Annotated in this window: 49 protein-coding genes and 1 tRNA gene (1 of these 50 only partly in view); 34 read left to right on the top strand and 16 right to left on the bottom strand. The window is 65.1% G+C overall.

All coding sequences use genetic code 11. The features are described from left to right. Positions 1-860: 860 nt before the first annotated feature. Complete coding sequence (locus KTQ37_RS12795) at positions 861-3,125, bottom strand: adenosylcobalamin-dependent ribonucleoside-diphosphate reductase (protein WP_218631036.1); 2,265 nt, start codon at positions 3,123-3,125, stop codon at positions 861-863. Between the two features lie 123 nt (positions 3,126-3,248). On the opposite strand from KTQ37_RS12795, the gene KTQ37_RS12800 reads away from it, so the two are divergent. After that, the gene (locus KTQ37_RS12800) at positions 3,249-3,671 is read left to right on the top strand and encodes a DUF1489 family protein (protein WP_218630911.1); all 423 of its coding nucleotides are present in this window, start codon (positions 3,249-3,251) and stop codon (positions 3,669-3,671) included. A 171-nt stretch (positions 3,672-3,842) separates the two neighbouring features. Here the strand turns inward: KTQ37_RS12800 and KTQ37_RS12805 are convergent, their stop codons facing one another. From KTQ37_RS12805 to KTQ37_RS12825, 5 genes are all read right to left on the bottom strand, one after another. Then, entirely contained in the window at positions 3,843-7,148 is a 3,306-nt protein-coding gene (locus tag KTQ37_RS12805; RefSeq protein WP_218630912.1) for an error-prone DNA polymerase, read from the bottom strand. Beyond that, complete coding sequence (locus KTQ37_RS12810; RefSeq protein WP_218630913.1) at positions 7,145-8,626, bottom strand: Y-family DNA polymerase; 1,482 nt, start codon at positions 8,624-8,626, stop codon at positions 7,145-7,147. The genes KTQ37_RS12805 and KTQ37_RS12810 overlap by 4 nt, the downstream gene beginning before the upstream one ends. Continuing rightward, the gene (locus tag KTQ37_RS12815; protein WP_218630914.1) at positions 8,541-9,128 is read right to left on the bottom strand and encodes an ImuA family protein; all 588 of its coding nucleotides are present in this window, start codon (positions 9,126-9,128) and stop codon (positions 8,541-8,543) included. The genes KTQ37_RS12810 and KTQ37_RS12815 overlap by 86 nt, the downstream gene beginning before the upstream one ends. 195 nt (positions 9,129-9,323) lie before the next feature. Next, positions 9,324-10,121: an SseB family protein gene (locus KTQ37_RS12820; protein WP_218630915.1), complete on the bottom strand. Its 798-nt coding sequence runs from the start codon at positions 10,119-10,121 to the stop codon at positions 9,324-9,326. After that, positions 10,118-10,693 (bottom strand): uracil-DNA glycosylase family protein, encoded by a 576-nt coding sequence (locus KTQ37_RS12825; protein WP_218631037.1) that lies wholly within the window; start codon positions 10,691-10,693, stop codon positions 10,118-10,120. Before KTQ37_RS12825 ends, KTQ37_RS12820 begins: the two co-directional genes overlap by 4 nt. 158 nt (positions 10,694-10,851) lie before the next feature. Here KTQ37_RS12825 and KTQ37_RS12830 point away from each other — a divergent pair, with 158 nt between their 5' ends. Both KTQ37_RS12830 and KTQ37_RS12835 read left to right on the top strand, forming a co-directional pair. Beyond that, positions 10,852-11,505: an ABC transporter ATP-binding protein gene (locus tag KTQ37_RS12830; protein ID WP_218630916.1), complete on the top strand. Its 654-nt coding sequence runs from the start codon at positions 10,852-10,854 to the stop codon at positions 11,503-11,505. Beyond that, positions 11,489-13,159, top strand: coding sequence for a capsule biosynthesis protein (locus KTQ37_RS12835; RefSeq protein WP_218630917.1), 1,671 nt, complete (start codon positions 11,489-11,491; stop codon positions 13,157-13,159). The genes KTQ37_RS12830 and KTQ37_RS12835 overlap by 17 nt, the downstream gene beginning before the upstream one ends. A 12-nt stretch (positions 13,160-13,171) precedes the next feature. On the opposite strand, the gene KTQ37_RS12840 is transcribed toward KTQ37_RS12835, so the two are convergent. After that, positions 13,172-14,362 carry a BaiN/RdsA family NAD(P)/FAD-dependent oxidoreductase gene (locus tag KTQ37_RS12840; protein WP_218630918.1) on the bottom strand — a complete coding sequence of 397 codons (1,191 nt, stop codon included), beginning with the start codon at positions 14,360-14,362 and terminating at the stop codon, positions 13,172-13,174. A gap of 98 nt (positions 14,363-14,460) precedes the next feature. Between KTQ37_RS12840 and KTQ37_RS12845 the strand changes: the two genes are divergently transcribed. Continuing rightward, positions 14,461-14,535: transfer RNA gene (locus tag KTQ37_RS12845), tRNA-Gln, on the top strand. Positions 14,536-14,957: 422 nt separating this feature from the next. On the opposite strand, the gene KTQ37_RS12850 is transcribed toward KTQ37_RS12845, so the two are convergent. Beyond that, positions 14,958-16,994: an alkyl/aryl-sulfatase gene (locus tag KTQ37_RS12850; RefSeq protein ID WP_218630919.1), complete on the bottom strand. Its 2,037-nt coding sequence runs from the start codon at positions 16,992-16,994 to the stop codon at positions 14,958-14,960. Positions 16,995-17,671: 677 nt separating this feature from the next. Here KTQ37_RS12850 and KTQ37_RS12855 point away from each other — a divergent pair. From KTQ37_RS12855 to KTQ37_RS12900, 10 genes are all read left to right on the top strand, one after another. Further along, the gene (locus tag KTQ37_RS12855; RefSeq protein ID WP_218630920.1) at positions 17,672-18,502 is read left to right on the top strand and encodes a PaaX family transcriptional regulator C-terminal domain-containing protein; all 831 of its coding nucleotides are present in this window, start codon (positions 17,672-17,674) and stop codon (positions 18,500-18,502) included. A gap of 167 nt (positions 18,503-18,669) precedes the next feature. Continuing rightward, positions 18,670-19,875, top strand: a complete 1,206-nt coding sequence (gene pcaF, locus KTQ37_RS12860) for a 3-oxoadipyl-CoA thiolase (protein ID WP_218630921.1) — start codon at positions 18,670-18,672, stop codon at positions 19,873-19,875. A 17-nt stretch (positions 19,876-19,892) separates the two neighbouring features. Continuing rightward, positions 19,893-20,894 (top strand): 1,2-phenylacetyl-CoA epoxidase subunit PaaA, encoded by a 1,002-nt coding sequence (gene paaA / locus KTQ37_RS12865; protein ID WP_218630922.1) that lies wholly within the window; start codon positions 19,893-19,895, stop codon positions 20,892-20,894. A gap of 54 nt (positions 20,895-20,948) precedes the next feature. After that, positions 20,949-21,233 (top strand): 1,2-phenylacetyl-CoA epoxidase subunit PaaB, encoded by a 285-nt coding sequence (gene paaB, locus KTQ37_RS12870; RefSeq protein WP_218630923.1) that lies wholly within the window; start codon positions 20,949-20,951, stop codon positions 21,231-21,233. Beyond that, complete coding sequence (paaC, locus tag KTQ37_RS12875) at positions 21,233-22,024, top strand: 1,2-phenylacetyl-CoA epoxidase subunit PaaC (protein ID WP_218630924.1); 792 nt, start codon at positions 21,233-21,235, stop codon at positions 22,022-22,024. Before paaB ends, paaC begins: the two co-directional genes overlap by 1 nt. Before the next feature lie 4 nt (positions 22,025-22,028). Continuing rightward, positions 22,029-22,553, top strand: a complete 525-nt coding sequence (gene paaD, locus KTQ37_RS12880; protein ID WP_218630925.1) for a 1,2-phenylacetyl-CoA epoxidase subunit PaaD — start codon at positions 22,029-22,031, stop codon at positions 22,551-22,553. A 19-nt stretch (positions 22,554-22,572) separates the two neighbouring features. After that, positions 22,573-23,649 carry a 1,2-phenylacetyl-CoA epoxidase subunit PaaE gene (gene paaE, locus KTQ37_RS12885; RefSeq protein ID WP_218630926.1) on the top strand — a complete coding sequence of 359 codons (1,077 nt, stop codon included), beginning with the start codon at positions 22,573-22,575 and terminating at the stop codon, positions 23,647-23,649. Between the two features lie 18 nt (positions 23,650-23,667). After that, positions 23,668-24,420, top strand: coding sequence for a Phenylacetic acid catabolic protein (locus KTQ37_RS12890; protein ID WP_218630927.1), 753 nt, complete (start codon positions 23,668-23,670; stop codon positions 24,418-24,420). A 59-nt stretch (positions 24,421-24,479) separates the two neighbouring features. After that, positions 24,480-26,543: a phenylacetic acid degradation bifunctional protein PaaZ gene (paaZ, locus tag KTQ37_RS12895; RefSeq protein ID WP_218630928.1), complete on the top strand. Its 2,064-nt coding sequence runs from the start codon at positions 24,480-24,482 to the stop codon at positions 26,541-26,543. 5 nt (positions 26,544-26,548) lie between these two features. Further along, positions 26,549-27,169, top strand: coding sequence for an acyltransferase (locus KTQ37_RS12900; RefSeq protein WP_218630929.1), 621 nt, complete (start codon positions 26,549-26,551; stop codon positions 27,167-27,169). Here the strand turns inward: KTQ37_RS12900 and KTQ37_RS12905 are convergent. The 4 genes from KTQ37_RS12905 to paaG all read right to left on the bottom strand — a co-directional run bounded on the left by KTQ37_RS12905 (position 27,153) and on the right by paaG (position 30,456). Continuing rightward, positions 27,153-27,752, bottom strand: a complete 600-nt coding sequence (locus KTQ37_RS12905) for a TetR/AcrR family transcriptional regulator (RefSeq protein ID WP_218630930.1) — start codon at positions 27,750-27,752, stop codon at positions 27,153-27,155. The genes KTQ37_RS12900 and KTQ37_RS12905 overlap by 17 nt on opposite strands. Positions 27,753-27,869: 117 nt before the next feature. Next, complete coding sequence (gene paaK, locus KTQ37_RS12910) at positions 27,870-29,180, bottom strand: phenylacetate--CoA ligase PaaK (protein ID WP_218630931.1); 1,311 nt, start codon at positions 29,178-29,180, stop codon at positions 27,870-27,872. A gap of 29 nt (positions 29,181-29,209) precedes the next feature. Continuing rightward, positions 29,210-29,635, bottom strand: coding sequence for a hydroxyphenylacetyl-CoA thioesterase PaaI (gene paaI, locus KTQ37_RS12915; protein ID WP_218631038.1), 426 nt, complete (start codon positions 29,633-29,635; stop codon positions 29,210-29,212). A 26-nt stretch (positions 29,636-29,661) separates the two neighbouring features. Further along, positions 29,662-30,456, bottom strand: coding sequence for a 2-(1,2-epoxy-1,2-dihydrophenyl)acetyl-CoA isomerase PaaG (gene paaG, locus KTQ37_RS12920; protein ID WP_218630932.1), 795 nt, complete (start codon positions 30,454-30,456; stop codon positions 29,662-29,664). Positions 30,457-30,574: 118 nt separating this feature from the next. Between paaG and paaN the strand changes: the two genes are divergently transcribed. From paaN to KTQ37_RS12980, 12 genes are all read left to right on the top strand, one after another. Further along, positions 30,575-32,224, top strand: coding sequence for a phenylacetic acid degradation protein PaaN (paaN, locus tag KTQ37_RS12925; RefSeq protein WP_218630933.1), 1,650 nt, complete (start codon positions 30,575-30,577; stop codon positions 32,222-32,224). A 35-nt stretch (positions 32,225-32,259) separates the two neighbouring features. Then, positions 32,260-33,405 (top strand): ABC transporter substrate-binding protein, encoded by a 1,146-nt coding sequence (locus tag KTQ37_RS12930; RefSeq protein ID WP_218630934.1) that lies wholly within the window; start codon positions 32,260-32,262, stop codon positions 33,403-33,405. Between the two features lie 89 nt (positions 33,406-33,494). After that, positions 33,495-34,367 carry a branched-chain amino acid ABC transporter permease gene (locus KTQ37_RS12935; protein WP_218630935.1) on the top strand — a complete coding sequence of 291 codons (873 nt, stop codon included), beginning with the start codon at positions 33,495-33,497 and terminating at the stop codon, positions 34,365-34,367. A 4-nt stretch (positions 34,368-34,371) separates the two neighbouring features. Beyond that, positions 34,372-35,328, top strand: coding sequence for a branched-chain amino acid ABC transporter permease (locus KTQ37_RS12940; RefSeq protein WP_218630936.1), 957 nt, complete (start codon positions 34,372-34,374; stop codon positions 35,326-35,328). Next, the gene (locus KTQ37_RS12945; protein ID WP_218630937.1) at positions 35,325-36,098 is read left to right on the top strand and encodes an ABC transporter ATP-binding protein; all 774 of its coding nucleotides are present in this window, start codon (positions 35,325-35,327) and stop codon (positions 36,096-36,098) included. Before KTQ37_RS12940 ends, KTQ37_RS12945 begins: the two co-directional genes overlap by 4 nt. Beyond that, positions 36,085-36,786, top strand: a complete 702-nt coding sequence (locus tag KTQ37_RS12950) for an ABC transporter ATP-binding protein (protein ID WP_218630938.1) — start codon at positions 36,085-36,087, stop codon at positions 36,784-36,786. The genes KTQ37_RS12945 and KTQ37_RS12950 overlap by 14 nt, the downstream gene beginning before the upstream one ends. Positions 36,787-36,788: 2 nt before the next feature. Next, positions 36,789-38,732, top strand: coding sequence for a 3-hydroxyacyl-CoA dehydrogenase NAD-binding domain-containing protein (locus KTQ37_RS12955; protein ID WP_218630939.1), 1,944 nt, complete (start codon positions 36,789-36,791; stop codon positions 38,730-38,732). A gap of 179 nt (positions 38,733-38,911) precedes the next feature. Beyond that, positions 38,912-39,400, top strand: a complete 489-nt coding sequence (locus KTQ37_RS12960; protein ID WP_236021218.1) for a hypothetical protein — start codon at positions 38,912-38,914, stop codon at positions 39,398-39,400. A gap of 192 nt (positions 39,401-39,592) precedes the next feature. Then, positions 39,593-40,213 carry a 30S ribosomal protein S4 gene (gene rpsD / locus KTQ37_RS12965; RefSeq protein ID WP_218630940.1) on the top strand — a complete coding sequence of 207 codons (621 nt, stop codon included), beginning with the start codon at positions 39,593-39,595 and terminating at the stop codon, positions 40,211-40,213. Positions 40,214-40,345: 132 nt separating this feature from the next. Beyond that, a complete protein-coding gene (gene hisC / locus KTQ37_RS12970; RefSeq protein WP_218630941.1) occupies positions 40,346-41,437 on the top strand; it encodes a histidinol-phosphate transaminase in 1,092 nt (363 codons plus the stop codon). Then, positions 41,434-42,360, top strand: a complete 927-nt coding sequence (locus tag KTQ37_RS12975; RefSeq protein ID WP_218630942.1) for a prephenate/arogenate dehydrogenase family protein — start codon at positions 41,434-41,436, stop codon at positions 42,358-42,360. The genes hisC and KTQ37_RS12975 overlap by 4 nt, the downstream gene beginning before the upstream one ends. Next, positions 42,360-43,118, top strand: a complete 759-nt coding sequence (locus KTQ37_RS12980; protein ID WP_218630943.1) for an extensin-like domain-containing protein — start codon at positions 42,360-42,362, stop codon at positions 43,116-43,118. Before KTQ37_RS12975 ends, KTQ37_RS12980 begins: the two co-directional genes overlap by 1 nt. On the opposite strand, the gene KTQ37_RS12985 is transcribed toward KTQ37_RS12980, so the two are convergent. After that, positions 43,106-44,092, bottom strand: coding sequence for a DUF2125 domain-containing protein (locus KTQ37_RS12985; protein WP_218630944.1), 987 nt, complete (start codon positions 44,090-44,092; stop codon positions 43,106-43,108). The genes KTQ37_RS12980 and KTQ37_RS12985 overlap by 13 nt on opposite strands. Before the next feature lie 62 nt (positions 44,093-44,154). Between KTQ37_RS12985 and KTQ37_RS12990 the strand changes: the two genes are divergently transcribed. The 3 genes from KTQ37_RS12990 to KTQ37_RS13000 all read left to right on the top strand — a co-directional run bounded on the left by KTQ37_RS12990 (position 44,155) and on the right by KTQ37_RS13000 (position 47,335). Further along, the gene (locus KTQ37_RS12990) at positions 44,155-44,688 is read left to right on the top strand and encodes a gamma-glutamylcyclotransferase (protein WP_218630945.1); all 534 of its coding nucleotides are present in this window, start codon (positions 44,155-44,157) and stop codon (positions 44,686-44,688) included. A gap of 61 nt (positions 44,689-44,749) precedes the next feature. Then, positions 44,750-45,940, top strand: a complete 1,191-nt coding sequence (locus tag KTQ37_RS12995) for a biopolymer transporter ExbB (protein ID WP_218630946.1) — start codon at positions 44,750-44,752, stop codon at positions 45,938-45,940. 3 nt (positions 45,941-45,943) lie between these two features. Beyond that, on the top strand, positions 45,944-47,335 hold the full coding sequence (locus tag KTQ37_RS13000; protein ID WP_218630947.1) for a peptidoglycan -binding protein: 1,392 nt from the start codon (positions 45,944-45,946) through the stop codon (positions 47,333-47,335). Between the two features lie 140 nt (positions 47,336-47,475). Here KTQ37_RS13000 and clpA read toward each other — a convergent pair whose 3' ends face one another. The 3 genes from clpA to gloB all read right to left on the bottom strand — a co-directional run bounded on the left by clpA (position 47,476) and on the right by gloB (position 51,917). Further along, positions 47,476-49,794, bottom strand: coding sequence for an ATP-dependent Clp protease ATP-binding subunit ClpA (gene clpA, locus KTQ37_RS13005; RefSeq protein ID WP_218630948.1), 2,319 nt, complete (start codon positions 49,792-49,794; stop codon positions 47,476-47,478). A 172-nt stretch (positions 49,795-49,966) separates the two neighbouring features. Then, positions 49,967-51,142, bottom strand: coding sequence for an HPP family protein (locus KTQ37_RS13010; protein WP_218630949.1), 1,176 nt, complete (start codon positions 51,140-51,142; stop codon positions 49,967-49,969). A 4-nt stretch (positions 51,143-51,146) separates the two neighbouring features. After that, positions 51,147-51,917 carry a hydroxyacylglutathione hydrolase gene (gene gloB / locus KTQ37_RS13015; protein WP_218630950.1) on the bottom strand — a complete coding sequence of 257 codons (771 nt, stop codon included), beginning with the start codon at positions 51,915-51,917 and terminating at the stop codon, positions 51,147-51,149. A 60-nt stretch (positions 51,918-51,977) separates the two neighbouring features. Here gloB and KTQ37_RS13020 point away from each other — a divergent pair, with 60 nt between their 5' ends. From KTQ37_RS13020 to atpD, 5 genes are all read left to right on the top strand, one after another. After that, on the top strand, positions 51,978-52,733 hold the full coding sequence (locus KTQ37_RS13020; protein ID WP_218630951.1) for a class I SAM-dependent methyltransferase: 756 nt from the start codon (positions 51,978-51,980) through the stop codon (positions 52,731-52,733). 331 nt (positions 52,734-53,064) lie between these two features. Then, entirely contained in the window at positions 53,065-53,625 is a 561-nt protein-coding gene (locus KTQ37_RS13025) for a F0F1 ATP synthase subunit delta (RefSeq protein ID WP_218630952.1), read from the top strand. Beyond that, positions 53,625-55,154, top strand: coding sequence for a F0F1 ATP synthase subunit alpha (atpA, locus tag KTQ37_RS13030; RefSeq protein ID WP_218630953.1), 1,530 nt, complete (start codon positions 53,625-53,627; stop codon positions 55,152-55,154). Before KTQ37_RS13025 ends, atpA begins: the two co-directional genes overlap by 1 nt. Positions 55,155-55,175: 21 nt before the next feature. After that, positions 55,176-56,051, top strand: coding sequence for a F0F1 ATP synthase subunit gamma (locus KTQ37_RS13035; protein ID WP_218630954.1), 876 nt, complete (start codon positions 55,176-55,178; stop codon positions 56,049-56,051). A 21-nt stretch (positions 56,052-56,072) separates the two neighbouring features. After that, positions 56,073-56,832: the 5' portion of a F0F1 ATP synthase subunit beta gene (gene atpD, locus KTQ37_RS13040; protein ID WP_218630955.1), read on the top strand. The gene runs 659 nt beyond the window's last position; the window shows 760 of its 1,419 coding nt (coding positions 1-760); its start codon is at positions 56,073-56,075; its stop codon lies off the right edge, out of view.

Below are 56,832 nucleotides of genomic sequence, written 5' to 3' on the forward strand. Positions count from 1 at the left end.
GCCGCTTTCGCGACCCAACTCACCGCAATGGGCGATCGGCTACACGAAACGGAAACGTTCCACCGCTCGCCCATTGCCCCCGCGGCGCAACCGCGCCAAACTCAACCGCGGACTCCGGCATCAGCTGGATGAATGTCGGGGGTCACAGCAATATCTACTATATATTTATTGGAAGTAGTGGTAGTTGGCGAAGCTTAGGGTACATCCATCAAGACATACCTTTAGGCCCCCTCTTAATGTTAAGATGTAGAAAACTTCCCTCGTCCCCAATCCGGCTTGGACAGGTGACACATAGGGGTTGGAAGGGGAGGCTCTGCCGAATGTGGCTTCCAGACTCCTCTGACCCGATCTCCGTCAAAGCCGATATACACACACCTATGGCACCCCGTCTGGCCCCTGCCTGCCCCCCTAGCTGCGTTTACAGATCTTGCGAAAAATGACGTAGGGCAGTCGCTATGGATGACCTCGAGAGGGGGCAAGCCAGTAGGGCTACTATCAGGACCCGAGCCAAGTTGACCAAATCGTAGACCAGAATACGCCTGCTTGATCCGAGCTAGTCCTTGTCGTATCCAATAAAACAAGGGCGATGGCTGCTTGTCGGTGCCTGTAACGGGAGATGAACGGTAAATCCGGACAGCCTCCGGGCACCATTATTCTTCCCGAGTATAGGTTCCATTCTTGTGCATTCTGGTGGGCGTTTCTTTTCCGCCGAACCTCATGAGTGACACGCAATGGTTCAGTCATGGTGTCTTGCCGCCGTGATCAGCCTGCGTCTTTGGTCCACGATCTGCGCAATGAAAAAACCACCGAGGGGAGCCCCGGTGGTTTCATGCTGTGTCATGCGTCAGTAACGCCGCCGATCAGCCGCACTTACTGTGGCCGCAGTCGGCGCAGGTCATGCAGCCTTCCACCTTGCGCATCGCGTAGGAGCCGCAGCTGGGGCAGGCGGCGCCGCGCGGGGCCTCGCCCACCACCATCGCCTCGGCCTTGGGGTCGGCCTTGAGGCCCATGCCCTCGCCCTCGATGAAGCCGATCGAGATCAGGTGGCGCTCGATCACCCCGCCGATGGCCGCGAGGATCGAGGGGATGTACTGCCCCTGAATCCAGGCGCCGCCGCGCGGGTCGAACACGGCTTTCAGCTCCTCAACGACGAAGCTCACATCGCCGCCACGGCGGAACACGGCCGAAACCATGCGGGTGAGCGCCACGGTCCAGGCATAATGCTCCATGTTCTTGGAGTTGATGAACACTTCGAACGGGCGGCGGTGGCCGGCCTGGATGATGTCATTCACGGTGATGTAGATCGCGTGCTCGGACCCCGGCCACTTGAGCTTGTAGGTCGCGCCTTCAAGCGCCGCGGGACGGTCGAGCGGTTCGGTCAGGTAGACGACCTCGGCGCCCTTGTCGGCCTCGGGCGCCTTCTCCGAGCTTTCCGACACGCTCAGCACCGAGCCGGTCACATCGTTCGGGCGGTAGGTGGTGCAGCCCTTGCAGCCCTGATCCCAGGCCGCCATGTAGACGTCCTTGAAGGCGTCGAACGAGATATCCTCGGGGCAGTTGATCGTCTTCGAGATCGACGAGTCGATCCATTTCTGTGCGGCCGCCTGCATTTTCACATGGGCCAGCGGCGCCAGCGTCTGCGCGTTCACGAAATACTCGGGCAGCGGCTTGTCGCCAAACTTGTCGCGCCACATCTGCACGGCGTAATCGACCACCTCTTCCTCGGTCCGCGAGCCGTCCTTTTGCAGAACCTTGCGCTTGTAGGCATAGGCGAAGACCGGCTCGATCCCCGAGGACACGTTGCCCGCGTACAGCGAGATCGTCCCCGTCGGCGCGATCGAGGTGAGCAGCGCGTTGCGGATCCCGTGCTTGCGGATCGCCGCGCGCACATCGTCATCCATCTGCATCATATTGCCCGAGGCCAGGTATTTCTCGGCGTCGAACAGCGGGAAGGGGCCTTTTTCTTTGGCCAGATCGACCGAGGCCAGATACGACGCCCGCGCGATCAGCTTCATCCAGGCTTCGGTCTGCGCGGCGGCCTCGTCCGAACCATAGCGCAGCCCGAGCATCAGCAGCGCATCGGCCAAGCCGGTGACGCCAAGGCCGATGCGGCGCTTGTTTGCCGCCTCTTCGGCCTGCTGCGGCAGCGGGAAGCGCGAGGCGTCGACCACGTTATCCATCATCCGCACGGCAAGGCGCACGAGATTGTCGAGCTTGGCCGGATCCATCTCGGCATTCGCCTCGAAGGGGTTGGTGACCAGCGTGGCAAGGTTGATCGAGCCAAGCAGGCAGGCGCCATAGGGCGGCAGCGGCTGCTCGCCACAGGGGTTGGTGGCCGCGATCGCCTCGACGTAGTTCAGGTTGTTCATCTGGTTGATGCGGTCGATGAAGATCACGCCCGGTTCGGCGAAATCATAGGTCGCACGCATGATCTTGTTCCACAGATCGCGCGCGGGCACCGTGTGATAGATGCGCCCGCCGAAGGTCAGATCCCACGAGCCATCGGCCTTCACAGCCTCCATGAAGGCATCGGTGACAAGGACGGAGAGGTTGAACATCCGCAGCCGGGCCGAATCCTGCTTGGCGGTGATAAACTGCTCGATGTCGGGGTGGTCGCAGCGCATCGTGGCCATCATGGCGCCACGGCGCGAGCCGGCCGACATGATGGTGCGGCACATCGCGTCCCACACATCCATGAACGAGAGCGGCCCCGAGGCATCAGCCGCCACGCCCTTGACCGCCGCGCCGCGCGGGCGGATCGTCGAGAAGTCATAGCCGATCCCGCCGCCCTGCTGCATGGTCAGCGCAGCTTCCTTGAGCATGTCAAAGATGCCCGCCATCGAATCCGGAATCGTGCCCATGACGAAGCAGTTGAACAGCGTCACCGCGCGGCCCGTTCCGGCGCCTGCGGTGATCCGCCCGGCGGGCAGGTATTTGAAATCCTCAAGCGCGCCGTAGAACCGCTCTTCCCAAATCGCGGGGTCTTTCTCGACCTCTGCCAGGGCGCGGGCGATGCGCCGCCAGGTATCCTCCACCGTCTGATCCACGGGCGCACCGTCTGCGTCTTTCAGGCGGTATTTCATGTCCCAGATCTGTTCGGCGATAGGGGCGGCAAAACGGCTCATCCGGTGGTCCTCTGGGTCGGTCATGGCAGGAAAAGGGCGTTCACCATACGGTGAGCATTTCTGCGGGTCAACGCTTTGACGTCACCTTGATGCCCTCTATATTGGGATGGGTTAGGGGGGCGCATGGCCGATCTTGTACATCTGATCAAACTTTGCGTCGGCGCCGAGAAGGTCGAAGACCTGATCGAGTGGCAGCAGAGCCGCTATGGCGACGGCCCCGCTTGTCATGTCACGCGCATGTGGCCCAAGCGCGCCGACGAGATCCTGCGCGGCGGCTCGCTCTATTGGGTTTTCAAAGGGGTAGTGCTCGCGCGGCAACGGATCATCGGTCTCGAAGAGCGGCTCGGCGAAGACGGTATCGCGCGCTGCGCAATCATGCTCGAGCGTGACATCGTGCGCACCGAGGCCTTGCCACGCCGCCCCTTCCAGGGCTGGCGCTACCTGAAGGCCGAGGATGCGCCGCGCGATCTGGCCAAGGGCCGCGCGCGCGAAGATGCCCTGCCGCGTGAACTACAAGCTGCGCTGGCTGAAATCGGCCTGCGATAAGGCCGCCCGGCCCTTTCAATGTGGCACAAATATCCCGGGGGAGCCGAGGTATCGCCTCGGCGGGGGCAGCGCCCCCTTCACCCGCGAGGTAAAGGGTACGAGGCCGGTTTTCGGGGGTATCGCGACCATACGGCTGCTCGGGTGCGACGCGCCGATCGGCCGCCCCAAACGTCAGTGAAAATCGCGGCTGGGGAACAGCCGCTTGGCCTGCTCGCGTGGGTGTCTTGCGCGGGCGGGGTAGCGCGGTGGGCGCGGGGCGTCGTCGGCCTGGGGCTGGGTGATGCCGATCACCTCATCCATCGGGTGGCCCAGTTCCGCCAGCCGATGCGACAGATCCTCGATCTGATCGGCGATCAGATGCACGACGATCCCCTCGCGCTCCAGCCGCCCGGTCACGCGCAAGAGCCGACCGCCCATGACGACGCGGCGATAGCGTTCATAGACCTTGGGCCAGACGACGATATTGGACACGCCGGTCTCATCCTCGAGCGTCAGGAAGATCACGCCCGAGGCCGTCCCCGGCCGCTGCCGGGTGATGACAAGCCCACAGACGGTGGTGCGCTTGAGCGGCGCCGTGGGCAGGCGGTCATGCGGCGTCAGGCCGGGGATGGCGGGGCGCAACAGCTCCATCGGATGGGCGCGCAGTGTCAGGCGCATGGCAAGGTAATCCTCGACCACCTCCTCGCCCAGATGCATGGCGGGCAGGCTGACCGCGGGTTCGCGCAGCCCCTCGCCGTCGAGCGGGTCCGAGAACAGCGGCAGCGGCCGGGGCGCGCGGATCGCCCGCACCTGCCAAAGCGCATCGCGCCGCCCAAGCCCCATGCCGGCGAAGGCATCCGCCTCGGCCAGGCGCTCCAGTGTGGGGGGCTGGATGCCCGCCCGCAGCCAGAGGCTTTCGGGATCGAGATAGCCGTTGCCCCGCGCCGCCACGATCCAGCCCGCATCCTCTTCGCGAAAGCCCTTGATCTGGCGAAACCCCAGCCGCAGTGCCAGCGCCCCGTCGGCGCGGCGCTCCAGCCGGTTGTCCCAGGTGCTACGGTTCACGCAGACCGGGCGCAGCTCGACCCCGTGCTCGCGCGCATCGCGCACGATCTGGGCGGGGGCGTAGAAGCCCATCGGCTGCGAGTTCAGCAGCGCGCAGGCGAAGATCGCCGGGTGATGGCATTTGAGCCAGGACGACACATAGGTCAGCATGGCGAAGGCCGCCGCGTGGCTTTCGGGAAAGCCGTAATCGGCGAAACCCTCGATCTGGGAAAAGCACTGCGCGGCGATCTCCTGGCTGTAGCCGTTGCGTAGCATCCCGTGGATGAACCGCTCGCGGTGCTGGCCGATGGTGCCCATGCGCCGGAACGAGGCCAGCGAGCGGCGCAGCTGGTCGGCCTCTTCGGCGGAATAGCCCGCGCCGACCACGGCGATCTGCATCGCCTGTTCCTGAAACAGCGGCACCCCCAATGTCTTGGCGGTCACCTGCTCCAGCGCGGGGCCGAAAGGCTCGGGGCGCTCCAGCCCCTGGCGGCGGCGGATATAGGGTTTGACCATGCCGCCCTGGATCGGGCCGGGGCGGACGATGGCCACCTCGATCACTAGGTCGTAGAAGGTCGCGGGTTTCATCCGCGGCAGGAAATTCATCTGCGCCCGGCTTTCGACCTGAAACACCCCCACGGCATCGGCCCTTTGCAGCATCCGGTAGGTGGCCGCATCCTCTTGCGGGATCGTGTCGAGTCTATGGTCCACGCCCTCATGCGCGCGCAGCAGGTCAAGCGACTTGCGAATGCAGCTGAGCATCCCGAGCGAGAGGATATCGACCTTGAGAATGCCAAGCGCATCGATGTCGTCCTTGTCCCATTCGATGACGGTGCGACCCTCCATCGCGGCATTCTCGATCGGGCACAGTTCATCAAGCCTGCCACGGGTGATGATGAAGCCCCCGACATGCTGGCTGAGATGGCGGGGAAAGCCGATGACCTCGCTGATCAGGCGGATGGTCTGGGCAAGGCGCCGGTCGCGCGGGTCCAGCCCCAGCTCGCGGATCCGCTCGGGGTCGGCGCCGCCGTTCGACATGCCCCAGATCTGGCCCGACAGCGCGGCGGTCACATCGAGGCTGAGCCCCATGACCTTGCCCACCTCGCGAATCGCCGCGCGCGAGCGGAAATGGATCACGGTGGCGCAAAGCCCCGCCCGGTGGCGCCCGTATTTCTCATAGATCCACTGGATCACCTCTTCGCGGCGCTCATGCTCGAAATCGACGTCGATATCGGGCGGCTCGCCGCGATGGCGCGAGATGAAGCGCTCGAACACCATGCCGATCATGTCGGGCGAGACATCGGTGATGCCGAGCAGGTAGCACAGGATCGAATTGGCGGCCGAGCCGCGCCCCTGGCACAGGATGCCGCGCGCACGGGCCTCGGAGACGATGTCATGCACGGTCAGGAAATAGGCGGCGTAGCCCAGCTCTCCCACCAGACCCAGTTCCTTGGCCATCAGGGTCTGGACGCGCTCGGAGGGGCCGTCGGGATAGCGGCGACGCAGCCCCTCTTGCGCCAGCCGGATCAGCCGCGCCTGCGGGGTTTCGCCATCCGCGATCTCATCGGGGTATTCGTAGCTGAGTTCGGACAGATCGAAGCTGCACCGTGCGGCGATTTCCAGCGTGCGCCGGACGGCGGCGGGGTGGTTGCGATAAAGCCGCGCCATGTCGGACAGCCCCTTCAGGCGGCGCTCGGCATTGGGCAGGGCGCGGGTGCCGATAGCGTCGATGGTGATACCCTCGCGCAGGCAGGTCAGCACATCGGCCAGCTGGCGCCGCGCGGCGCGATGCATCAGCACGTCGCCCACAGCCACCATCGGTGCCGAGGCTCGCAGCGCCAGCGCCGCGCAGGCATCGAACCAGGCCTGATCCGAGCCGTCATAGCGCGGCGCGGCCCCCAGGAAGACATGGCCGGGATAGCGTCGGCCCAAAAGCCGGAGTGGGGCGCGGGCCGCGTTCAGATCAGGTGGCGGCAGAGCGATCAGGATCATCCCCAGACATCCCTCGGCCAGATCGGCCAGATCGAGGTGGCATTCGGCCTTTTCGGCGCGGCGCTTGCCCAGTGTCAGCAGCCGGGACAGCCGGTGATAGGCGTCGCGGTCGGTGGGCAGCGCGATCCACTCGACCGGGCAGTCGCGCAGCACAAGCCGCGCGCCGACGATCAGCCGGGGCAGGCGCACGTCCTCGGGGCAGGGCAGATCCTGCGGCTGCCCCACCTCCTGGCGCGAGCAGGGGTCGATCCGGTGGGTCGAGCGGATACGCAGCGCCGCCCGTTCTTTCTCCAGCGCCCGCAACGCGCTATAGGCCCGCACCACCCCCGCCAGCGAGTTGCGGTCGGTGATGGCGATCGCCTCAAGCCCCAGTTCGGCGGCGCGCAGCACCAGTTCCTCGGGGTGCGAGGCCCCGGTCAGGAAGGTGAAATTCGAGGTGACGCAAAGCTCGGCGTAGCTCATGCGAATTCCCCCTGCACGAACCAGCCGGGGTCTTGCGGCGTGTAGAACAGCCACAGGCGGCGGCCCTGCCGGGTCTCGACCCGCCAGTAATCGCGCATGCCCGAGCGCCAGTTGTCGTCCTCAAGCCACCATTCCGGGGCGATGCGTTCCGGCCCGGTGGCGCGTGCGGTGGCGAATGACATGCGGCGCCAGCGGAACCGCTCGGGCGGCTGCGGGCCCGAGCCTGCGATGGCCTCGGGCGGGAACAGGCGCAGCGGGCGGGGGCGGGGGCTGCACCAGCCGCCCTCGGGGGTGCTGTAGGCCGCCGGGGCGATCAGGAAGCTGCGCTCGGGGATGTGGCTGTCGGCGGGCAGGTATCGTTGCACGTTCTCAAGCCCGATGCGGGTGCCGATGCGGGTGATCAGGTCGGCCAGCCGGTCGGGGGCACCCCGCGCCTGTATCGCGCCGATCTGTTCGACGGGCAGCGGCTCGACAAGCGTTGCCTCCAGCCGGATCTGGTCGATGCCGAAACCCGCGTCCACCTCGGCCACGCCGCGTTCGAACAGCGGCAGGATGCGCACGGCATCGCGCATTGCCGCGGCCAGGCGCAGTTCGACCTGCTGGCTGCCCTGATCGACGCGGCGCAGGGTCAGCTCCAGCCGGCGTGCGCCCACCCCCTGCGCCTTGAGCCGGGCGCAGAGCGGCTCAAGCAGCCGGGCGGTCGCGGCCATCACGTCCGACACAAGGCCGATTGGGTCGGGGAAGGTCAGGCGCAGGCCGAAATGCGGCGGGTCGGCCTCGGGCGAGATCGCCTCGGCCACATCGCCCAGGGCCTGATCGAGCCGCGCCAGAAGCGCCGGGCCGAAGCGGCGCGCAAGGGGCGCGCGCGGGGTGGTGCACAGATCCGCGACGGTGCGCAGGCCAAGCCGTTGCAGGCCGGTGCAGATCGCCTCGTCCAGCCGCAGCGCCGCGACCGGCAGCGGGGCGAGCGCGCGCCGCGTCTGGCCCACCGGGGCGATGCCCGTGCCGAAATGCGCCAGCGCCCAGGCCGCGCCGCGCGTATCGGCCAGCCCCAGCCGCAGCTCCAGCCCGGCCCGCGCGAGGCGCGCCCGCATGTCCTCCAGCATGGCCTCTTCGCCACCCCACAGATGGGTCGATCCGGTCACGTCCAGCACCAGCCCGTCCGCCCCCTCGCGCCCGACCCAGGGGCAATAGCGCTGCGCCCAACGCCCCAGTGCCAGCAGGAAGCGCGCATCGCGCCCGGGCTCGGCGGGGCGGCTGACCAGATCGGGGCAGAAGGCGCGGGCGTCGGCCAGACTCATGGCGCGGTGCAGGCCCAGGGCCTCGGCGCGGGCGTTGAGGCAGTGGATACGCTCGGTATTGCTTTGCCGAAGCGTCAGCGCAAAGGGCGCCTCAATCGGGCGTGTCCGCAGAACCCGGTCGGAGGCCAACCGGGGAAACCACATGCAAACGACGCGTTTCCCGATTCCATCGAACATGCCAGGCCCCAAGTGTTCCCGCTTTGTTCTTAATAATTTCCCACCGCATCAGAGTCGAGTCTTCGTCTTGCGGATCGAAGACCGGCGCGGCGTGCCAGCGCGTTTCCGCCGCGTTCGAGCCCATGCCTTCGGGGATCAGGCAAAGCCCGGTCGCGCCCCCCGCCTGCGCCGCCAGTTGCAGCCGCCGTCCCTCGCGCAGGTTCAGCGGGCGGGTGACCTCGATCACGACAAAGGGCAGCGCGCCATCCTTGAGCGCCTCTTCGGCCACGGCAAGGCTGTCGGTCTGGCTTCCCGTGCGGGTCAGCAAAAGATCCGACGGGTTCATGAAGGACAGAAAGCCCGCCGGGTGCAGGTTGTCCGCCTGCCAGGCCTCGTGCACCCAAAGCACGGGCGTGCCTGTCATGACCGCAGCAATCGCGGCAAAGCCCGTGGCGGCGGGGCCACAGGCCTCATGCACGCGGCCGGCGCGCAGGGGAAAGGAGGGAAGCGGGTGAAACGACATTCCTGAAATCTACCGTAATGCCGTGTCATTTCAAATGACCCTCACCGCGGACCCGAACGGATGTGCTTTCGCCGCCGAAGCGACCACTTGCTTTCGGACGTTCGCCGGGTGCGCCGAGGGGGGCGCTCTATTCCGCAGGCTGGGGGTTTCACACCCCCAGACCCCCGTGGGATATTTGCGCCACGTTGAACGGGGTCAGCGCAGGATGGGCGGTTTGCTCGGGTCCATCCCCGGGGCGACGGGCTTGAGCTCCTGAACTTCCTCTTGCACCGGTTCAGGCAGGTGGAGGACCAGCGCCTTTTCGAGGAGAACCTGGGCTGCGGGGTCAGCCTCGTCCAGGAAGGTCACATCCAGCTCGCCTGCATCGAGGCCCGAAAAGGCGAGCGCCTCGGCCATCGCTTTCGCGATTCCCGCCCGCGCAGGTTCAGGGGCCCCGAGGAAGGCCAGCACATGGCCACGGCGGCCGTCATCGTATTGCACGCCGCCCAGAAGCGCATGTGAGGCAATGCCCGCGAGCTGCGCGAACTTGGCCTCGAAGGCGGGGAGCAGCAGGCCGAGGATTGCGGGGGGCAGGGCCGGGGCCTCGAACGAAGCCGGGCGCGCATCGGTCTGGACGGGGGTATGGGTCAGCGTATCGGTCAGCCATTCGAGCGCCTCGGGGGGCAGCAGCATGGCCGATTCAGCGACGCCAAGGTTGATCCCGAGGCCGATCCCCTCGCCGACCAGATGCTGCGCGATCACGCGGCCCGGAAGCGCGGCATAGGGCACGGGTTCGCCGGTGAATTCGGCCAGACGCTCCTCAAGGTCGAAGGCCAGCACGAAATCGCCATCCTCGGTCTCGAAGACCTGGGGGGTGATGTCTTCGTCCTCGGGTTCGGATTCGAGCAGCAGGAACAGCTCGGCATCGGCCAGACGGTCATAGACGGCCAGACGCAGGGCCTCGTTCTCGGGGTCGGCTTCCATGGCGGCATGGGCGCGATCATAGGGTGTCATAGGGCCTCCTTCACCCGGTCGCGCAGGGCCGGGATCAGCTCGGCCTCGAACCAGGGATTGCGTTTGAGCCATGCCGTATTGCGCCAGGACGGATGAGGCAAGGGAAAGACGCGTGGGGCGTGGTTTTGCCAGCCCGCGACGGTCTGGGTGACATTGCGCGCACCCAGGTGCCAGCGCTGCGCCGCGCCGCCGACCAGCAGCGTCAGCGCGGGGGTGCCAAGCTCTGCCATGATCCGCTCGCGCCAGGTCCGGGCGCAGCGCGCCGGTGGTGGCAGGTCGGTGCCTTTCGCGTCATAGCCCGGAAAGCAGAAGGCCATCGGCACGATGGCGATGCGGTCGAGATCGTAGAATGTCGCCTCATCCACGCCCATCCAGTTGCGCAGCCGATCGCCCGAGGGATCGGTGAAGGGCCGCCCCGAGGCATGGACCCGCGCTCCGGGCGCCTGACCGGCGATCAGGATGCGCGCGCCGGGGCGAAACCAGACCACCGGGCGCGGCGCGTGCGCCGTGGCGGTCGCCCCGAAATCTGTGGCACAGAGGCGGCAGGCGCGGATGTCTTCCGTAAGGCTCAGGTTGACCTCTTCGTTTCGTGAGGCAAAACAGGATCGTTCGATGTATATAGCTTTCGCCAGCCGACAAGGCGACGCCGGTCGTGTCAGGTGGTGAATTTGTTAAATGCCTTGCGCTATGACCGGGCAGGGCGGCCGATGACGGCACGAGACAGGAAGCGATGATCGAGTTCGACAGCGTCAGCAAGTCCTTCTGGACGGGCAAACAGCGCAAGGTGATCCTTGATCGCGCCAGCTTTCGCGTGGAACTGGGCAACAGCCTTGGCATCCTGGCCCCGAACGGGACCGGAAAGACCACGATCATCAACATGATGGCAGGGCTTGAGAAGCCCGATGAGGGCACGATCCGCAAGACCTGCCGGGTCTCGTTCCCGCTTGGCTTCATGGGGGGCGTGAACGCCAAACATTCCGCGCGCGAGAACGCGCGGTTCATCGCGCGGCTCTATGGTCTCGATCCCGATTATGTCGAGGCCTTCTGCCGATGGGTCTGCGGGCTGGAGGAATATTTCGACCGGCCGATGAACACCTACAGCGCGGGGATGCGCTCGCGCTTTACCTTCGCGCTGCTTCTGGCGCTTGAGTTTGACATCTATCTGATCGACGAGGGGATGCCCGGCACCACCGATGTCGAGTTCAATCGCAAGGCGGGCTCTATCCTGAAGGACCGGCTGAAAGAGGCGACTGTGATCATCGTCTCGCACCAGCCGTCGACACTTGAGAAATTCTGCCGCTCGGCGGCGGTGCTGCGCGACGGGCAGCTGTATATGTTCGATACACTGGAAGAAGCGAAGCGGATGTATGACTACCAATCCTAAGGCCGAGAAATACCGCATTCGCCGCAAAGCGCAGCCGCAGGCCGAGGCTACCTTGCCGCCGGGGCTGCAACCGGGTGCCGACCCGGCCAAGCTGTTCGAGCCGCAAGACGACGGCTTTGGGGATATGGATATAGCCCCGGCTAAGCCCGCCGCGCCGGCGCCGGCCGATGGCTCGCCCGGCGATGAAATTGCGGCGATCGAGGCCGAGGGGCTGACCGGGCGCCAGTTGCGCCTTGCGCGCCGCACGGCGCAGAAGCACGGGATCGCGGCAGGCTCGGATTTCGATGCGGTACGACAGTTGCGCCGCCGCGGCATCGATCCGTTCGATCGCGCGGGCTTCATGGATCGGGTGTTGCCCGGCAAGCCCGCAGAGGCCAAGGGGGATGTCGTGCCCTCGGGCGGCGGGCGCAGCCTTGCGAAGATGGTTCTGGGGCGCATGTCGGTGCCAAGCGTGGCGCCGAAACCGCCACCGCCGCCCTCGAACGAGGTGCTGGGGGAGGCGCAGCGCGCCCGTGCGATCATCCGACTTCAACGCGATATTGCCCGTCGCCGCCAGCGCCGGCTAGTGCTGCTGGCCGTCCGACTCGCCTTCTTTGTGCTGCTGCCAACGCTGCTGGCGGGCTGGTATTACTTCCGTGTCGCCACTCCGCTCTATGCTACGAAAAGCGCCTTCATCATTCAGAAGGCCGACGGAATGGGCGGCGGTTCCCGTTTCGGCGGGCTGCTGTCGGGTGTTCAGCTTGGCTCTAGCCAGGATTCGGTGACGGTGCAGGCCTATCTGCAATCGCGCGACGCGATGCTGCGGCTTGATGAAGAGTTCGGCTTCAAGCAGCATTTCTCGCAGCCCTCGATCGATGCGCTGCAACGGCTAGACCCCGATGCGACGAATGAACAGGCCTACAAGGTTTACCAGCGCAACGTGAAGATCGGCTACGACCCGACCGAGGGGATCGTGAACCTTGAAGTGATCGCCGCCGATCCCAATGTATCGCGGCAGTTCTCGGAGGCGCTGATTTCCTTCGCCGAGGAGCAGGTGGATACGCTGACCTCGCGGCTGCGCGACGACCAGATGAAAGGCGCGCTGGAAGGCTATGCCGATGCCGAGGCCAAGGTGCTCGCCGCGCAAGAAAAGGTGCTGACGCTGCAAGAGCGGGTCGGCATCCTGGATCCGGTCTCCGAAGCCGGGCGCGTGATGGGGCAGGTCGCGACCTTCGAGGGGCAGTTGCAGGCCAAGCGGCTGGAGCTGGATCAGCTGCAGGACAACCCCAGCCCGAACCAGGCCCGCGTCGAGGGTGTGAAGGGCGATATCGACCGGCTTGAGCGGCGGATCGTGGATCTGCGCGCGCAGCTGACTGAAACCACCGGAGGGGTCGAGTCGCTGGCCGTCGTGACGGGGCAACTGCGCATCGCCGAGGCCGAGTTGCAAACGCGCCAGCTGATGCTTTCGACCGCCGCACAGCAGATGGAAGGCGCGCGGACCGAGGCGAACAAGCAGGTGCGCTACCTTGAGATGGGGGTGCGCCCTGTCGCGCCCGATGAGCCCACCTATCCACGCGCCTTCGAGAACACGCTCGTGGCCTTCCTGATCTTTTCGGGCATCTACCTGATGCTGTCGCTGACCGTGGCCGTGCTGCGTGAGCAGGTTTCAAGCTGAGGCGTCGGGCGGTCAGACGACCTGTCCGGCCGCCCAACCCGAAGACCAGGCCCATTGGAAGTTGTAGCCGCCAAGCCAGCCGGTCACGTCCACAACCTCGCCGATGAAGTAGAGCCCCGGCACCGCGCGGGCCTCCATCGTCTTGGCATCCAGATCGGCGGTCGAGACGCCACCCAAGGTGACCTCGGCGGTGCGGTAGCCTTCCGAGCCGACCGGGCGCACCTCCCATTTGTGCAGCTGGTCGGCAAGGCGTTCGAGTGTGCGGTTGTTCTGATCCGCCAGCCGCCCCGACAGGCCCGTTTCGGCAACTGCATAGGCTGCGAGCTTTTCCGGGATCAGCCGCGCGAGCGCGTTGTGCAGCGCCACGCGACCGCCCGTGGAGCGTATTTCCGCCAGTTCCTGCGCAAGGTTGCGTCCGGGGAACAGATCGAGGGACAGCGTATCGCCCTCACGCCAGTAGCTGGAGATTTGCAGGATCGCGGGACCGGAGAGGCCGCGGTGCGTGAACAGCAGATCCTCGTCAAAGCTGGTGCGCCCGTGGCGGACGCGGGCGGGCAGGGCGATGCCGGCCATGGGCGCGGTGCGCGCCAGGTCCTGCTCGGCGAAGGTGAGCGGCACAAGGGCCGGGCGCGTCTCGGTCAGTCGCAGGCCGAAGCTTTCGGCGATGCGATAGCCGATGCCGGTGGCGCCCATCTTCGGGATGGATTTGCCACCCGTTGCGACCACGACATGCGCCGCCCGCACCGGGCCGAGCGAAGTTGCAACCTCGAAGCCATCGCCCTCGCGTCGGACGGCTTCGACGGCGCAATCCAGACGAAGCTCGCCGGACCCGGCGGTCAGGTCGGATAGCAGCAGCCGGATGACCTGCGTGGCCTTGCCGTCGCAAAACAACTGGCCGCGGTGCTTTTCGTGCCAGGCGATCCCGGCGCGGTCGATCCGGGCGATGAAATCGGCTGCGGTGAAGCGGCTCAGCGCGGAAAGCGCAAAGCGTTGATTCTCGGACAGGAAGCGTTCGGGGGCGTTCTGGCGTGTCAGATCGCGGTTGGTGAAGTTGCACCGCCCACCGCCCGAAATCCGAATCTTTTCGCCTGGGTTGGCCGCATGATCGAGCACCAGAACCCGTCGGCCACGCCGCACCGCCTCGCCTGCGCAGAACAAACCCGCGGCGCCCGCGCCCAATATGATGACATCCCAGTTTTCCATGTTCAGCCCATATCTCTGCACGGTTCCCCGCTGCAATCGGATTTGTCGATTTTTCCTCTTGCGGCCCCCGACGGCCTTGGCTAAACACCGCCCCACGTTGGGGCGTAGCCAAGTGGTAAGGCACCGGTTTTTGGTACCGCGCACCGTAGGTTCGAATCCTACCGCCCCAGCCATCCTTCTCGAAATCGATGCTCTCGAACGCGGCACTGGCTGTCCGCTGACAGGCGTTTGCCCTGTACCTTGCGGGACCAGTGATGGCTGGAAAAAGATAGAATCCCGAAGATAACTTCCCAAGCTTCGTCAGATTGAAGCTCAGCAAGGGCACGGCGCGACGATTGCCGAGGCGGTGCGCCAGATTGGAGAGACGTAGCAGACGGCTAATCGATGGCGGAAGCCTTGCAGCGGGAGACCGCGATCAAGCTTGCTCGACGGCAAGAGTTGAAGAAGGAATGCCCGCCGCTTCGCCGCAATCGTCACCTTCTGGTGGCGGGGGATAATGGGCCTCGGCCCCAAAACGCCGCTTCGTAGCGGAAGCGACTCGGAAGCCACCTCCGCTACGATCTTTTATCGACACGCTGCGATCAGCACAGCGAGATCAATCGGTAATCACGCCTATTGCGGGAGCCGGTTGCTCGAAGGGACCGCTCGGCGCGCTGAAGACCGTTCCGCCGGTGCCGGGAAGAATCTCGAACCCCATGCTGAACTGAACGAGCATTTCCTTCAGCTCATCGAAAGGCGCCTTGTCACCGTCGAAGGTCGCCTTGCCATTCGCGAGCTGCTCTTCGAACGTGCTTTCCCCCATCATGATCAACTCCAGATCGGAACGGTTGATGGTGATGGTCAGATCGGGGTTGGCGGCCTGCAGATCCTTGATGTTCGTCAGTGCATTGTTGCTCAACTCGATGGCATATTTCTCACCATTGTCAGGTGTCACCAGGTTGATGGCGAACTGCTTGCCTTCCGCCTTGTCGCCGTCAAGTCTGATCGCCATGTAGTCGAGCCAGAGATCGGTCGACATGGCACGGACGACATCAGGTCCGCTTCCCTTGGGCGAGGCCCCCTCCGGAATCCCGTTACGCAGTTCATATGCGCCTGCAAGGAAGCTGTTACGAACGCTCGGGCTCTCTTTCTGGTAGCCGATCTGCTCGTAGACGTCCGCCAGCAGATCCTTGGCCGCCTCGTTCTGCGGCTCGGCAAAGACCGGCTTGTTGAGGATCTCTACAGCGTAAAGATACTGGCCCCCTTCGTAGAGTTGCTGACCTTTCGCGATGATCTTCTCAGCGCCGCCCATCATCTCGACATAAAGCGGTGCGGAGTCGCGCGGCGAGAGCGGGATCAGCGTTGCGGGGTTTGCGTCCCAGTAGCCCAGATAGCGGTTGATCACTGCGCGGCTGTTGTGCGCCTCCGAGCCGTGGTAGCTGTGCGCCGCCCAATTCTGCTCCAAGCTCTTGGGCAGGCGGTAGAGATTGTGGACTTCATTGATCGTTACGCCCTGGTTCGCAAGGTGCAGGACCTGATTGTTCAGGTGCGCGTAGGCGTCACGTTGCGCCCGCATCACTTCCTGAATCCGGTCGTTGCCCCACCGCGGCCAGCTGTGAGAGGCGAACATGACGTCAGCTTCCTGACCATAGCGGTAGAGCGCTTCGTTGATGTTCTTGGACCACTTCAGCGGATCACGAACCTGTGCGCCACGCAGGGTGTAGATGTTGTGGATCGTGCCGGTGATGTTCTCGGCGGCCCAGAACGCCTTGATGTCCGGGAACCAGGTGTTCATCTCGGCAGGGGCTTCGGTGCCCGGCGTGTTCATGAACTCCATCCGCACGCCGTCAACCGTCAGATCCTCGTAATCGTCCTTGATGATCACATTCGGCGGAATGAGGCCAAGGTTGCCAGCCGCCGTGTTCTTGCCGATGGACTGGTCGACGTGGCCGTAGGGGCTGCGCGGCAGCAAAACACCGTATTGGTAGAACATGCGCCGCGTCATTGCATTGCCGGCATAGACGTTCTCTGACACCGCGTGTTGCATGAAGCCGACCGGAGCGATGACCTTGACCTTGCCGCTCTTTACATCCGCCTCATCGACGACGCCGCGAACACCGCCGAAGTGATCGCCATGCGAATGCGAGTAGACGACCGCGACAACGGGGCGTTCGCCAAGCTTTTCGTTGATGAAGTCGAGCGCGGCCTTGGCGGTCTCCTTCGCCGTAAGCGGGTCAAATACGATCCAGCCCGTGTCGCTCTTGATGAAGCTGATGTTCGCCAGATCATACCCTCGGACCTGATAGATCTTGTCGGGCACAACCTCATAAAGGCCGTAAGCCATGTTCAGGATTGCTTGCCTTTGAAGCGACGGATGGATCGTGTCGAACGTCTGCCCTTCCTCGAGCAGGCACTCGTAGCTGCCGATGTCCCAGGCGACGTTGCCAGCCTCGGCCATGATCTGCTTGTAATCAGGCGCGGCGATAAAGCCTCTCTTCGCCTCATCGAAGTCGCGCTGATCATCGAAGGGCAGAGTCTTTCTCAAGCCGTCTTGAAGCTCGATGGTGAATTTGGACGGCTCCCTGCCCTTGGCATCGAAATGCTTGGACGGATCCGCGACGACGATCTCGCCGCCTCCGGCAGCATAGCCCATGTTGGCAGGTGCGATTGCGCAGGCTGCGATGGCCGCGATCGTCAGCCTGTGAACTGTCGCGCCCGAGAACCTGAACGGCCTGAAACTGTTCCGAATGTAACCTTCTCCCCAAAGCTAAAATTCATGCATGATCCATGTATCATTGGATCCTGGGGGTTAGCCTGAAGCATCGTCGCCGTTGGCGGCAAGAAATATATCGACAAATATACTTTTGAGCATTCTGAGGTCATGGCTTCGGTTCAGGTGTTCTGATCCCGCATCGGGCGGATCGGATTGACGATGAGTCTGAGCGGCTCCGATGCCCAGATCGGGCAGAAATACTCGTGGGGCGACAGGCCGCCGAGGGGCTGGATCCCGCAAGCAACACCTTAGACAGGTATGAAATCCACGAGATCCGATCGAGGGGGATCGTGGCTGTCATGCCGGAGACGTTTGGCGGTGGCCTCTTTGATCGCGCGGCTCATTTGCGCAGCTTGACCATCGGCCCTGAGCAAATGGGTTCGGTGACACAACAGGATTGCGCGTCTTGGTACTCTCTCACGGCGGCAGGTGTGTCGCGCAAGCGCATCTTGGCGCGAGGCATTGGTTCGGGTGCGTGCGCCGGGTCGAGCGTTCAGGCTGGCAAAATGCGCTGTTGCGCGTCATAGCTAACCAACCCCAAGTGTCGCAGAGTTGAGATGCCGGAAACTGGACTGATAGCGGAAGTTTTGGACGGGATCGGGCTGCGCTCGGCGTCATTCATCGTCACGGTTTATGGCGATGTCGTGGTCCCGCGCGGCGGCGTTCTGTGGACGGGCACCCTGATCGATATCTGCGCTGGCGTCGGCATCAGTGAATCGCTCGTGCGTACGGCCGTCTCGCGGCTTGTCGCGGCGCATCGGCTGCGTGGCGAGCGCGTCGGGCGGCGCAGCTACTATCACCTCGATGCCTCGGCGCATCAGGAGTTTGAGCAGGCCGCCGTATTGCTCTTCGGTCCCGAGATCGAGACCCGCGGTTGGCAGATCCTGCATGCGCCTGATCTGAGCGAGGACGCGGCGCGGCTGCAACGCATGGGGCATATGGGAGGGCAGGTGTTCATCCGCCCCGACCGAGGTCAGCCCGTGCCGGAGGGCGCGTTGGCGTTCCGCGCCCTCGACCCCGAGGGGATCGAGCGTGTCGCCCATTTCTGGGATCTCTCCGCCTTGCAAGAGCGCTACCTCGACATGATCGCGCGGTTCGCCCCGCTGGATCTGGCACTCAAGGATGGCACCTTGTCGGATGAGGCGGCCCTGACGGCGCGCCTGTTGCTGGTGCATGTCTATCGCAACGTGATGCTCCGTGATCCGCGCTTGCCGCGGAATGTGCTACCCTCCGACTGGAAAGGGCAGGAGGCGCGGGCGCTGTTTCGCAGGCTCTATCGCCATCTTTCGCCCGCCGCCGAGCGTCACATCGCGGCGCGGTTCGAGGGGGTCGATGGCTATCTTCCTGCGCAAACCGCCGCAAGCGAAGCGCGCATTTCTGGACTCTAGTGACCTAACGTAATGATTTTGAAAGATGTTTTTTGCGCGCCTTAAAACATCACGCAGATGGCTATTTTTTTACTTTGTGTGTGATGCTTTGCGCGCTATAAATCGACCAACCGGTCGGTGAATTAGGAGAATCGCCGCCCGTCAGGGAACATCAGGGAGGAGCTTGGATGCGCGAGGCATTCATTTGCGATGCGGTCAGAACACCCGTCGGACGCTACGGCGGTGCATTGGCGCAGGTCCGCGCAGACGATTTGGCGGCGATCCCGCTCAAAGCACTTATGGAGCGTAATCCCGGCGTCGATTGGGCCGCGGTGGACGATCTGATTTTCGGCTGTGCCAACCAGGCGGGCGAGGACAATCGCAACGTCGGGCGCATGGCGGTGCTGCTGGCGGGGATGCCGATCGGTGTTCCGGGCACCACGGTGAACCGGCTCTGCGGCTCGGGGATGGATGCAGTCGGCATGGCCGCGCGCGCCATCAAGGCGGGCGATTGCGACTTTGTCATCGCTGGCGGCGTCGAGAGCATGACCCGCGCGCCCTTCGTGATGCCTAAGGCCGAAAGCGCCTTTTCGCGCTCGAACGCGGTCTATGACACCACCATCGGCTGGCGCTTCGTCAACCCGAAGATGAAGGCGCAGTTCGGCGTCGATTCCATGCCGCAGACCGCCGACAACGTCGCGCAGGATTTCGGCATCAGCCGCGCCGATCAGGATGCTTTCGCCGCGCGCAGCCAGGCCCGTTGGGAGGCCGCGCAGAAGGCTGGCGTGTTCTCGCAGGAAATCGTTCCGGTGACGATCCCCCAGAAAAAGGGCGATCCGATCGTGTTCACCACCGATGAGCACCCGCGCCCCGGCACCACCGCCGAGACGCTGGCCAAGCTGCGCGGCGTGAATGGCCCCGAGCTGTCGGTCACCGCAGGCAATGCCTCGGGCGTGAACGACGGTGCAGCGGCACTGGCGATCCTGTCGGGCGAGGCGGCGAAAGCCCACGGCCTGACGCCGAAGGCGCGCATCGTGGCGATGGCCGCCGCGGGCGTCGAGCCGCGCATCATGGGCATCGGCCCGGCTCCGGCGGCCAAGAAGGTTCTGGCCCGCGCCGGCATGACCATCGACCAGATGGACGTGATCGAATTGAACGAGGCCTTCGCCAGCCAGGCGCTGGCCACGCTGCGTGACCTCGGTCTGCCCGACGACGCGCCGCATGTGAACCCCAATGGCGGTGCCATCGCCATCGGCCATCCGCTTGGCATGTCGGGCGCCCGGCTTGTCACTACGGCCATGTACCAGCTCCACCGCACCGGTGGGCGCTACGCGCTGTGCACCATGTGCATCGGCGTGGGGCAGGGCATCGCCATCATCATCGAACGCATCTGAGAGGGAGGAGACCAATCATGTATGCTCAACTCGTGAGTGCCGAAGGGGCAAAATCCCGCGAGGATATGACCCCCGAAGAGAACGCTTTCCAGGATCGCATCGACCGGGGCGAGAAGATCGAGCCCAAGGAATGGATGCCGGAAGGCTACCGCAAGACGCTGATCCGCCAGATCGGCCAGCACGCCCACAGCGAGATCGTCGGCCAGCTGCCCGAGGGCAACTGGATCACCCGTGCCCCGACGCTGGAGCGCAAGGCGATCCTGCTGGCCAAGGTCCAGGACGAGGCGGGCCACGGCCTCTACCTCTACTCGGCCGCCGAGACGCTTGGCGTGTCGCGCGACGAGCTGCTGGACCTGCTGCATGCGGGCAAGATGAAATACTCGTCGATCTTCAACTACCCGACGCTGAACTGGGCCGATATCGGCGCGGTCGGCTGGCTGGTCGATGGCGCGGCGATCATGAACCAGGTGCCGCTGCAGCGCACCAGCTACGGCCCCTACAGCCGTGCCATGATCCGCATCTGCAAGGAAGAAAGCTTCCACCAGCGTCAGGGCTACGACATCCTGCTCAAGATGTGCCTGCAGGGCACCGAGGACCAGAAGGCGATGGCCCAGGATGCGATGAACCGCTTCTGGTACCCGGCGCTGATGATGTTCGGCCCGTCCGACAAGGACTCGGTCCACAGCGCGCAGTCGATGCAGTGGAAGATCAAGATCAACACCAATGACGAGCTGCGTCAGAAATTCGTCGATCAGACCGTGCCGCAGGCCGAATACCTCGGTCTGACCATCCCCGATCCGAACCTCAAGTGGAACGAGGAAAAGGGCGGCTACGATTTCTCGGAGCCGGACTGGTCGGAATTCTTCGCCGTTATCGCGGGCAACGGCCCGTGCAACGCCGAGCGGATGGAGGCCCGTGTGACCGCCTGGGAGGATGGCGCATGGTTCCGCGAAGGTCTGATGGCACACGCCAACAAGCAAGCCGAGCGCCGCAAGGCCGCCCGTCACGCAGCCGAGTAACTCACTGGGCGCGCTGCGCCCACCCCTTCTTGTTCAGCTTCGGGAGGAAGCAACATGTCCAGCGAATGGCCCCTGTGGGAAATCTTCATCCGTGGTCAGCACGGCCTCAACCATCGTCACGTCGGCAGCCTGCACGCGCCGGATGCCGAGATGGCGATCCGCAACGCGCGTGACGTCTATACCCGCCGCAACGAGGGTGTCTCGATCTGGGCGGTGAAATCGAACGACATCACCGCCTCGGCGCCCTCGGACAAGGGGCCGCTGTTCGAGCCGTCGAACTCCAAGGTCTATCGTCACCCGACCTTCTTCGACATCCCGGCCGAAGTGGGGCACATGTGATGGGCGCCGCGGTGGCAGCGGTCGATCGGGCCGCCTTTGTCGAGTGGCTGGAAAGGGTTGGCGACAATGCGCTGGTCCTGGGTCACCGGGTTTCGGAATGGTGCGGGCATTCGCCCGTGCTGGAAGAGGACATCGCGCTTGCCAACCAGGCGCTTGACCTGATCGGGCAGTGCCAGCTTTGGCTGGGTCTGGCCGGCGAGGTCGAGGGGCAGGGACGCAGCGCGGACAACCTCGCCTATCTGCGCGATGCGGCTGCGTTCCGCAACGTGCTGCTGGTCGAGCGTCCCAACGGCGATTTCGGCCAGACGCTGATGCGTCAGTTCCTGTTCGACGCCTTCCACATCGAGCTCATGCGGGCGTTGAAAGCCTCCTCCGATCCGCGCGTGGCAGAGATTGCCGCGAAGGCGGAGAAGGAAGTGGCCTATCACCTCGAACGTTCGGCCGATCTGGTGATCAGCCTGGGCGACGGCACCGAGGAAAGCCGCAACCGGATGCAGAAGGCGCTGAACGTGCTGTATCCCTACACCGGCGAGATGTTCCACGACGACGCGACCGACAAGGCCGTGGCCGAGGCCGGGATCGCCCCGCTGCCCTCGAGCCTGCGTGCGGCGTGGGACGCGACCGTGCGCGAAGTGCTCGAGGCGGCAACGCTGACCCATCCGGGCGAGACCTATCAGCACGGTATCAACGGGGCAGGCGGCGGCAAGCGCGGCGTTCACTCGGAATACCTGGGATATATCCTGGCCGAGATGCAGTTCCTGCAACGCGCCTATCCCGGCGCCGTCTGGTAACGCCATGAGCGCCGCAACCCGCCCGCAGATTGACGAGATCTGGCGCTGGTTGTCGCAGGTGCCCGATCCCGAGATCCCGGTCATCAGTCTGACCGACCTGGGGATCGTGCGCGATGTCGCCTGGCAGGACGATACGCTGGTCGTCACGGTCACGCCCACCTATTCGGGCTGTCCTGCGACCAGCATCATCAACCTGGACATCGAGCAGGCCCTGCGCGAGCGCGGGATCGAGAGCATCCGCCTTGAGCGACAGCTCTCGCCGCCCTGGACGAGCGACTGGCTGACCGAGGAGGGGCGCGAAAAGCTGCGCGCCTACGGTATCGCACCGCCGATCGACGGCACCGCCGCCGACGGCCGCCTGGCGGGGCGCATCGCGCGCCTGGCCGGTAGCTCGAACCTGACCATCGCCTGTCCGCGCTGCGGATCGACCCACACCGAAAAGATCAGCCAGTTCGGCTCGACGCCCTGCAAGGCCAGCTATCGCTGCAAGGACTGTCTCGAACCCTTCGATTATTTCAAATGCATCTGAGGATGCCGAGGATACCCAAATGGCACGCTTCCATCCGCTCAAAGTGACTGACGTCCGTCGCGAGACCCGCGACGCCGTCGTAGTAACCCTCGCCCCGCGGGACGAGGACAAGCAACTCTTCGCCTTCACCCAGGGCCAGTACCTGACTCTGCGCCGCGACTTCGAGGGAGAGGAGCTGCGCCGCAGCTACTCGATCTGCACCGGCGTGGACGAGGGCTGCCTCAAGGTCGGCATCAAGCGCGTCGACGGCGGCGCCTTCTCGACCTGGGCCAATGAAAACCTTGCGCCCGGCGACGAGATCGACGCCATGCCGCCGATGGGCAAGTTCTTTGCCCCGATCGAGCCGGAGACCGAAAAGCAGTATCTGGGCTTTGCGGGCGGTTCGGGCATCACGCCGGTCCTGTCGATCATCAAGACCGTGCTGACGCGTGAACCCAAGTCGCGCTTCACGCTGGTCTATGCGAACCGCCAGATCAGCTCGATCATGTTCCGCGAGGAGCTTGAGGATCTGAAGAACACCTATCTGGGCCGTTTCTCGGTGATCCATGTGCTGGAGCAGGAAGGTCAGGAGATCGACCTCTTCACCGGCCGTATCGACGCCGAAAAGATGGAGGCGCTGTTCAGCCACTGGCTTGACGCGAAGGCCATCGACACCGCCTTCATCTGCGGCCCCGAGCCGATGATGCTGGCGATCGCCGGGTCGCTGCGCGCCCATGGGCTGCGCGACGAGCAGATCAAGTTCGAACTGTTTGCCAGTGGTCAGCCGGGCCGCGCCAAGGCCAAGGCCGTATCCAAGTCCGCAGTCGCGCCCGGAACGGGTGTCGAGACGACCGTGACGCTTGATGGCGCCACGCGCAACTTCACCATGCCGCGCGAAGGCCAGACCATCCTTGAGGCCGCGATCGAGGCGCAGATGGACGCGCCCTATTCGTGCAAGGCCGGGGTGTGCTCGACCTGCCGCTGCAAGGTGCTTGAGGGCGAGGTCGAGATGGCCGTGAACCATGCACTGGAAGACTACGAGGTGCGCGCGGGCTACGTGCTGTCGTGCCAGGCCGTACCGCTGAGCGACCGCGTGGTCGTGACCTACGACGAATGATAGGGCAGGAGAGAGACCATGTCTGACACGATGAATATCGAAGACTACCTCGCTCAGGGCGGCGTTCTGACCGCGCCGGGCAACGTGCCCGCGCGTTACCGCGGTGAGCTGATGCGCCTGATGGCCTCCTTCGTGGATAGTGAACTGGCGGCCTCGGCCGGGTTCGCGAGCTCGATCAACTTCGCGCCGGGGATCAAGGAGCGGATCGCCGCCAGCCGGATCACCCTCGAAAAGGCCGATCACGCCGAGCGCGTTCTGGCGGTGATGGAGACCTTCGGGACCGATGCGAACCGCTACCAGGCGCAGCATGACTGGGCTGCACGGGTCGCGCGCGATGCCGATCTGGGGGCTGCACGCAGCGGTGGCGACATGCGCCTGTCGGTGCTGCATTACCCGATCACCGGCTGGACCGATGCGGTGGTGATGAACGTGCTGCAAGGTCTCGCGACCGGCGTGCAGATGACCGAGCTTACCCGCGTCTCCTACGGGCCGCTGGCCGAGGTCTTCCGCGAGATCGCCCCGCGCGAGGCACGCCACGCCGAGCTTGGCCTTGAAGGGCTGGAGCAGATCGCCTCGACCGAGGCGGGCAAGGCTGCCGCGCGCGATGCCATCGCTTATTGGCGCCCGCGCGTCGCGGCAGGGTTCGGCGTCGCCGGATCGGCCCGCTACGAGACGCTCAAGGGCTTCGGTCTGCGTCACACCCCCAACGAGCAACTGCTGTCCCGTTGGGAGGCCCTCGTGGCCGAACACCTGGCCGCGCTCGGCCTGTGATACCTGCGGCGCGGGAGAGCAGGCCCGCGCCACTTTCTGAACGAATAAAGGAAACGCCCATGAACGCCCCGGCCCGCCCCCCGCGCCGTCTTGAAAGCTATGTCTGTGGAGCCTGGACCCCCGGCCAGAAAGAGGGCCAGGAGTTGCTGGATGCGGCGACCGGCGCGCCGGTCGCCTATATCGACTCGAGTGGGCTGGATTTCGCTGCGGTGCTGGACCATGGCCGCAAGGCCGCAGGCCCCAAGCTGCGGGCGATGTCGTTCCATGAACGCGCCGGGATGCTCAAGGCGCTTGGCCTTGCCCTGATGGAGCGCAAGGAAGAATTCTACGCCGAGAGCTTCCGCACCGGCGCCACGCGCCCCGACGGCTGGATCGACATCGAGGGCGGCATCGGCACCATGCTGACCTTCGCTTCGAAAGGCCGGCGCGAGCTGCCCAACACCCGCGTTCTGACCGATGGCGATCTGGAGATTCTGTCGAAAGACGGCAGCTTCAGCGCGCAGCATATCCTGTCGCCCTTGCAGGGCGTCGCGGTCCATATCAACGCCTTCAACTTCCCTGTCTGGGGGATGCTTGAAAAGATCGCGCCGACCCTGCTGGCCGGTGTGCCCTGCGTGGTCAAGCCCGCCAGCCAGACCGCCTATCTGACCGAGCTTGTCGTGCGGCGCATCGTCGAGACGGGCATCCTGCCCGAGGGCGCGCTGCAACTGATCTGCGGCTCGGTCGGCGATATGCTCGATCACCTGACGGGGCAGGACGCGGTCACTTTCACCGGTTCGGCCTGGACGGGGCGCAAGCTCAAGTCGCATCCGGCGGTGGTGGCGAACTCGGTGCGCTTCACGATGGAAGCCGACAGCCTGAACGCCTCGATCCTCGGCCCCGATGCCGTGGCGGGTACGCCCGAATTCGACCTGTTCGTCAAGGAAGTCGCGCGCGAGATGACGGTGAAGGCCGGGCAGAAATGCACCGCGATCCGCCGGGTCATCGCGCCGCGCGCGCAGGTTCCGGCACTGGTCGAGGCGCTGCGCGATCGTCTGGGCAAGACCGCACTTGGTCTGCCCGATGCAGAGGGCACGCGCATGGGGCCGCTGGCCTCGTTCGATCAGCGCGAAGAGGTGCGCGAGCGGATCCGCGACCTTCAGGCCGTGGCCGAGATCGTCGCGGGCAACCCCGACGAGGTGCGCCTTGCCTCTGGCGATGCCGGGGCGGGGGCCTTCCTGAACCCGGTTCTGCTTTACGCTGACAAGCCTTTTGCCGCGCAGCCCGTGCATGAGGTCGAGGCCTTCGGCCCGGTCTCGACCGTGCTGCCCTATGACGATCTTGGCGAAGCGATCGAACTGGCACAGATGGGCAAAGGCTCGCTCGTGTCGTCGGTCTTCACCGATGACAAGGCCGTGGCTGAAGAGGTCGTGCTGGGCGTCGCGCCGCATCATGGCCGTGTGCTGATCGGCAACCGCGCCTCGGCGAAAACGTCGACCGGGCATGGCTCGCCCTTGGCGGGGCTGGTGCACGGCGGGCCGGGTCGCGCGGGCGGCGGCGAGGAGATGGGCGGCATCCGCGGCGTGAAGCATTACATGCAGCGCACCGCGGTGCAGGGCGCGCCGCGCCTGCTGTCGGCGGTGACCGGTCGCTGGATCGAAGGCGCCGAGGTGCAGCATGACGTGCATCCGTTCCGCAAGTCGCTGGCCGAACTGAAGATCGGCGATCAGCTGATCACCGCCAAGCGCACCGTCACCAAAGAGGATGTCGAGCATTTCGCCCATTTCACCGGCGACACGTTCTACGCCCATATGGACGAGGCCTCCGCCAAGGCGAACCCGTTCTTCGACGACCGCGTGGCGCATGGCTACCTGATCGCCTCTTTCGCCGCCGGCCTCTTTGTCGAGCCGAACCCCGGCCCGGTGCTGGCCAACTACGGCGTGGACAACATGCGTTTCCTGACGCCGGTCTATTTCGGCGATACGCTCCAGGTGCGCCTGACCTGCAAGGAGATCAACCCGCGCGCCAATGCCGAGCATGGCGAGGTGCGTTGGGATTGCCAGGTCACCAATCAGGATGGCGCGGTCGTGGCACAGTATGACGTGCTGACGATGGTCGCCAAGACCTGGCCGCTGCAGGGCTGAGCGGCATGGCCCGCGTCTATTCCTGGGATGGCATCACCCCGGTCATCGATCCCGCCGCCTTTGTTCATCCAGAGGCGGTGGTGATTGGCGACGTGCTGATCGGCCCGCTATGCTACGTCGGCCCCGGTGCGGTGCTGCGCGGCGATTTCGGGCGCATCATCTTGCAAGAGGGCAGCAACGTGCAGGAGACCTGCGTGGTGCATTCCTTCCCCGGCAAGGATGTTGTGATCGAGGAGGCGGGTCATATCGGCCATGGCGCCGTGCTGCACGGCTGCCATATCGGGCGCAACGCCATGGTGGGCATGAATGCCGTGGTGATGGACGAGGCGCGGATCGGCGAGAACACGATCGTCGCCGCGATGGCCTTCGTGAAGGCGGGGGCTGAGATCCCGGCGGGCAGCCTGGTGGTCGGCTCGCCCGCCAAGGTCGTGCGGGCGCTGTCACCGCAGGAAATCGAATGGAAGCGGATGGGCACCGGCGTCTATCAGCAACTCGCGCATGAAGCGTCGCGCAAGCTGAAACCGGCCGAGCCGCTTACAGCCCCCGAACCCGACCGCCGCCGCGCCGAGGCGCCGAAATACGACCCATTGGTTCTTGAGCGCCGGAACTTCAGCGAACGGACTTGATCCCCTCAAGGATCAGGGTTGTCGCGACATCGGCATAATCCTCGCGGCTGATCCGGCCGCCGTCCTTGAACCACATATAGACCCAGTTCATCATGCCAAAGAGCGACATGGTCACCGGGGTCAGAAGCGGACGCTCCTTGTCGTTCAGGCTGGGGTTGATCTGGTCGAGCACGACCGAGAAGCGACGAACGATGCGCCGTTCCAACCCGAGGATCTCGGACTTCTGCGCGTCCGACAGGGCTGAAGAGGCATTGAGCTGCACCTTGTGCTGGTTGTCCGCGCCCCGGTAATTTTCGAGCACCGCGCCGACGAGGCGGCGCAGGCGTTGGTCGGGAGCCAGCAAGGGATCGTCAGCGGCCTCGACCGCCGCGTCCAACTCGTCAAGATGGGTGATGATGATCGCAAAGATCAGCGCATCCTTGCTCGGGTAGTAGTGGTAGAGCAGCGCCTTGGAGACCTGCGCATGGCTAGCGACCAGGGACATGGAGGCCTTCTCCATGCCCTGCTCGGCAAAAACCTGCGCAGCATTGTCCAGAATGGCGCGCTGCTTTTCCTCGAAGTCCTGTGCTCGCGTCCGAGCCATAGTGTCACTTTCCGTGTCTGTCTGTGGCTCTTTGCAGCCGTTTGCCGCCGCAAAGAGCCTTTTTTCCTGCTTTAGCGACTGTGGGCGCGCCTGTCACGCCCACGTGGCGTCGCAGCCTTATTCTTTGGGCCGATTGTCGATCACGCGCTTGGCCTTGCCCTCGGAACGGGCAATGCTGGCCGGATCGCGCACTTCGATCCGCGTCGAGACGCCGACCACCGACTTGATGTGATGCGCCAGCTCCTTGGCCGAGGCCGCGCGGGCGCTTTCGTCGGTGTGATCGGTGGCGCATTCCACGAGGACGGTCATGTTGTCCATGCGGCCCGAACGCGACAGCTCGATCTGGAAATGCGGGGCGAGGCCGCGGCACTTCAGGATCTGCTCTTCGATCTGGGTCGGGAAGACGTTGACGCCACGCAGGATGATCATGTCGTCCGAGCGCCCGGTGATCTTCTCGATCCGGCGCATCGAGCGCGCGGTGCCAGGCAGAAGGCGCGTCAGGTCGCGGGTGCGGTAGCGCACCATCGGCAGGCCTTCCTTGGTCAGCGTGGTGAAGACCAGTTCGCCCATCTGGCCGTCGGGCAGAACCTCGCCGGTGACCGGGTCGATGATCTCGGGGTAGAAGTGGTCTTCCCAGATATGCAGCCCGTCTTTGGTCTCGACGCATTCCTGCGCGACACCGGGGCCCATGACCTCGGAGAGGCCGTAGATGTCGACCGCGTGCATGTCGAAGGCCTGCTCGATTTCCTCGCGCATCGAATTGGTCCAGGGCTCTGCGCCGAAGATGCCGACCTTGAGCGAGGACTCGCGCGGGTCGAAGCCCTGGCGGCGGAACTCGTCGAGGATCGAAAGCATGTAGCTGGGCGTCACCATGATGATCGACGGCTTGAAGTCATGGATCAGCGTCACCTGCCGCTCGGTCATGCCGCCCGAGATCGGAACGACGGTGCAGCCGAGGCGCTCGGCGCCGTAATGCGCACCGAGGCCCCCGGTGAACAGGCCATAGCCATAGGCGTTGTGCAGGATGTCGCCGGGGCGCCCACCCGCCGCGCGGATCGAGCGCGCGATCAGGTTCGCCCAGTGGTCGATATCGGCCGCGGTATAGCCCACGACCGTCGGCTTGCCCGTCGTGCCCGACGAGCCGTGGATACGCACCAGCTTGGACTGCGGCACCGCGAACATCCCGAAGGGGTAGGTGTCGCGCAGGTCCTGCTTGTAGGTGAAGGGGAACTTGGCGATGTCGGCCAGCGACTTCAGCTCCTCGGGGTGCACGTCATGCTCGATGAAGCGCTTGCGATAGAAGGGCGAGTTCTCATAGGCGTGGCGCAGCGAGCGCTTCATGCGATGGAACTGAAGCGCTTCGATCTCATCGCGCGAGGCGGTTTCGATCGGGTCTAGATCTTGCTTGCGAGGGGTCAAGTCTTCCATGGTTTCCTCCCTTGGAGATTCGGTTCCGGTCAGACCGGCAAATGGGTGCCTTTGACGGTGCGCGAATGGCCGCGGAACGTGACCACATGCTCGCCGTGCTGGTTGGTTAGCTGGATGTCGTAAATCCCCGAGCGGCCGCGGCGCGAAACCTCGCGCGCGGTGGCTGTCAGCGTGTCGCCGATCCGGCCGGGGACCAGATAGGTGATCGAGCAATGCTGCGCGACGGTGATCTGGTTGTAGCTGTTGCAGGCAAAGGCGAAGGCGCTGTCGGCCAGCGTGAACAGGTAGCCACCATGGCAATTGCCATGACCGTTCGACATGGCCTCGGTGATGGTCATCACCAGCGTGGCCTCGCCCGGCGCGACATGTGTCAACTCCATGCCAAGGCGCTGGCTGGCGCTGTCATTGTCCCACATCGCCTTTGCCGAGGCTTCGGCCAGTTCCTGCGGGGTCATCTCATGCACTGGTTTCATCATCGCCCTTACTGTCCCTTGAACGCCGGTTTGCGCTTCTCGAGGAAGGCGGTGACGCCCTCGGCGTAATCCGCGCTGCGCCCGGCAAGCTGCTGACAGTCGCGCTCCATATCCAGTTGCGCGTCAAGGCTGTTCGTCGCGGCAGCCTGAATCAGGCGTTTGGTCAGGCCAAGGCCGAGCGTCGGCCCGGCCGCCAGCGAACGTGCCAGCGATTCGGCCTGGGCCATGAGGTCTGCATCCTCGACAGCCTTCCAGATCAGCCCCCAGTCGGCGGCCTGCTCGGCCATCAGCGGCTCTGCGGTCAGCGCGAGCGCCTTGGCGCGCGGCTCGCCCAGGATGCGCGCAAGGCTCCAGGTGCCGCCCGCGTCGGGAACAAGGCCGATCTTGGCGAAGGCCTGGATGAACTTGGCCGACTTCGCGGCAAGGACGATGTCGCAGGCAAAGGCCACGTTCGCGCCCGCCCCGGCGGCCACGCCGTTGACTGCGCAGACGATCGGCTTTTCAAGCGCGCGGATCAGGCGAAGTGTCGGATTGTAGAAGGTTTCCAGCGTGCGCCCGAGGTCCGGGGCAGGTCCGCCCTTGCGCGGGTCGCGGTCGCCCAGATCCTGCCCGGCACAAAAGCCGCGCCCCGATCCGGTCAGCAGAACGGCGCGCACCTGCGCATCGTCATGAGCGCGCTGAAAGCCCGCGCGCAATGCCAGATGCATCTCTTCGTTGAACGAGTTCAGCTTGTCGGGGCGGTTCAGCGTAAGCGTAAGCACGCCATCGGCGAATGCCGAGACTACAGTATCCGAGCCAGTCATCTTTCTCTCCCTCACCGCCTCAATTTCGGCGGCTCTCGAAGATTCTTGTTGCATAGACCGACCGGCCGGTCAATGATAAAGCCATGCCGGAGAGGAGACCGGTAAGGGGAGAGGGACGATGGCCGATTTGTTCGAACGTCATCAGGCGCTGCTGGAGCGTGCTGTCAAAGCGTTGCATGAGCGCGAATTCTGGGCGCCGTTCCCTGAAATCCCGAGCGGAAAGATCTATGGTGAAACCGCGCGGGCCGAGGGCGACGCCACCTATACGGCGCTGCTCGGTCAGGCCTTCGATTTGCCCGCTCACCCCGAATCGCGCCGTCTGGGCGCCGAGGTCTCGCCCTTCGGGCCGGATCTGGGAATCACCTATCCGGCGGCCGATGCCGCCACGCTGATTGCCGCCGCCAAAGCCGCAGCGCCGGCACTTGCCGCAGCCTCGCCGCGCCAGCGGGTGGGGGTTTGCCTTGAGATCCTGACGCGGCTTAATCGCATCAGCTTCCTTCTCGCCAATGCCACGATGCACACGACCGGGCAGGCCTTTGCCATGGCCTTCCAGGCGGGTGGTCCCCATGCGCAGGATCGCGGGCTTGAGGCCGTCGCGATGGCCTGGGACGAGATGACCCGATTCGCCACCAGCGCGCGTTGGGAGAAGCCGCAGGGCAAGGCCGCGCCGATCGTGCTGGAAAAGCACTGGACGCTTGTGCCCGCCGGTGTCGCGCTGACGATCGGTTGCAACACCTTCCCGACCTGGAACAGCTATCCGGGCATCTTCGCAAGCCTCGCCACCGGTAACCCGGTCATCGTCAAGCCGCACCCGGCGGCGATTCTGCCGCTGGCGATCACGGTGCAGATCGCGCGCGCTGTGCTGGCCGAGGCCGGTCTGCCCGCCGATGCGATTCTGCTGGCGGTGGATGAGCGTGGCGCCGAGATCACCACGCAGCTTGCGACCGATCCGGCAGTGAAGCTGATCGACTATACCGGTTCCAACGCCTTCGGGTCTTGGCTGCGCGCCAATGCGACTCAGGCGCAGGTCTTCACCGAAGAGGCCGGGGTGAACACCATTACCATCGGCGGCACCGACGATTTCGCGGGCATGTGCGCGAACCTTGCGTTTTCGCTCGCGCTCTACTCGGGGCAGATGTGCACGGCGCCGCAGAACATCTACGTCCCGGAGGCCGGGATCGAGACCGATCAGGGCCACAAGAGCTTTGACGAGGTTGCCGAAGGTATCGCTGCCGCAATCGACGCGCTCCTGGCCGATCCGGCCCGCGCGGCAGGCGTATGCGGCGCCATCGCCAACCCTGCCACGCAGGATCGCCTGCAACAGGCGCGCGGTTTTGGCCGGGTGATCCGCGACACCGCCGCCGCAGGCGAGGGCCGCACCGGCTCGCCGTTGCTGCTTGCCGTGACCTCGGAGGATCCGGTGGCCGAGGCAGAGTGCTTCGGGCCGATCACCTTCCTTGTTGCCACGCGCGACGCCGATGAAGGGATCGCGCTGGCCTCGGGGCTCGCTGCACTGAAGGGCGCGATCACCGCCGCGCTTTACGACACCGACGAGGCCCGGATCGATCGCGCGATCGCCGCGTTCGCGGGGGCGGGCGTCAACCTGTCGATCAACCTGACCGGCAATATCTATGTCAACCAGTCCGCAGCATTCAGCGACTTTCACGTCACCGGCGCGAACCCCGCCGGGAATGCCAGCCTGACCGACACCGCCTTTGTCGCCACCCGTTTCCGCCGCGCCATGTGGCGCCGCCCGGTGGCGCACTGACTTACCCTTTAACCTTTCTCTGGGAGGAGAGAAGAATGACGAAGACCCTGACGACGACTGCACTTGGCCTGCTGGCCGTGCTTGGCCTGACCGGCACTGCCGTGGCCGACATCAAGATCGGCGCGAGCATCGCCGCTACCGGCCCGGCCGCCTTCCTGGGCGATCCCGAGGCAAAGACCCTCGAAATGCTCGTGGAAGAGCTGAACGCTGCGGGCGGCATCAACGGCGAGAAGGTCGAACTGGTGCTCTACGATGACGGCGGCGACCCGAACAAGGCGCGCACCTTCGCAACCCGCCTTGTCGAGGATGACGAGGTTTCCGCGATCATCGGCGGCAGCACCACTGGCACCACCATGTCGATCCTGTCGGTGGCCGAGGATGCCGAGGTGCCGTTCATCTCGCTCGCCGGTGCCATCGACATCATCGACCCGGTCAAGCCCTATACCTTCAAGACCCCGCACACCGACCGGATGGCCTGCCAGAAGATCTTCGAAGACATCCAGAAGCGCGGCCTGACCAAGGTTGGCATGATCTCGGGCACGGACGGCTTCGGCGCCTCGATGCAGGCCCAGTGCAAGGCGGTCGTGGCCGATTACGGCATCGAGATCGTTGCCGACGAGACCTACGATCCGAAAGACGCTGACATGACGGCGCAGCTGACCAAGATCAAGAACACCGAGGGCGTTCAGGCGCTGGTCAACCCCGGCTTCGGTCAGGGTCCGTCGATCGTGACGCGCAACTACAAGCAACTCGCGCTCGACCTGCCGTTCTACCAGTCGCATGGCGTGGCTTCGGACGGGTTCATCGCGCTCGCCGGCGCCGATGCGGCCGAGGGCGTTCGCCTGCCGGGCACCGCACTTCTGGTGGCTGACCTGCTGGCCGATGACGATGCGCAAAAGCCCGCCGTCACCGCCTACAAGGCCGCTTTCGAGGCCAAGACCGGCGCGGCAGTCAGCACTTTCGGCGGCTACGCCAATGACGCGTTCCTGATCCTCGCGGATGCGCTGCGCCGCGCAGGTTCCTCGGAGCCTGCCGCGATCCGCGACGCGATCGAGGCGACCGCAGGTCTGGCTGGCACCACCGGTGTCTACACCTTCTCGGCGACCGACCACCTCGGCCTCGATCTGACGGCATTCCGCATGCTGGAGATCAAGGACGGCAAATGGACGCTGGTCGAGTGATCCGCTGACGTTCGGCCCCTGTCGCCTTGGCGGCAGGGGCTGCGCGGCCCACCGGCCGCCAAGACTCGCATTCCGAGCCGGAGAACACCATGTCGGAACTACTGCAATTCCTCTTCTCGGGGATAACCGTTGGCGCAGTCTATGCGCTGGTCGCCCTTGGTTTCACGATCATCTATAACGCCTCGGACGTGGTGAACTTCGCCCAGGGCGAGTTTGTCATGCTGGGCGGCATGATCACCTGGTTTGCCCATGCGCAGGGGCTGCCGCTGCCGCTGGCCGCGCTGATCGCGATTGCGGCGACGGCGGCGCTTGGCGTGGCGATGAACAAGCTGATGATCGAGCCCGCGCGCGGCGCGCCTGTGGTCTCGCTGATCATCATCACCATCGGCGCCTCGATCTTCATTCAGGGCGCGGCGCAGCTGGTGTTCGACAAGCAGATCCACAGCTTCCCGGCGTTTTCCGGTGACGATCCGATCCGCATCGGCGGCGCGACGATCCTGCCGCAAAGCCTGTGGGTGATCGGCGGTGCGCTGGTGGTGTTCCTGGCGCTGTGGCTGTTCTTCACCCGCACGCTGCTAGGCCGCGCTGTTCTGGCGACATCGAACAACCGCCTTGCCGCGCAGCTTGTGGGCATCAACACGAATTTCGTCATGACGCTGTCCTTCGCGCTTTCGGCGGCGATCGGTGCACTGGCGGGCGTTCTGGCCACGCCGATCACGCTGACGGCCTATAGCGTCGGCATCGGCTTCGCGCTCAAGGGTTTTGCGGGCGCAATGCTGGGCGGCATGGGCAACCCCAAGGGCGCGCTGGTCGGCGGCTTCCTCATCGGTCTCTTTGAGGCGATGACTGCGGGCTATCTGTCCTCGCAATACAAGGATGCGGCGGCCTTCATCGTGATCCTCGCCGTGCTGTTCTTCATGCCTCAGGGCCTCTTTGGTCGCAAATCGACGGATCGGGTGTGACGCCATGAGACTGACTCCGAAATCCGCAACCCTCATCGTGCTGGCGCTTCTGGTTGCCATCACGCCCTTCTTCTTCCCCTCGGGGTACTACTACCGCGTCGGCGCGCTGCTGTTCGTCAACGGCATCGCCGTCACTGGTATCGTGATCCTGACCGGCTATGCGGGCCAGATCAGCCTTGGCCATGCGGGCTTTGCCGGGATCGGCGCCTATGCCTGCGCGCTGGCCCCGGTGCACTGGGGCCTGCACCCGGCGCTGGCGGCCGTTCTGGGCGCCGCGATCTCGGCGGTGCTGGCCTATCTGGTCGGTCGGCCGATCCTGCGCCTCAAGGGCTATTACCTTGGCGTCGCGACGCTTGGCTTTGGCATCCTCGTGTCGATGGTCCTCAATAACGAGCGCCAGCTGACCCGCGGCCCCGACGGTATCGAAGTGGCCGACCTGGGCCTGCGCGAGGTGCTCAAAGGCTGGGGGCTGAACCTGACCAATGGCGAGTTCTGGTATTTCTTCTGCGGCCTGTGCCTGATTATCGGTGCCTGGCTGGCACTGAACCTGCACAACAGCCCCACCGGCCGCGCTCTGCGCGCGCTGCATGGATCCGAGGTCGCGGCGCGCACCGTCGGCGTCGATGTAGCTCGCTTCAAGTTGCAGGCCTTCGTCATCTCGGCGGTCTATGCCTCTGTGGCGGGGTCGCTGCTGGCATTGCAGAACAAGTTCATCACCCCTGACGTCGCTGGCTTCATGCACTCGGTCGAGATGGTCACCATGGCCGTTCTGGGCGGTGTGGGCTCGGTTCTGGGCGCAATCTTCGGTGCGGGCATCCTGACGCTTCTGCCGCAGGTCCTGACCGTCTTCGCCGAGTATGAGCAGATGGTCCTCGGCCTAGTGATGCTGCTGGTGATGATCTTCCTGCGCGAGGGCCTGCTGCCCTCGATCCTCAAGAAATTCTGGGGGAAAGACGAATGAGCGATCTGCTTTCGATCGAAGGTCTCGGCATCAGCTTTGGCGGCCTCAAGGCCGTGAACGATGTCAGCTTCCGCGTCCGCCCCGGCGAGATCGTCTCGGTGATCGGGCCGAACGGTGCGGGCAAGACCACGCTGTTCAACATGATCTCGGGGGTCTACCTGCCCGGCGCGGGGCGTGTGATGCTGGATGGCGCGGATGTCACCGGGATGGAGCCGCATCTTCTGGCCCGTCGCGGTATGAGCCGGACGTTCCAGAACCTGCAAATCTTCCAGTCGATGACGGTGCTCGAAAACGTCATCACCGGGTATCACCTTCAGGAAAAGGGGCCGGTGGTCGCCGATATCCTTGGGCTGCCCTCGTCGCGCCGCCGTGCGCGCAAGGCGATGGCCGGGGCGCGCGAACTGCTGGAGCGTGTCGGACTGACGCGCGCGGCCGAGCGAGAGGCGGGCAACCTGTCCTATGGCTCGCTCAAGCGGCTTGAGATCGCGCGGGCACTGGCGCTCGACCCGAAGGTGCTGCTGCTGGATGAACCCGCTGCGGGCTGTAACGCCGTCGAAACCGAGGAGATCGATCACCTGATCGCCGAGGTTGCGGCCTCGGGTGTGGCGATCCTGCTGGTCGAGCATGACATGAAGATGGTCATGCGGATCTCCAATCATATCGTGGTGCTGGATCACGGCGAGAAGATCGCCGAGGGCGACCCGGCCACGGTCAGTCAAAACCCGGCGGTCATCGCCGCCTATCTGGGGGCCGAAAATGCTCACGGTTGAGGGATTGCGTTCGCGCTACGGGCGCATCGAGGTGCTGCACGGGATCGACCTGCATGTCGACTCGGGCGAGATTGTCACGGTGGTGGGCGCCAATGGCGCGGGCAAGACGACGCTGCTGCGCTGCCTGTCGGGCGTGCAGCCGGTGACCGGCGGCTCGATCACCTTCCGCGGCGAGTTGCTGGTGCCGGTGCCGGCCTACAAGCGCCTGCGCCGAGGCCTCGCGCAATCGCCCGAGGGACGGCAGATCTTCACCAATCTTTCGGTCGAGGAAAACCTGCGCCTCGGCGCCTTCCTGTTCAATGACGAACGGGTCGAGAAGGACATGGACGACGCCTTCCAGATGTTCCCGATCCTCAAGGAAAAGCGCAACCTCGCGGCCGGCGGGCTTTCGGGCGGACAGCAGCAGATGCTGGCAATGGCGCGGGCGCTGATGGGGCGGCCGTCCTGCCTTCTGCTCGACGAGCCCTCGATGGGCCTGGCGCCGATCATCGTCAGCCAGATCTTCGACGTCGTGAAGGGCCTTAAGGCGCTGAACGTGACCGTCCTTCTGGTCGAGCAGAACGCTTTTGGCGCGCTCAAGATCGCTGATCGGGGCTATGTCATGGAGACCGGCCATATCACCATGAATGGCGCGGCCGAAGAACTGATCGCCGATCCGCGCATCCGCGAAGCTTATCTGGGAATCTGAGTATGTCCGTCGTCACCATCGCCCATGCCGGGGAAATCGCCACCGTCACCATCGACAACCCGCCCGTCAACGCGCTCTCGCAGGCGCTGCGGCAGGGGCTTTGGGATGCCGTGGCCACGCTTGACGCCGACCCTGCGGTAAAGGCGGTGGTGCTGATCTGCGCCGGGCGCACCTTCATCGCCGGGGCGGATGTGACCGAGTTCGGCAAGCCGCCGATGGAGCCGCATCTGCCCGATCTGGTCGCCCGGATCGAAGGGGCGCAAAAGCCCTGGATCGCGGCGATTCACGGCTCGGCCCTGGGTGGGGGTTTCGAGATCGCCATGGGCTGCCGCTTCCGCGTCGCGCTGGAAGGGGCGTCGGTAGGCCTGCCCGAGGTCACGCTTGGGATCGTGCCGGGTGCTTCGGGTACGGTTCGCACGCCGCGCCTTGCAGGCGTGCAGGCGGCGGTGGATCTGGTCACCGGCGGTAAGCCGGTGAAAGCCGCTAAGGCCAAGGCGCTCGGGCTGATCGACGCGGTCGTCAGCGGTGATTTGCAGGCCGCCGCGCTGGCCTTTGCGCGTGAGGCGCTTGAACAGCCTCTGCCGCTTCCGGTCTCGCTGCGCTCGATCGCGACGCCCGAGCCGGGCTTCTGGGAGGCGCAGCAGACCGCCATCGCCAAGCGCGCCCGTGGCGAGGCCGCGCCGCTGCGCGCGCTTGATTGCCTGCGCAAGGCTGCCGAGGCGTCGTTCGACGAGGCCATGGCGCATGAACGCGCGACGTTCCTGGAACTGCGTGCCTCCGAGCAGGCGCAGGCCCTGCGCGCCGTCTTCTTCGCCGAGCGCGCGGCCCCGCGCCCCGCGCATCTGCGCGATGTCGAACCGATCGCACTGCGAAAGGTGGGCGTGATCGGTGGAGGCACGATGGGCGCGGGCATCGCCGCCGCCCTACGCGACGCGGGCCTTCCCGTGACCCTGATCGAGCGCGACGCCGAAGCGCTGGCACGTGGCCTTGGTAATCTGAAGACCATATTCGACGGCGGCGTGAAGCGCGGCAAGCTGTCCGAGTCGCAGGCAGCCGAGCGCCTTGCTGGTGTCTCAGGCGCAACCGATTACGCCGCCCTTGCCGATGCCGATCTGGTCATCGAGGCGGTCTTTGAAGAGATCGGCGTCAAGCGCGCGGTCTTTACTGAACTCGCGCGCCACTGCCGGGCCGATGCGATCCTGGCGACGAATACCTCCTATCTCGATCCGCGCGCCATTGCCGAGGGCCTGCCCAATCCCGCGCGCTTCATCGGGCTGCATTTCTTCAGCCCGGCGAATGTCATGAAACTGCTGGAAATCGTGCCGACGGCAGAGACCTCGGCGCAGACGCTGGCCACGGGGTTCGCGCTCGGGCGGGCGCTGAACAAGATCCCGGTGCAAGCGGGGATCTGCGAGGGCTTCATCGGCAACCGCATCCTGAAACGCTATCGTGCTGCGGCCGAGGGGCTGCTTCGCAAGGGCGTCGCCATCCCCGAGATTGACGCGGCGATGCGCGGCTACGGTTTCGCGATGGGGCCGTTCGAGGCGCAGGATCTGGGCGGTTTGGATATCGCCTTCCTTCAGCGCGAGGGTGCGCGTGCCGCGGGGCAGGCGGTGCCCGAGGCGTTGGCCGACATCCTGGTGCGCGCGGGCCGCAAGGGCCAGAAGACCGGTGGCGGCTGGTATGACTATGCGCCCGGTGAGCGTGCTCCGCGTCCCTCGATCACGGTCGCGGAGCTTCTGGCGCCGCATGTCACCGAGTTCGTTTCGATGACCCGCGAAGAGATCGCCGCAGAACTGGTCGATCAGATGGCCGCCGAGGGGCAGGCGATCCTTGACGAGGGGATCGCCCGCAGCCCCTCGGATATCGACCTGGTGGAGATCCACGGCTACGGCTTCCCGCGCTGGCGTGGCGGTCCGATGTTCGCGGCGCAGGGCCGGAGCTGACGGCGCAATCTGCGCACACATTTCGGTGACCGGTGCGGCGCTTGGGCGCCGCGCCGTTTTTCGCCCTTGCGAAAGGGAGCGAAAAAATCTACCGCCGCAAGCAATTCTATCCTGTGTCAGGCATTTTCGGCGACTGCGTCGTGACGGTCCGAACCCGAGGACCGGGCGGGGTGCCGGGATTGGCTGGCCGACACAACGGAAAGTCGATCGTCGTGACCCTGCGCTCTTTGCTCGTCCTGTCCCTGCTGCCCCTGCTTGCTGCCTGCGGCGGCACCGGCGACATGCAGCTTTACCCCGTTCAGGGGCCGATCGCGAACGAAGATCCGGCCAGCCTGATCCCGATTACCCTCAAGGCCGATACCGAAACCTCGGGGATCGTCTCGTTCCGTCTGCCCAAGCCTAACAAATCGAAATGCCAGGGCACCTGGAGTTCGGTCGCGCCGAAGGTGCGCACCCAAGAGCGTGGCCTGTCGCTGACGCTGCGCGACACCGGCGGCAAGTATAAGAACTCGACCGAGGATCTGGGCGGCGTGAACTCGGGCGAGATCTATGCGGTGTGCAGTGACGGCAACCGCCTTCAGGGCACGTTCATTTCGGGATCGGGCACGCAAAGCGGGACGGGCACGGTCACCGACTCGCTTGGGAATGTCTACAAGCTGCTCTACTGAGTCGCCTAATTCCGGGATTCGCGCGTTGACATGGGCGCGCGGGGCTGTATAAGCCCGCCATCCCGGTAGCCGAGGCTGCCGGGTCATTCATTGGTGTTGGTGGACCCCGCAAGGGGAAACCTGTCGCCCAAGGCTCGGATGGGGTCGCGGGAAAGGACAACGCCCTTCGCTACTTTATGAAGGAGATCAGCCGTGACCAAACGCACGTCTGCCAAGTACAAAATCGACCGCCGCATGGGCGAGAACATCTGGGGCCGCGCCAAGTCGCCGCTGAACAAGCGCGAATACGGCCCGGGCCAGCACGGCCAGCGCCGCAAGGGCAAGCTGTCGGACTTCGGTACCCAGCTGCGCGCCAAGCAGAAGCTGAAAGGCTACTACGGCGACCTGACCGAGAAGCAATTCCGCCGCATCTACGCCGAAGCCGAGCGTGTGAAGGGCGACACCGGTGAAAACCTGGTTGGCCTGCTCGAGCGTCGCCTCGATGCCGTCATCTACCGCGCCAAGTTCGTTCCGACCGTCTTCGCGGCGCGTCAGTTCGTGAACCACGGCCACGTCACCGTCAACGGCAAGCGCGTGAACATCGCGTCGTACCGCGTCAAGGAAGGCGACGTTGTTGCCATTCGTGACCGCTCGAAGCAGCTTGCCATCGTCCTCGAAGCCGTTCAGTCGGCCGAGCGCGACGTGCCGGACTACCTCGAAGTCGACCACAACAAGATGACCGCGACGTTCGTGCGCACCCCGGCCCTGTCGGACGTGCCCTATCCGGTCGTGATGGAACCGAACCTGGTCGTCGAATTCTACGCGAAGAACTGATCCTTCAGTTCAGCCAGATCTTCGAAAGGGCCGGGTTATCCCGGCCCTTTTTCGTTTCCGTCGGGGGAAGATGCTGCTGGCTTTGTCCCCCGCCGCCCGCTAGAAAGCGCGCGGAGTCTTGAGGGAAGTGTCATGAACGATCATATCCGTCCGCAGCCCGGCATCATGGAGATTGCACTCTATGAGGGCGGGCAGTCGCATGTGGCGGGCGTGACCGATGCGGTCAAGCTGAGCTCGAACGAAAACCCGTTTGGCCCGTCGGACAAGGCAAAAGAGGCGTTCACGCGCGCGGCGCACAAGTTGCACCGCTATCCCTCGACCGATCACTCAAGCCTGCGTCAGGCCATCGGCGACGTGCATGGCCTCGATCCCGCGCGCATCATCTGCGGCGTCGGCTCGGACGAGATCATTCACTTCCTCTGCCAGGCCTATGCCGGCCCGAAGGACGAGGTCGTGTTCACCGAGCACGGCTTCCTGATGTATCGCATCTATACCCATGCCGCCGGCGCGACCCCCGTCTGCGTGCCCGAGCGCGAGCGCACCACCGATGTGGATGCGATCCTGAAGGCCTGCAACAAGCGCACCAAGCTCGTGTTCATCGCCAACCCGAACAACCCGACCGGCACGATGATCGGTCTGGCCGAGCTTGAGCGTCTGGCCGCCGGGCTGCCCAAACAGGCGATGCTGGTGATCGACGGCGCCTATGCGGAATATGTCGAGGGCTATGACGGCGGTGCGGATCTTGCCACGCGCCTGCCCAATGTCTTCATGACGCGCACCTTCTCGAAGATCTACGGTCTGGGCGGGCTGCGGATTGGTTGGGGCTATGGCCCCAAGGCGATCATCGACGTGCTCAACCGCGTGCGCGGGCCGTTCAACCTTTCGACCGCGCAGATCGAGACTGCCGAGGCCGCCGTGCGCGACCAGGACTGGATCGTGCGCTGCCGCGATGACAACACCCGGCTGCGCGCCTGGCTGGCCGAGGCGCTGGCCGAGAAGGGCGTGCCCTCGGATACCTCGACGGCGAACTTCATCCTCGCGCGCTTCGGCTCCGAGGAGGAGGCGGCGGCCTGCGACGAGTTCCTGAAGAAAGACGGGCTGATCGTGCGGCGCGTGACCAGTTACGGCCTGCCGAACTGCCTGCGCATCACCGTGGGCGACGAGCCCTCGTGCCGCCGCGTGGCGCATATGATCGGCCAGTTCAAGGCGGGCGGGGTGGCATGACGGGCTACAATCGCGTCGCGCTGATCGGTCTGGGGCTTATCGCCTCGTCCATGGCCCATGCGATGCGGGCCCATGGGCTGGCGGGCGAGATCGTCGGTCATGCCAAATCACCCGAGACGCGGGCGACCGCAGTTGAGATCGGTCTGTGCGATCGGGTCTGCGAAACTGCGGCCGAGGCCGTGCGCGGAGCCGATCTCGTGGTGCTTTGCGTTCCGGTCGGTGCCATGGGCGCCATCGCGGCCGAGATCGCGCCGCATCTGGCCGTGGGCGCGACGATTACCGATGTGGGCTCGGTCAAGCAGGCAGTGGTTGAGGCCGTGGCCCCGCATCTGCCGCCGCATGTGAACTTCATCCCCGGCCACCCGCTGGCCGGGACCGAGCATTCCGGCCCGCGTTCGGGCTTTGCCTCGCTTTTCGTGAACCGCTGGTGGTTGCTGACCCCGCTTGAGGGCAACGATCCGGCAGCGGTGCAGCGGCTGCGCGACTTCCTGACCGGGCTTGGCGCCAATGTCGACGAGATGGATGTGCAGCGCCACGATCTGGTGCTGGCTGTCGTGTCGCATACGCCCCACCTGATCGCCTATACGATGGTGGGCGTGGCCGACCATCTGCGTCGCGTCACGCAGGACGAGGTCATCAAATACTCGGCCTCGGGCTTTCGGGATTTCACCCGGATCGCGGCATCGGACCCGACCATGTGGCGCGACGTCTTCCTGACCAACAAGGAAGCCACGCTCGATATCCTTGGCCGCTTCACCGAAGAGCTGTTCATGCTGCAACGCGCGATCCGGATGGAGGATGGCGCCTTCCTGCATGACTATTTCACCCGCACCCGGGCGATCCGTCGCGGGATCATCGAGGCGGGTCAGGATACCGCAGCACCGAACTTTGGTCGCGGCTTGCCTCCGTCGGACAAGGCCTGATGCGCGCGGCACTTGTGCTGGCCCTTGGCCTCGCGCTGGCTGCGGGGGGTGCTTGGGCCGATGCGCCCCAGACCTCGCCGCGCCCGCAGGGCTCCCCGCGGTCGGCGGCCATGCCTGCCCAGACCAATCCTGGTGTTGCGCTTCTGTCCTCGGCCCGTCCCATGGCAAAACCCGGCAAGCTGAAACTCGCCGCCATGTCGGGCGCGAGCGTTCCCGCCAAGGTCGGCAAGCCCGGCGCACGGGGGGCGGTCTGCGGTGTTCCGGGGATTACCGGCGTTTCGATCCCGCCGATCCCCAGCAAGGTGTCCGGCTGCGGGCTGGAGGATGGCGTGAAGGTCACCGCCGTCTCGGGTATTCCGCTGTCGATCCCCGCCACGGTCGATTGCGCCACGGCCAAGGCGCTGAAGACCTGGGTGGACAAGGGCATCGTTCCGGCGGTCGGCAATCGCGGCGGCGGTGTTGCGCGGCTTGAATTGGCGGGCAGCTATACCTGCCGGGCGCGCAACAACCAGGAGGGCTCGAAGATCTCCGAGCATGGGCGTGGGCGCGCGATCGACCTTAGGGGGATCCGGCTGGCGAATGGCAAGGTCATCACGGTGCTCGATGGCTGGAAATCCGAGGCCAAGCTGCTCCGGGCGGTGCATGAATCCGCCTGCGGGACGTTTGGCACCGTGCTTGGCCCCAAGTCGGATCGCTTCCACCAGGACCATATCCACGTTGATACGGCCCGCCGTCAGAGCGGCGCCTACTGCCGCTGAAGCACCGGCGCTGAGCCAAGGGGCACCGGCCCGAGGCTGGCGCGGCCGTTCTGGAAGGCCAGCGGCACCTTCAGCACACCACCGTTGTTTTGCGCGATATAGCTGCCAAGCCCGGTCAGGGCGGGCAGCCTGCGCGCTTCGATCCAGCCCGCCGCCACGGCGATATCGAGCCAGTCGCGCCACTCGGCCGTGCTGATCTGGATCGTGCCCTCGGGCTGCCCGGAGGCGGTGATCTTCAGTGCGCCGCTGGCGCTCAGCCCGCGTCCGGCCCAGTCGAGCGAGAGCGTCTGCAGGCCGATCTCCTCGATGCGCGGTGGGGCGGATTGCGTCGCTCCGGTAAGCGCCGCGTCGAGGCGCAGCGTGGCCTCCAGCGTCAGCGCGTCGATCTTGTCGGGCAGGGGCGCCCCAAGCGTGCGGGCCATGGTGCCAGGGGGCAGAGTGACATCGGTGATCCCGGCGGTGATCCGATAGGTCGCGGGCGCATCGGTCAGTTCCGCCACGGCGTCGATCCGGGCGGCGGCGAGTGTCGGTTCTGCGCTACCCTCGGGGCGCAGCGCGACATCGCGCAATTCGGCCTGCGCCCCGGTCAGCGGCAGATCCGGCGCAAGGCCAAGCCGTAAACTGCCAGTGCCAAGGCTGTTGCTCAGCATGAACTTCTGGCCGCCAAGGGTCAGCTGCTGCTCGGGCGGGGTGTCCAGATGCAACTCCAGCGGACGCCAGCCGGGTGCCCAAAGCTGAACCGAGGGTGCGGACCAGTGCCACCCGGCCAGCGGATCGGCAAGCTCGGGCCGGGTCAAGTTCAGCGCGAACCGGGCCGGGAAACCGCCGGTTTGAAGCGCCTCGGCATCGCCGCGCCCCTCGGCCCGCGCGCCCTCAAGCGCCATCGCCGCGCCGCGTTGAAGCAGGGCGGTTCCCGCAAGCCAGTAGCCCGAATATAACCCCGCAACGGCAAGGCCTGCCCAGATCAGCCGCATCCGCACCTCTTTCCATCGACGCCTGACAGATGTATCCCCGGGGCGGCAGGAGGACCAGCGCGATGACCAAAACGTTATGGATCTTTGGCTACGGCTCGCTGATCTGGGATCCGGGCTTTGCCCCGGCCGAGGTACGACGCGCCTGGCTGCGGGGCTGGCATCGCTCGTTCTGCATGCGCTCGATCCATTTTCGCGGCACGCCCGAAGCTCCGGGCCTGGTGCTGGCGCTGGACGCAAGCCCCGATGCGGTCTGCGCGGGCCTCGCGTTTCGCGTGGCCGAACCCGAGGCAGATGAGGTCCTGGCCTGCCTGCGTGCGCGCGAACTGGTTTCGGACGCTTATCTTGAGCACCAGTTACCCGTGACCTGCGAAGAGGGTGAGACCTTCGAGGCGATCACCTATGTGATCGACCGCGAGGGGCCACAATATTGTGCGCTCGACCTTGAGGAACAGGCGCGCATCATCGCCCATGCCATCGGCGGGCGCGGGCCGAACCGCGACTATCTGTTCAACACCGCCGCCCATCTGACCGAGCTTGGGCTGGCCGATCCCGACCTCGACTGGCTGTCCGCGCGGGTCCGTGAGCTGACCCGATAGGGCTTGGCAGTGCCGCCAAGCCCGCCTATCCTCGCGCAAACAATAGCCAACGAGGCAGTGTATGCGCGGCACCATCCGGCTCGATCCGCAGTTCTCGCAACCGGTCCGACAGATCACCCTGATGGTGATCGTGCTGGTTCTGGTCGTGGCGGGAGGGTGGCTTGCCTATAGCCGCATTCTGCCGATCTTCATCGCGAACCCCTGGCTGAACGGGCTGATCCTGACCGTATTCGTGCTGGGCGTTCTGGCCTGTTTCTGGCAGGTGGCCGAACTGGTCAAGGCCGTCAGCTGGATCGAGAGTTTCGCGGCCGACCGGCCGGGCCGTCCGGCCTATCGCGCGCCGCGGATGCTCGCGCCGCTGGCCGCGCTGCTTGGCGCGCGTGGCGGCTCGCGCTCGATTGCCACCTCGGCGGCACGTTCGATCCTCGAGTCGGTCGAGACCCGGATCGACGAGGCGCGCGACATCACGCGCTACCTCTCCAACCTGCTGATCTTCCTTGGCCTTCTGGGCACGTTCTACGGTCTTGCAACGACCGTTCCAGCCGTGGTCGAGACGATCCGCGCTCTGGCCCCGCAAGAGGGCGAAAGCAGCATCGAGGTCTTTGAGAAGCTGATGACCGGGCTTGAGGCGCAGCTTGGTGGCATGGGCACGGCGTTCTCCTCCTCGCTTCTGGGCCTTGCGGGGTCGCTGGTGGTTGGGTTGCTTGAGCTTTTCGTGACCCATGGCCAGAACCGGTTCTACCGTGAGCTGGAAGAGTGGATCTCCTCGATCACACGGCTTTCCTTCGCGGCGGCCGAGGGCGATGGCGAGGCTTCGGCAGTGGCCGAGATCCTCGATCACATGTCCGAGCAGATGTCGGTGTTGCAGTCGATCTTCGCGCAATCCGATGCCGGGCGCGCCGAGGTCGATCGCCGCCTGGGTGAAATGACGGGCGCGGTCGCCTATCTGGCCGACCGTATGGGCAATGAGATTGATGCGCGCACCGAACAGGGCCGCGCGCTCAACCGCATGGCCGAGGGGCAGGAACGCCTGACCCAGGCGCTGGAGCGGCTGGCGCATCAGGCCGAAACCGATGAAACCGCCGAGATCGCGGCGGAAACGCGGATGCGGTTGCGCTCGATCGACCTGCAAATGCTGCGGCTTCTTGAAGAGGTCTCGGCGGGGCGGCAGGAAAGCATGGCCGAGTTGCGCAACGATTTCGCGGCGCTGACGCGGGCGATCCTGCACAATACCCGCAATCGGGAGGCCTAAGCGATGGCGCTCGCCCGCCGCAACGGCCAGAAGTTCTCGGCCGCGATCTGGCCCGGATTCGTCGATGCGATGACCGCGCTGCTGTTGGTGCTGATGTTCGTGCTGACCATCTTCATGGTCGTGCAATCGGTCTTGCGCGATACGCTCAACACCAAGGAGAGTGAGCTTTCTGCCCTGTCGGTGCAGGTCGCAGGCCTCGCGCGTGCGCTTGCGCTGGAGGAAGAGCGCACCGCGCAGTTGACCGGCGATCTGGATACGGCGCGGGAAAAGGCCGATGCGCAGACCGCGCTGATCGCCACGCTGAGCGCGCGGATCGAGACGCGCGAGGCCGAACTGGCCGAGGCCGGTCAGAAGATCACCGCATTCGAGGCGCAGGTGGCCTCGCTCCTGTCGCAGCGCGACGATGCGCGGGCAGATGCCGATGCGCGCGCCGAGGAACTGCGCCTTGATCGCGCGACCATCGAGGAGTTGCGCGGCAAGCTGAAAGCCTCCGGCGATGAGCTGGCGGCCATGACCCTCTCGCTGGAGGCGGCGCGCCAGAATGCCGAGGAGACGTTGACCCTTCTTGCGGCAGCCGAGGCTGCGAAGAAGGATTTGCAGACGCAGTTGGAGACACGCCTGAGCGATGCCGAGAAAGAGGCCGCATTGCGGGCGGTGGCCGAGCAAGCGCTGGCGAGCGAGAAGGAAATCTCGGGCGAAGCCGCGCGCAAAGTGGCCCTGCTGAACGAGCAGATTGCGGCCCTGCGTGGGCAGCTCTCTGAGTTGCAGGGCATTCTGGATGCCGCGCAGGAGCGCGATGCCGAAGCGCAGGTGCAGGTCGAGACGCTCGGGCAGCAGCTGAATGCGGCACTGGCGCAGGTGGCGGCGGAGCAGAAGCGCCGTGCGCAGCTTGAGGAAGAGGCGCGCAAGAAGGCCGAGGCCGAGGCGGCGGATCTGGCGAAGTATCGCTCAGAGTTCTTCGGGCGGATGTCCGAACTGCTGGCCGGGCGCGAGGGCGTGCGCGTTGTGGGCGACCGTTTCGTGTTTTCGTCCGAGGTGCTGTTCCAGCCGGGGGCCGCCGATCTGGCGCCTGAGGGCAAGGCGCAGATCGCGCGCGTGGCCGAGACTTTCACCGAGTTGGCCGACAAGATCCCGCCGCAGATCGACTGGATCCTGCGGGTCGATGGTCATACCGACAATGTCCCCCTGCTGGGGACCGGCGCGTTCCGCGATAACTGGGAGTTAAGCCAGGCGCGCGCGCTTTCGGTGGTGCGTTACATGATCGACGATCTGGGCTTCCCGCCCTATCGGCTGGCCGCGACCGGGTTTGGCGAGTTCCGCCCCGTGGCCGAGGGCGACAGCCCCGAGGCGCGGGCCGCGAACCGCCGCATCGAGCTGAAGCTGACCGAGCGCTGAGGGCGGCGGGGCAGGGGGCTGTCTGCCCCCTCTTTGCGCCTTTGGCGCAAATTCACCCCCGAGGATATTTTCGCCACGTTGAAGGTGGAAAAAGGAAAGGGCCCGGAGTTCCGGGCCCTTTTCGTTCGTTAAGGTGCGCCTTAGCCCGCCGGAAGCAGGCGTTGTTTGGGGCCCGAGATGCGGGGCTTGATGGGCTCCTCGACCTCGAGCACGATGGCGTCATCCTTGACGCTGGCGCGCACCACGCCGCCCTTGGTGAGTTTGCCGAAGAGAAGCTCCTCGGCCAGCGGTTTCTTGATGTGCTCCTGGATCACGCGGCCAAGCGGGCGGGCGCCCATCTTGTCGTCGTAGCCTTTCTCGGCCAGCCAGTTGGCAGCTTCGGGGGTCAGTTCGATATGCACGTTGCGGTCGATCAGCTGCGCTTCGAGTTGTAGCACGAACTTGTCCACGACTTGCAGGATGACATCGCGCGAGAGGGGTGCGAAGTTCACCACCGCATCCAGGCGGTTGCGGAATTCGGGCGTGAAGGTGCGCTCGATCGCGGCGGTATCCTCGCCCTCGCGGCGTTCGCGGCCAAATCCGATGGCGGCCTTGGCTTGCTCGGCCGCGCCGGCGTTCGAGGTCATGATCAGAATCACATTGCGGAAGTCTACCGTCCGGCCGTTATGGTCCGTGAGTTTGCCGTGGTCCATCACCTGGAGGAGGATGTTGTAGACATCCGGGTGCGCCTTTTCCATCTCGTCGAGCAGCAGCACGCAATGCGGGTGTTGATCGACGCCGTCGGTGAGCATCCCGCCCTGGTCGAAGCCGACATAGCCGGGAGGTGCGCCGATCAGGCGGGAGACCGCGTGTTTCTCCATGTATTCCGACATGTCGAAGCGCAGAAGTTCCACGCCGAGCGTGTCGGCCAGTTGCTTGGCGACCTCGGTCTTGCCGACGCCGGTGGGACCGGCAAACAGGTAGTTGCCGATCGGCTTTTCGGGTTCGCGCAGGCCCGCGCGGGCCAGTTTTATTGCCGACGCCAGCGTTTCGATCGCCTTGTCCTGACCGAAGACAACCCGCTTGAGCGTCTTTTCGAGATCGCGCAGCACCTCGGCATCGTCCTTCGAGACGTTCTTGGGCGGGATGCGCGCGATCTTGGCCACGACGGCCTCGATCTCTTTGGCGCCAAGCGTCTTGCGGCGCTTCGATTCCGGCAGCAGGTGCTGGGCCGCTCCTGCCTCGTCGATCACGTCGATGGCCTTGTCGGGCAGCTTGCGGTCATGGATATAGCGCGCCGACAGCTCCACCGCCGATTTGATCGCGTCATTGGTGTAGCGGATGTCGTGGTGCGTTTCGAAATAGGGCTTGAGGCCCATCAGAATCTTGATCGAGTCACCGACCGAGGGTTCGTTCACGTCGATCTTCTGGAACCGGCGGGACAGCGCGCGGTCCTTTTCGAAGTGCTGGCGGAACTCTTTGTAGGTGGTCGAGCCCATGCAGCGCATCTTGCCCCCGCCAAGCGCGGGCTTGAGCAGGTTCGAAGCATCCATCGCACCGCCCGAGGTGGCGCCTGCGCCGATCACGGTGTGGATCTCATCGATGAACAGGATCGCGTCGGGGTGCTCCTCAAGCTCCTTCACAACGGCCTTCAGACGCTCCTCGAAATCGCCGCGGTAGCGGGTGCCCGCCAGCAGCGCGCCCATGTCGAGCGAGAAGATCGTCGATTTCGCAAGGATGTCCGGGGTCTCGCCACGGGTGATCTTGAGCGCGAGGCCCTCGGCGATGGCGGTCTTGCCCACGCCCGGATCGCCCACCAGAAGCGGGTTGTTCTTGCGGCGGCGGCAGAGCACCTGGATGCAGCGCTCGACCTCTTCCTCGCGACCGATCAGCGGGTCGATGTCGCCCTTGGCCGATTTTTCGTTGAGGTTGACGCAGTATTTCGCCAGAGCGGATTCCTTAGCCTCGCCCGCCTGGGTGGTTTCGGCCTTGTGCTCGTCTTCGGCGCCGGTCACGGGTCGCGCCTCGCCGAATTCGGGGTCTTTGGCGACGCCATGGGCGATGAAGTTCACCGCGTCGTAGCGCGTCATGTCCTGCTCTTGCAGGAAGAAGGCGGCGTTCGACTCGCGTTCGGCGAAGATCGCCACGAGCACGTTGGCCCCGGTGACCTCGGCGCGGCCCGAGCTTTGCACATGGATCGCGGCGCGCTGGATGACGCGCTGGAAGGCGGCGGTTGGCACGGCCTCGGAGCCCTCGATCTCGGTGATCAGTGTCGAAAGGTCATCGTCGATGAACTCGGTCAGGGTTTCACGCAATTCTTCCAGATCGACCCCGCAGGCGCGCATCACGCGGCTTGCGTCGGGCTCTTCGATCAGTGCCAGCAGCAGGTGTTCGAGGGTGGCGAGTTCATGCTTGCGCGCGTTGGCCAGCGCGAGCGCGCCATGGATGGCTTGTTCGAGCGTGTTCGAGAACGAAGGCATGTGGCGCTCCTTTCATAGCTGGCGGACCCGACACATCGCTGGCCCGTTATGTTTAGAGTTCGGTGGAATTGCGGCGGCTTCAAGGGCGGATTGCACAAAACTGCATCACAATTCATTCTGTGCGTCGAAAGTGACCATTTTGCACAATACCTAGCCGTGCCTTCGGGCTGGCTCACGTGACTTTGGGGTCATCGCCCATCAGCAACGAGAGCAGCAGGCTCATCACGTCGCTGCGCCCGAGGATGCCAACGAGGCGCGCGTTCTCGGTCACGGGGATCGCCTGTGCGCCGGGTTTGGCGAGGCGTGCCATCAGTTCGCCCACCGGGGTGGAAATGTCGACCGGGGCGGTTGTGGAGTCCATCAGGGCCGCTGCATCGGGCTCGGGAGGGGCCGAGCGCAGTCGGAAGGGACGGCGCAGCGTGGCTTGCTCGGCCTCAAGGCGTTGCAGGACGCGCCCCTGATCGACCATGCCGACATAGCGCCCCTCGCTGTCGGCGACGGGCAGGCTGCGCAGGTCCAGCATTTCCATCTTGCGCACGACCTCGGACATCGGGGCTTCGGGGCCGACCGAGACAGGGCGCGGGCTCATGAGCGAGCCGGCCGAGGCAGATAGCAGGGTTTCGGTGACGCGCGTTCGGGCGGCGTTCAGCAGGCGTGCAAGATCGGCCGTGCCAAGGTTGGCGGATTGCTGAAACTCCAGCAAAAGGCTGGCCAGATCGTCTTCGCTCAGGCGGGGCGTGCTGCGCGCGGCGGGTCCGGGGCGGGGCGGGGCCGCCAACGGGCGCGAGGGATAGGCCACGCCGAACGTGCGGTGCCAGGCCATGGCCAGCAGCACCAGAACCACGGTGATCGCACCCACGGGCATCAGCACGAAGTCGAAGCCGAGCGGGCGCCCGGCCTCGTATTCCAGCGCCCCGAGCAGCGCGATCCCTGCCGCGGGCGGGTGCAATGCGCGCAGGGCCATCATGGCGCAGATCGCCAGCGCAACCGCCAGCCCGTCCGCATAGGGCGGCGGCACGAAGCGCAGCACGACCACCGCGCTGGCGGCCGAGACCATCATGCCGACGATGGCCGACCATGGCTGTGCCAGTGGAGAATTGGGCAGGGCGAACAGCAAGACCGCCGTCGAGGCGAAGCCCGAGATCAGGTAGATCCCCGCCTCGCGCGATTGCGGCAGAGCGTAGCTGATTAGCGCCGTCACCAGAATGCCGAGCCCCGCACCGGTGCCCGCACGCAGGATATCCACCGTGCGGCGGCGGCCCATCGCGGGCCCGAGACGCCGCACAAGATGGGTCTGCTTATTGGTCGGTCGCTCTTCGGGCGGCTTTTCGGTGTCTGGCTCGGTCATCGGCTCAGAAGCGGTCCTTGCGGGCCCGGGCTTCGGTGAAGGTGGCAAGCGCGCTGGCATCGGCGTGCAGGCCCAGGGCGCTGCGCAGCGCCGCATCGTCGCTGCGCAGGAAGGGGTTGGTGGCCTTCTCCAGCGCCAGCGTCGCCGGAACGGTCGGCTGGCCCTCGGCGCGTTTTGCGCGCACGTCGTCCATGCGGTTCAGCAGGGCGGGGTTGCCGGGTTCAAGGCTCAGCGCGAAACGGCCGTTCGCCTCGGTATACTCATGCCCCGAACAGACCAGCGTGTGATCGGGCAGGGCCGAAAGGCGCGCGAGGCTGTCGAACATCTGCGCGGGGGTGCCTTCGAACAGGCGGCCGCAGCCCCAGCTCATCAGGCTGTCGCCGGAAAACAGCAGACCCGCTTCGGCGAAATGATAGGCGATATGGCCAAGCGTATGGCCTCCGGCGTCGATAACGCTCAGCTTCTGCATTCCGATCGGAAGGGTTTGTCCGGGGGTCACCATCATATCCAGCGGCGGCAGCCGATGGGCATCGGCCTCGGCGCCGATGACATGCGCGCCCGTCGCCTGGGCCAGGGCCTCGACACCTGCGATATGATCATCGTGATGATGGGTGATCAGGATGTGGCTCAGTTTCCAGCCGCGTGCGCCGAGCGCATTCAGGACTGGCGCAGCCTCGGGCACATCGACGACGAAGATCGTGTCGGTGGACGGGTCGCGGACCAGATAGGCGTAATTGTCCGCAAGGCAGGGAAGGATCACAAGTTCAAGGGCCATGGCGTTTCGTGTCGCTTTGTCTATTCTGACCAAGCTTCGCCCAAGGAGGCCGGAACCGCAATGCACCTCGATGTGCTCGACCTGCGCAATTTCTACTACCGCACCCAGCTTGGGCGCGCGGCGCAGAAGGCCGTACGGGACCGGGTGCTCACGCTCTGGCCTGCGGGGCCCGAGATGACGGGGCTGACGGTGGCGGGTTTCGGCTTTGCGGTGCCTTTGCTGCGGCCCTATCTGGAGCCCGCGCGCCGGGTGATCGGGCTGATGCCCTCGCAGCAGGGGGTGATGCCCTGGCCTGCCGGAATGCCCAATGTGTCCGTTCTGTGCGACGAGACCCGCTGGCCCCTCGAAACCGGGATGGCGGACCGGCTGGTCGTGATGCACGGGCTTGAGACTTCGGACCATCCCGATGCGCTGCTGGAAGAATGCTGGCGGGTGCTTGGGCCGGGTGGCAAGGCGCTGCTGATCGTTCCGAACCGCAGCGGTCTTTGGGCGCCGCGCGAAACGACGCCCTTTGGCTTTGGGCGGCCTTATACGATCAGTCAGCTCGATGCGCAGGCCCGGCGCGCCGGCTTCGTGCCCGAACGCCACGCCGCCGCACTCTATATACCACCGTCGCATCGCCGCTTCTGGCTGCGCTCGGTCGCCATGTGGGAGCGGCTTGGATCGCGCGCAGCGGGTATCCTGGCAGCGGGCGTGGTCATGCTGGAGGTTTCCAAGCAGGTCCATGCGCCCCGTCGGCCGGGTTTGGGCGCGGCCGTCCGCAGGCCGCTGTCGATCCTGGAAGGTGCCGTCAAGCCGGCCGCCGACCCGATCTGAGCACGCCCTCCACGATCCCGAACCCTTGGTTCCGCCTAGTGAATCACCTCGCGCGGGTCTGGCTGCCCTCCATCACCTGACGTCTAGGTCATCCGCCGGTCGGACCGTTAGCGCCGGAACTTTTCCGGGCGCAGCGCTAACGAAAGGCGGTGGGAGGCAAATAGCATGTCCTGCATTCACATTCTGTTGTGCAAGACGGTTGCGAGGGGAGGGATGCTCTGCTACACGCGGGGCCGATATAAGGTGTGTGGGAGCACCCATGCGCTAGGGGAAGCTCCGCATTCTCCGCCTCTGATAGGGGAATGGGGGCAAGAGCATCGGAAGGGTGGACGTGTCCGAACCAGCTTCGATTTCCGCAGCCATTGCCGGGCGCTATGCCACGGCTGTTTTTGAACTCGCCCGCGAGGCCGGAGCGCTTGCCGCGCTCGAGGCTGATGTGGATGCGCTTCGCGCCACGTTGGCCGAATCGAGCGATCTGCGTGAGCTGATCTCCTCGCCGGTTTACTCGCGTGAAGACCAGGGTGCCGCTGTGGGCGCCCTCGCCGCGAAAATGGGCCTTTCGGCAGCACTTGCCAACGGTCTGCAACTGATGGCGGTCAAGCGCCGTCTGTTCGCGCTGCCCCAGCTGCTTACTGCGCTGGCCGACGCGATCGCCGAAGAAAAAGGTGAGGTGACCGCTGAGGTTATCGCCGCTTCGGCCCTTTCGAAAGCGCAGGCCGACAAACTGGCGGCCACGCTCCAGTCGCAGACGGGCAAGTCCGTCAAATTGAACATTGCCGTGGATGAAAGCCTCATCGGCGGCATGATCGTCAAGTTGGGCTCGCGCATGATCGACACTTCGGTCAAGGCGAAACTCGCTTCCCTACAGAACGCCATGAAAGAGGTCGGATAATGGGCATCCAAGCAGCTGAGATCTCTGCTATCCTCAAGGAGCAGATCAAGAACTTCGGGCAGGACGCCCAAGTCGCCGAAGTGGGCCGCGTGCTCTCGGTCGGTGACGGTATTGCCCGTGTGCACGGGCTCGACAACGTCCAGGCCGGTGAAATGGTGGAATTCCCCGGTGGTATCCGTGGGATGGCGCTGAACCTCGAAGTCGATAACGTCGGTATCGTTATCTTCGGTTCGGACCGCGACATCAAAGAAGGCGACACCGTCAAGCGCACCAACTCCATCGTGGACGTTCCGGTGGGTGAAGGCCTGCTCGGCCGCGTCGTCGATGGCCTCGGCAACCCGATCGACGGCAAAGGCCCGATCGCGGCGACCGAGCGTCGCGTGGCCGACGTGAAGGCCCCCGGCATCATTCCGCGGAAATCGGTTCACGAACCGATGGCGACCGGCCTCAAGTCGGTTGACGCCATGATCCCCGTTGGCCGTGGCCAGCGCGAACTGATCATCGGCGACCGTCAGACCGGCAAGACCGCCATCGCGCTCGACACCATTCTGAACCAGAAGGTCTACAACGACGCCAACCCCGAGAAGAAGCTGCACTGCTTCTACGTCGCCGTTGGTCAGAAGCGTTCGACCGTGGCTCAGCTCGTGAAGAAGCTCGAGGAAACCGGCGCGATCGAATACACCACGATCATCGCCGCGACCGCTTCGGACCCGGCTCCGCTCCAGTTCCTGGCGCCCTACGCCGCGACCGCTATGGCCGAGTACTTCCGTGACTCGGGCCGCCACGCGCTGATCATCTACGATGACCTCTCGAAGCAGGCCGTTGCCTACCGTCAGATGTCGCTGCTGCTCCGCCGCCCGCCGGGCCGCGAAGCCTACCCGGGCGACGTTTTCTACCTGCACTCGCGTCTGCTGGAGCGTTCGGCGAAGCTGAACGAAGACTTCGGCGCCGGCTCGCTGACCGCTCTTCCGGTCATCGAAACCCAGGGCGGCGACGTGTCGGCCTTCATTCCGACCAACGTGATCTCGATCACCGACGGTCAGATCTTCCTCGAAACCGAACTGTTCTACCAGGGTATCCGCCCGGCCGTGAACACCGGTCTGTCGGTGTCGCGCGTGGGTTCGTCGGCTCAGACGAACGCCATGAAGTCGGTCGCCGGCCCGGTTAAGCTGGAACTGGCTCAGTATCGCGAAATGGCGGCCTTCGCCCAGTTCGGCTCGGACCTCGACGCCGCAACTCAGAAGCTGCTGAACCGCGGTGCGCGTCTGACCGAGCTGATGAAGCAACCGCAGTATTCGCCGCTGACCAACGCGGAAATCGTCGCGGTCATCTTCGCGGGCACCAACGGCTTCCTGGACAACGTTCCGGTGAAGGAAGTCGGTCGCTGGGAGAAGGGCCTGCTGGCCTATCTGCGCAGCAACCGCAAGGACGTGCTCGATTGGATCACCAACGACGATCCGAAGATCAAAGGTGACGCCGAGGCGAAGCTCAAAGCCGCGATCGAAGATTTCGCCAAGACCTTCGCTTGATTGGCCTGAAAGGACAGGGAAATGCCCAGCCTTAAGGACCTAAAGAACCGGATCACGAGTGTTAAAAACACTCGCAAGATCACCAAGGCGATGCAGATGGTCGCGGCCGCAAAATTGCGCCGCGCCCAGGATGCCGCCGAGAGCGCCCGGCCCTTCGCCGAGCGCATGAACGCCGTCATGTCGGGGCTTGCCGCCTCGGTAGGCGGCTCCGACAGCGCGCCCCGGCTTCTGGCCGGGACGGGCTCGGATCAGACCCACCTTCTGGTGGTGATGACCGGTGAGCGCGGGCTTTGCGGTGGTTTCAACGCCAACATCGCCAAACTCGCGCGGGCTCGGGCCAACGAGCTGCTGGCACAAGGCAAGACGGTGAAGATCATCACCGTCGGCAAGAAGGGCCGCGACGCGATGCGCCGCGACCTGGGTCAGCATTTCGTGGCTCACGTCGATCTCTCCGAGATCAAGAAAATCGGCTACGTGGATGCCCAGAAGATCGCCCGCGATCTGCTGGACCGTTTCGAAGCCGCCGAATTCGACGTCGCGACGATCTTCTTCTCGCGCTTCGAATCCGTGATCTCGCAGGTGCCGACCGCGAAGCAGATCATTCCTGCCCAGTTCGAGGAGGCCGATGCCGCTGGCGCTTCGGCGTTCTACGATTACGAACCGAGCGAGGAAGCGATCCTGGCAGACCTGCTGCCGCGCGGTGTCGCCACGGCGATCTTCGCCGCCCTTCTGGAGAATAACGCCTCGTTCAATGGCGCCCAGATGTCGGCGATGGACAACGCCACCCGCAACGCGGGCGACATGATCGACAAGCTGACGATCGAGTTCAACCGCTCGCGTCAGGCCGTGATCACCAACGAGCTTATCGAAATCATTTCGGGCGCCGAGGCGCTCTGACGGAACCGGAGATAGAAGACAATGGCAAGCAAAGGCAAAGTGACCCAGGTCATCGGCGCCGTCGTGGACGTCCAGTTCGAAGACGGCCTGCCCGCGATTCTCAACGCGCTCGAGACCGAAAACAACGGCAAGAAACTGGTGCTGGAAGTTGCGCAGCACCTCGGTGAAAACACCGTCCGCACCATCGCCATGGACGCGACCGAAGGTCTCGTGCGTGGCGCCCCGGTGAGCGACACCGGCGCACCGATCTCGGTGCCGGTCGGCAACGCGACGCTGGGCCGCATCCTGAACGTCATCGGCGAGCCGGTGGACGAAAAGGGCCCGGTCGCGGCTTCGGAGCACCGTGCGATCCACCAGCCGGCCCCCGATTTCGCGGCGCAGTCGACCTCGTCGGAGATCCTGGTCACCGGCATCAAGGTTATCGACCTGCTCGCCCCCTACTCGAAGGGCGGTAAGATCGGCCTGTTCGGCGGCGCCGGCGTGGGCAAGACCGTTCTGATCATGGAACTGATCAACAACATCGCCAAAGTGCACTCGGGCTTCTCGGTGTTCGCGGGCGTTGGTGAACGGACCCGTGAAGGCAACGACCTCTATCACGAGATGATCGAATCGGGCGTTATCGTCCCCGACAACCTCGAAGAGTCGAAAGTGGCCCTGGTCTATGGCCAGATGAACGAACCGCCGGGCGCGCGTATGCGTGTGGCTCTGTCGGGTCTGACCCTGGCCGAGCAGTTCCGCGACCAGTCGGGTACGGACGTGTTGTTCTTCGTGGACAACATCT

The organism is Sedimentimonas flavescens, assembly GCF_019264375.1.
In the GTDB taxonomy this organism is placed as follows: Bacteria; Pseudomonadota; Alphaproteobacteria; order Rhodobacterales; family Rhodobacteraceae; genus Rhodobacter; species Rhodobacter flavescens.

Bases quoted from the DNA above. Each gene is read 5' to 3' on its own strand.
- KTQ37_RS12795 (WP_218631036.1), bottom strand. From the start codon at position 3,125: ATGAGCCGTTTTGCCGCCCCTATCGCCGAACAGATCTGGGACATGAAA.
- KTQ37_RS12800 (WP_218630911.1), top strand. From the start codon at position 3,249: ATGGCCGATCTTGTACATCTGATCAAACTTTGCGTCGGCGCCGAGAAG.
- KTQ37_RS12805 (WP_218630912.1), bottom strand. From the start codon at position 7,148: ATGAGCTACGCCGAGCTTTGCGTCACCTCGAATTTCACCTTCCTGACC.
- KTQ37_RS12810 (WP_218630913.1), bottom strand. From the start codon at position 8,626: ATGTTCGATGGAATCGGGAAACGCGTCGTTTGCATGTGGTTTCCCCGG.
- KTQ37_RS12815 (WP_218630914.1), bottom strand. From the start codon at position 9,128: ATGTCGTTTCACCCGCTTCCCTCCTTTCCCCTGCGCGCCGGCCGCGTG.
- KTQ37_RS12820 (WP_218630915.1), bottom strand. From the start codon at position 10,121: ATGACACCCTATGATCGCGCCCATGCCGCCATGGAAGCCGACCCCGAG.
- KTQ37_RS12830 (WP_218630916.1), top strand. From the start codon at position 10,852: ATGATCGAGTTCGACAGCGTCAGCAAGTCCTTCTGGACGGGCAAACAG.
- KTQ37_RS12835 (WP_218630917.1), top strand. From the start codon at position 11,489: ATGACTACCAATCCTAAGGCCGAGAAATACCGCATTCGCCGCAAAGCG.
- KTQ37_RS12840 (WP_218630918.1), bottom strand. From the start codon at position 14,362: ATGGAAAACTGGGATGTCATCATATTGGGCGCGGGCGCCGCGGGTTTG.
- KTQ37_RS12850 (WP_218630919.1), bottom strand. From the start codon at position 16,994: ATGGGCTATGCTGCCGGAGGCGGCGAGATCGTCGTCGCGGATCCGTCC.
- KTQ37_RS12855 (WP_218630920.1), top strand. From the start codon at position 17,672: ATGCCGGAAACTGGACTGATAGCGGAAGTTTTGGACGGGATCGGGCTG.
- pcaF (WP_218630921.1), top strand. From the start codon at position 18,670: ATGCGCGAGGCATTCATTTGCGATGCGGTCAGAACACCCGTCGGACGC.
- paaA (WP_218630922.1), top strand. From the start codon at position 19,893: ATGTATGCTCAACTCGTGAGTGCCGAAGGGGCAAAATCCCGCGAGGAT.
- paaB (WP_218630923.1), top strand. From the start codon at position 20,949: ATGTCCAGCGAATGGCCCCTGTGGGAAATCTTCATCCGTGGTCAGCAC.
- paaC (WP_218630924.1), top strand. From the start codon at position 21,233: ATGGGCGCCGCGGTGGCAGCGGTCGATCGGGCCGCCTTTGTCGAGTGG.
- paaD (WP_218630925.1), top strand. From the start codon at position 22,029: ATGAGCGCCGCAACCCGCCCGCAGATTGACGAGATCTGGCGCTGGTTG.
- paaE (WP_218630926.1), top strand. From the start codon at position 22,573: ATGGCACGCTTCCATCCGCTCAAAGTGACTGACGTCCGTCGCGAGACC.
- KTQ37_RS12890 (WP_218630927.1), top strand. From the start codon at position 23,668: ATGTCTGACACGATGAATATCGAAGACTACCTCGCTCAGGGCGGCGTT.
- paaZ (WP_218630928.1), top strand. From the start codon at position 24,480: ATGAACGCCCCGGCCCGCCCCCCGCGCCGTCTTGAAAGCTATGTCTGT.
- KTQ37_RS12900 (WP_218630929.1), top strand. From the start codon at position 26,549: ATGGCCCGCGTCTATTCCTGGGATGGCATCACCCCGGTCATCGATCCC.
- KTQ37_RS12905 (WP_218630930.1), bottom strand. From the start codon at position 27,752: ATGGCTCGGACGCGAGCACAGGACTTCGAGGAAAAGCAGCGCGCCATT.
- paaK (WP_218630931.1), bottom strand. From the start codon at position 29,180: ATGGAAGACTTGACCCCTCGCAAGCAAGATCTAGACCCGATCGAAACC.
- paaI (WP_218631038.1), bottom strand. From the start codon at position 29,635: ATGACCCCGCAGGAACTGGCCGAAGCCTCGGCAAAGGCGATGTGGGAC.
- paaG (WP_218630932.1), bottom strand. From the start codon at position 30,456: ATGACTGGCTCGGATACTGTAGTCTCGGCATTCGCCGATGGCGTGCTT.
- paaN (WP_218630933.1), top strand. From the start codon at position 30,575: ATGGCCGATTTGTTCGAACGTCATCAGGCGCTGCTGGAGCGTGCTGTC.
- KTQ37_RS12930 (WP_218630934.1), top strand. From the start codon at position 32,260: ATGACGAAGACCCTGACGACGACTGCACTTGGCCTGCTGGCCGTGCTT.
- KTQ37_RS12935 (WP_218630935.1), top strand. From the start codon at position 33,495: ATGTCGGAACTACTGCAATTCCTCTTCTCGGGGATAACCGTTGGCGCA.
- KTQ37_RS12940 (WP_218630936.1), top strand. From the start codon at position 34,372: ATGAGACTGACTCCGAAATCCGCAACCCTCATCGTGCTGGCGCTTCTG.
- KTQ37_RS12945 (WP_218630937.1), top strand. From the start codon at position 35,325: ATGAGCGATCTGCTTTCGATCGAAGGTCTCGGCATCAGCTTTGGCGGC.
- KTQ37_RS12950 (WP_218630938.1), top strand. From the start codon at position 36,085: ATGCTCACGGTTGAGGGATTGCGTTCGCGCTACGGGCGCATCGAGGTG.
- KTQ37_RS12955 (WP_218630939.1), top strand. From the start codon at position 36,789: ATGTCCGTCGTCACCATCGCCCATGCCGGGGAAATCGCCACCGTCACC.
- hisC (WP_218630941.1), top strand. From the start codon at position 40,346: ATGAACGATCATATCCGTCCGCAGCCCGGCATCATGGAGATTGCACTC.
- KTQ37_RS12975 (WP_218630942.1), top strand. From the start codon at position 41,434: ATGACGGGCTACAATCGCGTCGCGCTGATCGGTCTGGGGCTTATCGCC.
- KTQ37_RS12980 (WP_218630943.1), top strand. From the start codon at position 42,360: ATGCGCGCGGCACTTGTGCTGGCCCTTGGCCTCGCGCTGGCTGCGGGG.
- KTQ37_RS12985 (WP_218630944.1), bottom strand. From the start codon at position 44,092: ATGCGGCTGATCTGGGCAGGCCTTGCCGTTGCGGGGTTATATTCGGGC.
- KTQ37_RS12990 (WP_218630945.1), top strand. From the start codon at position 44,155: ATGACCAAAACGTTATGGATCTTTGGCTACGGCTCGCTGATCTGGGAT.
- KTQ37_RS12995 (WP_218630946.1), top strand. From the start codon at position 44,750: ATGCGCGGCACCATCCGGCTCGATCCGCAGTTCTCGCAACCGGTCCGA.
- KTQ37_RS13000 (WP_218630947.1), top strand. From the start codon at position 45,944: ATGGCGCTCGCCCGCCGCAACGGCCAGAAGTTCTCGGCCGCGATCTGG.
- clpA (WP_218630948.1), bottom strand. From the start codon at position 49,794: ATGCCTTCGTTCTCGAACACGCTCGAACAAGCCATCCATGGCGCGCTC.
- KTQ37_RS13010 (WP_218630949.1), bottom strand. From the start codon at position 51,142: ATGACCGAGCCAGACACCGAAAAGCCGCCCGAAGAGCGACCGACCAAT.
- gloB (WP_218630950.1), bottom strand. From the start codon at position 51,917: ATGGCCCTTGAACTTGTGATCCTTCCCTGCCTTGCGGACAATTACGCC.
- KTQ37_RS13020 (WP_218630951.1), top strand. From the start codon at position 51,978: ATGCACCTCGATGTGCTCGACCTGCGCAATTTCTACTACCGCACCCAG.
- atpA (WP_218630953.1), top strand. From the start codon at position 53,625: ATGGGCATCCAAGCAGCTGAGATCTCTGCTATCCTCAAGGAGCAGATC.
- KTQ37_RS13035 (WP_218630954.1), top strand. From the start codon at position 55,176: ATGCCCAGCCTTAAGGACCTAAAGAACCGGATCACGAGTGTTAAAAAC.